This is a genomic window from Ruegeria sp. L12, from assembly GCF_056531745.1.
In genome coordinates this window covers 1-56,741 of sequence record NZ_JBQFMH010000015.1, presented here as the reverse complement: position 1 = coordinate 56,741, position 56,741 = coordinate 1, and the positions used below count along the sequence as shown (strand labels likewise).

The 56,741-nt window shown below is 56.4% G+C and carries 55 protein-coding genes and 1 pseudogene (1 of these 56 running past the window's edge); 14 read left to right on the top strand and 42 right to left on the bottom strand.

Features of this window, described 5'->3' with window-relative positions:
• The 11 genes from ACR0K9_RS18585 to ACR0K9_RS18535 form a co-directional block, all read right to left on the bottom strand.
• Positions 1-608, bottom strand: the 5' portion of a protein-coding gene (locus ACR0K9_RS18585; protein WP_050687621.1) for a GlxA family transcriptional regulator. Its footprint begins 421 nt before the window's first position; 608 of the gene's 1,029 nt are visible here — the first part of the coding sequence; its start codon is at positions 606-608; its stop codon lies beyond the left edge, outside the window.
• Between the two features lie 27 nt (positions 609-635).
• Entirely contained in the window at positions 636-1,079 is a 444-nt protein-coding gene (locus ACR0K9_RS18580) for a nucleoside deaminase (protein WP_050687569.1), read from the bottom strand.
• Positions 1,076-1,969, bottom strand: a complete 894-nt coding sequence (locus tag ACR0K9_RS18575) for a polysaccharide deacetylase family protein (protein WP_050687567.1) — start codon at positions 1,967-1,969, stop codon at positions 1,076-1,078. Before ACR0K9_RS18575 ends, ACR0K9_RS18580 begins: the two co-directional genes overlap by 4 nt.
• A 4-nt stretch (positions 1,970-1,973) precedes the next feature.
• On the bottom strand, positions 1,974-3,059 hold the full coding sequence (locus ACR0K9_RS18570; protein WP_050687565.1) for an ABC transporter ATP-binding protein: 1,086 nt from the start codon (positions 3,057-3,059) through the stop codon (positions 1,974-1,976).
• Entirely contained in the window at positions 3,056-3,856 is an 801-nt protein-coding gene (locus ACR0K9_RS18565) for an ABC transporter permease (protein ID WP_050687564.1), read from the bottom strand. Before ACR0K9_RS18565 ends, ACR0K9_RS18570 begins: the two co-directional genes overlap by 4 nt.
• Positions 3,853-4,716 carry an ABC transporter permease gene (locus ACR0K9_RS18560; RefSeq protein WP_050687562.1) on the bottom strand — a complete coding sequence of 288 codons (864 nt, stop codon included), beginning with the start codon at positions 4,714-4,716 and terminating at the stop codon, positions 3,853-3,855. The genes ACR0K9_RS18565 and ACR0K9_RS18560 overlap by 4 nt, the downstream gene beginning before the upstream one ends.
• An 81-nt stretch (positions 4,717-4,797) precedes the next feature.
• Entirely contained in the window at positions 4,798-5,937 is a 1,140-nt protein-coding gene (locus tag ACR0K9_RS18555) for an ABC transporter substrate-binding protein (protein ID WP_050687560.1), read from the bottom strand.
• 147 nt (positions 5,938-6,084) lie between these two features.
• Positions 6,085-6,969, bottom strand: coding sequence for a LysR family transcriptional regulator (locus ACR0K9_RS18550; RefSeq protein WP_050687558.1), 885 nt, complete (start codon positions 6,967-6,969; stop codon positions 6,085-6,087).
• A 73-nt stretch (positions 6,970-7,042) separates the two neighbouring features.
• Positions 7,043-7,975 carry a ribose-phosphate pyrophosphokinase gene (locus ACR0K9_RS18545; RefSeq protein WP_050687556.1) on the bottom strand — a complete coding sequence of 311 codons (933 nt, stop codon included), beginning with the start codon at positions 7,973-7,975 and terminating at the stop codon, positions 7,043-7,045.
• 52 nt (positions 7,976-8,027) lie between these two features.
• Positions 8,028-8,648, bottom strand: a complete 621-nt coding sequence (locus ACR0K9_RS18540; RefSeq protein ID WP_050687554.1) for a phosphoribosyltransferase family protein — start codon at positions 8,646-8,648, stop codon at positions 8,028-8,030.
• Positions 8,649-8,660: 12 nt separating this feature from the next.
• Entirely contained in the window at positions 8,661-9,398 is a 738-nt protein-coding gene (locus ACR0K9_RS18535) for a BtpA/SgcQ family protein (RefSeq protein WP_050687546.1), read from the bottom strand.
• Positions 9,399-9,689: 291 nt separating this feature from the next.
• On the opposite strand from ACR0K9_RS18535, the gene ACR0K9_RS18530 reads away from it, so the two are divergent.
• A complete protein-coding gene (locus ACR0K9_RS18530) occupies positions 9,690-10,373 on the top strand; it encodes a DUF1989 domain-containing protein (protein WP_050687544.1) in 684 nt (227 codons plus the stop codon).
• A 592-nt stretch (positions 10,374-10,965) separates the two neighbouring features.
• Here the strand turns inward: ACR0K9_RS18530 and ACR0K9_RS18525 are convergent.
• The 12 genes from ACR0K9_RS18525 to ACR0K9_RS18470 form a co-directional block, all read right to left on the bottom strand.
• Positions 10,966-11,436 carry a YybH family protein gene (locus ACR0K9_RS18525; RefSeq protein WP_480791268.1) on the bottom strand — a complete coding sequence of 157 codons (471 nt, stop codon included), beginning with the start codon at positions 11,434-11,436 and terminating at the stop codon, positions 10,966-10,968.
• Positions 11,437-11,610: 174 nt separating this feature from the next.
• Entirely contained in the window at positions 11,611-12,150 is a 540-nt protein-coding gene (locus ACR0K9_RS18520) for a dihydrofolate reductase family protein (RefSeq protein ID WP_480791267.1), read from the bottom strand.
• A 47-nt stretch (positions 12,151-12,197) separates the two neighbouring features.
• Positions 12,198-12,824 carry a LysE family translocator gene (locus ACR0K9_RS18515; RefSeq protein ID WP_480791266.1) on the bottom strand — a complete coding sequence of 209 codons (627 nt, stop codon included), beginning with the start codon at positions 12,822-12,824 and terminating at the stop codon, positions 12,198-12,200.
• A gap of 36 nt (positions 12,825-12,860) precedes the next feature.
• On the bottom strand, positions 12,861-13,553 hold the full coding sequence (locus ACR0K9_RS18510) for a class I SAM-dependent methyltransferase (protein ID WP_480791265.1): 693 nt from the start codon (positions 13,551-13,553) through the stop codon (positions 12,861-12,863).
• On the bottom strand, positions 13,550-14,248 hold the full coding sequence (gene gstA, locus ACR0K9_RS18505; RefSeq protein ID WP_480791264.1) for a glutathione transferase GstA: 699 nt from the start codon (positions 14,246-14,248) through the stop codon (positions 13,550-13,552). The genes ACR0K9_RS18510 and gstA overlap by 4 nt, the downstream gene beginning before the upstream one ends.
• The gene (locus tag ACR0K9_RS18500; protein ID WP_480791263.1) at positions 14,245-14,649 is read right to left on the bottom strand and encodes a cupin domain-containing protein; all 405 of its coding nucleotides are present in this window, start codon (positions 14,647-14,649) and stop codon (positions 14,245-14,247) included. The genes gstA and ACR0K9_RS18500 overlap by 4 nt, the downstream gene beginning before the upstream one ends.
• Before the next feature lie 45 nt (positions 14,650-14,694).
• On the bottom strand, positions 14,695-15,447 hold the full coding sequence (locus ACR0K9_RS18495) for a methyltransferase family protein (protein WP_480791262.1): 753 nt from the start codon (positions 15,445-15,447) through the stop codon (positions 14,695-14,697).
• Between the two features lie 100 nt (positions 15,448-15,547).
• Complete coding sequence (locus ACR0K9_RS18490; protein WP_480791261.1) at positions 15,548-15,727, bottom strand: hypothetical protein; 180 nt, start codon at positions 15,725-15,727, stop codon at positions 15,548-15,550.
• A gap of 74 nt (positions 15,728-15,801) precedes the next feature.
• Positions 15,802-17,220, bottom strand: coding sequence for a cytochrome-c peroxidase (locus ACR0K9_RS18485; RefSeq protein ID WP_480791260.1), 1,419 nt, complete (start codon positions 17,218-17,220; stop codon positions 15,802-15,804).
• An 81-nt stretch (positions 17,221-17,301) separates the two neighbouring features.
• Positions 17,302-17,871, bottom strand: coding sequence for a hypothetical protein (locus ACR0K9_RS18480; RefSeq protein WP_480791259.1), 570 nt, complete (start codon positions 17,869-17,871; stop codon positions 17,302-17,304).
• 98 nt (positions 17,872-17,969) lie between these two features.
• Positions 17,970-18,185 carry a YjiS-like domain-containing protein gene (locus ACR0K9_RS18475; protein ID WP_480791258.1) on the bottom strand — a complete coding sequence of 72 codons (216 nt, stop codon included), beginning with the start codon at positions 18,183-18,185 and terminating at the stop codon, positions 17,970-17,972.
• Positions 18,186-18,393: 208 nt separating this feature from the next.
• Positions 18,394-19,371 (bottom strand): homocysteine S-methyltransferase family protein, encoded by a 978-nt coding sequence (locus tag ACR0K9_RS18470; RefSeq protein WP_480791257.1) that lies wholly within the window; start codon positions 19,369-19,371, stop codon positions 18,394-18,396.
• A gap of 141 nt (positions 19,372-19,512) precedes the next feature.
• Here ACR0K9_RS18470 and ACR0K9_RS18465 point away from each other — a divergent pair, with 141 nt between their 5' ends.
• On the top strand, positions 19,513-20,523 hold the full coding sequence (locus ACR0K9_RS18465) for a GlxA family transcriptional regulator (RefSeq protein WP_480791256.1): 1,011 nt from the start codon (positions 19,513-19,515) through the stop codon (positions 20,521-20,523).
• Between the two features lie 472 nt (positions 20,524-20,995).
• Here ACR0K9_RS18465 and ACR0K9_RS18460 read toward each other — a convergent pair whose 3' ends face one another.
• Genes ACR0K9_RS18460 through ACR0K9_RS18450 form a run of 3 tightly spaced genes read right to left on the bottom strand, consistent with a single transcriptional unit; the run spans position 20,996 to position 25,184 of the window.
• On the bottom strand, positions 20,996-21,973 hold the full coding sequence (locus ACR0K9_RS18460; RefSeq protein WP_480791255.1) for an ATPase, T2SS/T4P/T4SS family: 978 nt from the start codon (positions 21,971-21,973) through the stop codon (positions 20,996-20,998).
• A complete protein-coding gene (locus ACR0K9_RS18455) occupies positions 21,970-24,741 on the bottom strand; it encodes a relaxase/mobilization nuclease domain-containing protein (RefSeq protein WP_480825393.1) in 2,772 nt (923 codons plus the stop codon). The genes ACR0K9_RS18460 and ACR0K9_RS18455 overlap by 4 nt, the downstream gene beginning before the upstream one ends.
• Positions 24,738-25,184 carry a MobC family plasmid mobilization relaxosome protein gene (locus tag ACR0K9_RS18450; protein WP_480825391.1) on the bottom strand — a complete coding sequence of 149 codons (447 nt, stop codon included), beginning with the start codon at positions 25,182-25,184 and terminating at the stop codon, positions 24,738-24,740. Before ACR0K9_RS18450 ends, ACR0K9_RS18455 begins: the two co-directional genes overlap by 4 nt.
• 469 nt (positions 25,185-25,653) lie before the next feature.
• Between ACR0K9_RS18450 and ACR0K9_RS18445 the strand changes: the two genes are divergently transcribed.
• Genes ACR0K9_RS18445 through ACR0K9_RS18435 form a run of 3 tightly spaced genes read left to right on the top strand, consistent with a single transcriptional unit; the run spans position 25,654 to position 27,162 of the window.
• Positions 25,654-26,481 (top strand): ParA family protein, encoded by an 828-nt coding sequence (locus tag ACR0K9_RS18445; protein ID WP_480825389.1) that lies wholly within the window; start codon positions 25,654-25,656, stop codon positions 26,479-26,481.
• The gene (locus ACR0K9_RS18440; RefSeq protein WP_480825387.1) at positions 26,468-26,920 is read left to right on the top strand and encodes a hypothetical protein; all 453 of its coding nucleotides are present in this window, start codon (positions 26,468-26,470) and stop codon (positions 26,918-26,920) included. The genes ACR0K9_RS18445 and ACR0K9_RS18440 overlap by 14 nt, the downstream gene beginning before the upstream one ends.
• Positions 26,917-27,162: a hypothetical protein gene (locus ACR0K9_RS18435; RefSeq protein WP_480825385.1), complete on the top strand. Its 246-nt coding sequence runs from the start codon at positions 26,917-26,919 to the stop codon at positions 27,160-27,162. The genes ACR0K9_RS18440 and ACR0K9_RS18435 overlap by 4 nt, the downstream gene beginning before the upstream one ends.
• A gap of 216 nt (positions 27,163-27,378) precedes the next feature.
• Here the strand turns inward: ACR0K9_RS18435 and ACR0K9_RS18430 are convergent, their stop codons facing one another.
• From ACR0K9_RS18430 to ACR0K9_RS18385, 10 genes are all read right to left on the bottom strand, one after another.
• Positions 27,379-28,188, bottom strand: a complete 810-nt coding sequence (locus tag ACR0K9_RS18430) for an N-6 DNA methylase (RefSeq protein WP_480825383.1) — start codon at positions 28,186-28,188, stop codon at positions 27,379-27,381.
• Positions 28,185-28,388, bottom strand: coding sequence for a hypothetical protein (locus ACR0K9_RS18425; protein ID WP_480825381.1), 204 nt, complete (start codon positions 28,386-28,388; stop codon positions 28,185-28,187). The genes ACR0K9_RS18430 and ACR0K9_RS18425 overlap by 4 nt, the downstream gene beginning before the upstream one ends.
• Positions 28,385-29,251, bottom strand: a complete 867-nt coding sequence (locus ACR0K9_RS18420) for a DUF932 domain-containing protein (RefSeq protein ID WP_480825380.1) — start codon at positions 29,249-29,251, stop codon at positions 28,385-28,387. The genes ACR0K9_RS18425 and ACR0K9_RS18420 overlap by 4 nt, the downstream gene beginning before the upstream one ends.
• Positions 29,252-30,102: 851 nt before the next feature.
• Positions 30,103-30,465, bottom strand: a complete 363-nt coding sequence (locus tag ACR0K9_RS18415; protein ID WP_480825378.1) for a hypothetical protein — start codon at positions 30,463-30,465, stop codon at positions 30,103-30,105.
• Positions 30,466-30,972: 507 nt separating this feature from the next.
• The gene (locus tag ACR0K9_RS18410; protein WP_480825376.1) at positions 30,973-31,515 is read right to left on the bottom strand and encodes a hypothetical protein; all 543 of its coding nucleotides are present in this window, start codon (positions 31,513-31,515) and stop codon (positions 30,973-30,975) included.
• Positions 31,512-31,904, bottom strand: a complete 393-nt coding sequence (locus tag ACR0K9_RS18405; protein ID WP_480825374.1) for a PIN domain-containing protein — start codon at positions 31,902-31,904, stop codon at positions 31,512-31,514. The genes ACR0K9_RS18410 and ACR0K9_RS18405 overlap by 4 nt, the downstream gene beginning before the upstream one ends.
• Positions 31,901-32,158 (bottom strand): antitoxin, encoded by a 258-nt coding sequence (locus ACR0K9_RS18400; protein ID WP_480825372.1) that lies wholly within the window; start codon positions 32,156-32,158, stop codon positions 31,901-31,903. The genes ACR0K9_RS18405 and ACR0K9_RS18400 overlap by 4 nt, the downstream gene beginning before the upstream one ends.
• 175 nt (positions 32,159-32,333) lie before the next feature.
• Positions 32,334-34,196 (bottom strand): ParB/RepB/Spo0J family partition protein, encoded by a 1,863-nt coding sequence (locus ACR0K9_RS18395; protein WP_480825370.1) that lies wholly within the window; start codon positions 34,194-34,196, stop codon positions 32,334-32,336.
• Positions 34,197-34,447: 251 nt separating this feature from the next.
• Positions 34,448-34,819, bottom strand: a complete 372-nt coding sequence (locus ACR0K9_RS18390) for a DUF3768 domain-containing protein (RefSeq protein ID WP_480825368.1) — start codon at positions 34,817-34,819, stop codon at positions 34,448-34,450.
• Between the two features lie 531 nt (positions 34,820-35,350).
• Positions 35,351-36,709: a hypothetical protein gene (locus ACR0K9_RS18385; protein ID WP_480825366.1), complete on the bottom strand. Its 1,359-nt coding sequence runs from the start codon at positions 36,707-36,709 to the stop codon at positions 35,351-35,353.
• Between the two features lie 410 nt (positions 36,710-37,119).
• On the opposite strand from ACR0K9_RS18385, the gene ACR0K9_RS18380 reads away from it, so the two are divergent.
• Both ACR0K9_RS18380 and ACR0K9_RS18375 read left to right on the top strand, forming a co-directional pair.
• Complete coding sequence (locus ACR0K9_RS18380) at positions 37,120-37,428, top strand: hypothetical protein (RefSeq protein ID WP_480825364.1); 309 nt, start codon at positions 37,120-37,122, stop codon at positions 37,426-37,428.
• 290 nt (positions 37,429-37,718) lie between these two features.
• The gene (locus ACR0K9_RS18375; protein ID WP_480825362.1) at positions 37,719-43,331 is read left to right on the top strand and encodes a RecQ family ATP-dependent DNA helicase; all 5,613 of its coding nucleotides are present in this window, start codon (positions 37,719-37,721) and stop codon (positions 43,329-43,331) included.
• A gap of 82 nt (positions 43,332-43,413) precedes the next feature.
• On the opposite strand, the gene ACR0K9_RS18370 is transcribed toward ACR0K9_RS18375, so the two are convergent.
• Genes ACR0K9_RS18370 through ACR0K9_RS18360 form a run of 3 tightly spaced genes read right to left on the bottom strand, consistent with a single transcriptional unit; the run spans position 43,414 to position 46,200 of the window.
• Positions 43,414-44,487 carry a CBASS cGAMP-activated phospholipase gene (locus ACR0K9_RS18370; protein WP_480825360.1) on the bottom strand — a complete coding sequence of 358 codons (1,074 nt, stop codon included), beginning with the start codon at positions 44,485-44,487 and terminating at the stop codon, positions 43,414-43,416.
• The gene (locus tag ACR0K9_RS18365; protein ID WP_480825415.1) at positions 44,477-44,923 is read right to left on the bottom strand and encodes a type II CBASS E2 protein; all 447 of its coding nucleotides are present in this window, start codon (positions 44,921-44,923) and stop codon (positions 44,477-44,479) included. The genes ACR0K9_RS18370 and ACR0K9_RS18365 overlap by 11 nt, the downstream gene beginning before the upstream one ends.
• Before the next feature lie 26 nt (positions 44,924-44,949).
• The gene (locus ACR0K9_RS18360; RefSeq protein ID WP_480825358.1) at positions 44,950-46,200 is read right to left on the bottom strand and encodes a nucleotidyltransferase domain-containing protein; all 1,251 of its coding nucleotides are present in this window, start codon (positions 46,198-46,200) and stop codon (positions 44,950-44,952) included.
• 151 nt (positions 46,201-46,351) lie between these two features.
• Between ACR0K9_RS18360 and ACR0K9_RS18355 the strand changes: the two genes are divergently transcribed.
• The 5 genes from ACR0K9_RS18355 (at position 46,352) to ACR0K9_RS18335 (ending at position 50,581) form a co-directional block, all read left to right on the top strand.
• Complete coding sequence (locus ACR0K9_RS18355; protein ID WP_480825356.1) at positions 46,352-46,669, top strand: helix-turn-helix domain-containing protein; 318 nt, start codon at positions 46,352-46,354, stop codon at positions 46,667-46,669.
• Between the two features lie 108 nt (positions 46,670-46,777).
• Positions 46,778-47,239 carry an ImmA/IrrE family metallo-endopeptidase gene (locus ACR0K9_RS18350; RefSeq protein WP_480825354.1) on the top strand — a complete coding sequence of 154 codons (462 nt, stop codon included), beginning with the start codon at positions 46,778-46,780 and terminating at the stop codon, positions 47,237-47,239.
• Between the two features lie 41 nt (positions 47,240-47,280).
• Positions 47,281-48,618 (top strand): hypothetical protein, encoded by a 1,338-nt coding sequence (locus tag ACR0K9_RS18345; RefSeq protein WP_480825352.1) that lies wholly within the window; start codon positions 47,281-47,283, stop codon positions 48,616-48,618.
• A 222-nt stretch (positions 48,619-48,840) separates the two neighbouring features.
• Positions 48,841-49,662, top strand: coding sequence for a type IV toxin-antitoxin system AbiEi family antitoxin domain-containing protein (locus tag ACR0K9_RS18340; protein ID WP_480825350.1), 822 nt, complete (start codon positions 48,841-48,843; stop codon positions 49,660-49,662).
• Positions 49,652-50,581 (top strand): nucleotidyl transferase AbiEii/AbiGii toxin family protein, encoded by a 930-nt coding sequence (locus tag ACR0K9_RS18335; RefSeq protein ID WP_480825348.1) that lies wholly within the window; start codon positions 49,652-49,654, stop codon positions 50,579-50,581. Before ACR0K9_RS18340 ends, ACR0K9_RS18335 begins: the two co-directional genes overlap by 11 nt.
• A 182-nt stretch (positions 50,582-50,763) precedes the next feature.
• Here ACR0K9_RS18335 and ACR0K9_RS18330 read toward each other — a convergent pair whose 3' ends face one another.
• Positions 50,764-51,792, bottom strand: coding sequence for a RepB family plasmid replication initiator protein (locus tag ACR0K9_RS18330; protein ID WP_480825346.1), 1,029 nt, complete (start codon positions 51,790-51,792; stop codon positions 50,764-50,766).
• Positions 51,793-52,403: 611 nt separating this feature from the next.
• Here ACR0K9_RS18330 and ACR0K9_RS18325 point away from each other — a divergent pair.
• Positions 52,404-53,606 carry an AAA family ATPase gene (locus tag ACR0K9_RS18325; RefSeq protein WP_480825344.1) on the top strand — a complete coding sequence of 401 codons (1,203 nt, stop codon included), beginning with the start codon at positions 52,404-52,406 and terminating at the stop codon, positions 53,604-53,606.
• Entirely contained in the window at positions 53,603-54,577 is a 975-nt protein-coding gene (locus tag ACR0K9_RS18320; protein ID WP_480825342.1) for a ParB/RepB/Spo0J family partition protein, read from the top strand. The genes ACR0K9_RS18325 and ACR0K9_RS18320 overlap by 4 nt, the downstream gene beginning before the upstream one ends.
• A gap of 376 nt (positions 54,578-54,953) precedes the next feature.
• Here ACR0K9_RS18320 and ACR0K9_RS18315 read toward each other — a convergent pair whose 3' ends face one another.
• The gene (locus tag ACR0K9_RS18315) at positions 54,954-56,018 is read right to left on the bottom strand and encodes a tyrosine-type recombinase/integrase (RefSeq protein WP_480825340.1); all 1,065 of its coding nucleotides are present in this window, start codon (positions 56,016-56,018) and stop codon (positions 54,954-54,956) included.
• Positions 56,019-56,223: 205 nt separating this feature from the next.
• Positions 56,224-56,406: pseudogene (locus ACR0K9_RS18310) on the bottom strand (DDE-type integrase/transposase/recombinase); the annotation flags it as partial.
• Positions 56,407-56,741 lie beyond the last annotated feature (335 nt).

Here is a 56,741-nt window from a genome sequence, read left to right as displayed (position 1 = left end):
GCGATTGCAAAGTCTTCGCCATAGTCTTCGGCGATGATCGAAATCATCATTTCAGTTGCCGCAACACCACCACCGCAAGTCAGCAGACTTCCGTCCCTTTCGAACCTCTGTGGTGTGGGCTCCAGATCGGAAAATGCCTCAACAAATCCGGGCTGGTTTTCCCAATGAAGGGTGAAAGTCTTGTCCCTGAGAAAACCCGCGCGCGCGAGGGTCGCAGCACCGGTGCAGATGCCGCCAAGCTTGCCGCCAAACCGGGCGTGGCGGCGTATGCCCCCCAAGACATCGTCGGAGGCCGCCTGAATACTATTGTTGCCCGAACAGACAAAGAGGTAGGTATCGGGGTTCAGATCGTCCAGGCTGCCATGCACATCAATATCGATGCCGGAGGATGACGAAACAGCCCTGCCGTCATCTGAGATGGCCAGCCATCCATAGAGTGGTTTTTGGGACAGCTGGTTGGCGATGCGCAGAGGATCCAGAGCAGCGCTGAACGCGAGCAAAGTGAATTGGGGCAACAGCAGGAACCCGAACCACCGGGTTGCCTTGGGATCCTTGACCGGATAGCTGAACGCCCCCGCGGGCACGAGATCCGGCCGATCTACAGTCATGCTCTCGTTTTTGATCACAGGACGCGATTACTCCGCGATGTCCTCTGCCCAGAGCTCCGGTTTTTCATCGATGAAGCGCTGCATCAGAGCAATGCAATCGGGGTCATCTGCGACTATCACTTCAACGCCTTTCGAGCGTAGGAACTCTTCGTTCCCGCCGAAGTTGGTGTTTTCGCCGATCACCACGCGCGGGATGCCGAATTGAATGATCGTCCCGGTGCACATCATGCACGGGCTGAGCGACGTATAAAGCGTCGTGTCGCGATAGGTCTTCTGGCGGCCGGCCTTGCGCAACGCATCCATCTCGCCATGGGCAATCGGGTCGCCTTTTTGGACACGTTGATTGCGCCCTTGGGCTACGACTTCGCCGCCGCGCGCCAGCACTGAACCTATCGGGCACCCGCCTTCTTCAAACCCGGCTTTGGCCTCGTCGTAAGCGATGCGCAGCAAGCGTGTGTCGTCAGCGTTCATGTCTTGTCCCCCAGGATTGGCCCGTCGTAGTAGGGCAGCCGTTCAACGCTTGGCATCCAGGTGCCATTCTCCTGCAACTGGTCCATATGATCGGCAATCTCGTCAAGGGTGGCAAACCAGACGTCTTTGGTTTCCTGCGTTTTGGCAATCCATGCTTCAACCTGCTTCCACCGCGCCAATCTCCCTGTGAGAAAAGGATGGATGATCAGCATAAAGAAACCACCGGCGTCATACTGCGCCTCGAATTCCTCCCAGAAACCGCTGAGCCCGTGCGACGGGCTTGCAACTGGCATCATGTACCCAATCTCGTCGTAATGCGCGAAGGGGGGCCAGTCGTCGGTACCCCAATGCACAGGCATTTCGTAGAGAGATCCATTGGCCGTGTCCAAACGGTACGGAATGTCGTCGGCCATCATTGAGCTGTCATAGCGAATGCCGTGTTCGATCATCAGATCGACGACTTCCTGCGTTATGTTGTAGACCGGTGCACGGTAACCACGCGGCTTTTGCCCGCAGATGCGCATATGCGCATCGAGCGTGCGCTCGAACCACTCGCGCTGCTCCCCGCGTGTCTTTATAGGGTCTTCGTGCAAGTATCCGTGGTGGCCGATCTCGTGCCCGTCTTTCAGGATCGCCTCGGCCACATCCGGGTAGGTCTCCAAACACCAGCCGGGGATGAAGAACGATTGCTTCAGGCCCAGACACCGGTAGGTGTCGAGGATGCGGGGTAGCGCGACCAGAGGGCCATAGCGGCCCATTGAAATGGGGTAGAGCCGGTCGTGGCTGTCTTCGGGCTTGGCGATGTGGATCAGGCTGTCCGCATCCATGTCGAACGTAATTGCCACGGCGCATTTGGCACCATTGGGCCAGGGGATGGGGTTGCGGATCACATCGTCAGCTTTCGTTCAGGACGTGGGCGCTTTGCGTGTCCCACGACAGCCAGATTTCATCACCAGAGTGCAGATCGAACTTGGACAGTTCGCGTTCCTGCATCTGGACCTTGAATTCATGGCCCTGCGCGTCTTCGAGGAACAGGGTGACCATGGAGCCGACGAATTCTTCAGAAATCAGCTTGCAATACGCCTTGTTCCCGCCGACGGGTTCTTCTGATGCGATGTGCACCAGATCGGCGGAGATCACGAAGCTGGCGTTGTGGTCTTCGACCAGCTGCACCTCGTTCGTGGGTACTGTGAATTCGCCAGAGGTGGTTGTGATGCGCGCCGTACCGCCGTCAACAGATTTGACTTTGCCTGCCAGAATATTGTTGCGGCCCACAAACTCGGCGACGAACTGGTTTGCAGGGGCGCGGTAGATTTCCTTGGGCGTGCCGATCTGACCAATCTCGCCTTTGCCCATGATGATGACGCGGTCGGCCATCGCAAAGGCCTCGGACTGGGAGTGGGTCACGTAGACAAAGGTAATCCCCAACTCGCGCTGAAGGTCCGTGAGGACGGCCTGCATGCGAATTACCAAATGAGCATCCAGAGCTGACAATGGTTCGTCCAAGAGCAGGATCTGTGGCTCCATCACCAGCGAACGAGCCAGTGCAACACGTTGCTTCTGGCCACCTGACAAGGTCGAAATATGGCGGTTCTCAAATTCGAGGATCCCCATTTTGTCGAGCCACTTTATCGCACGCTCTTTGCGTTCCGCCTTGTCAACGCCACGCATCTTGAGACCAAATTCGACGTTTTCGCGCGCCGTCAGGAATGGGAAGAGCGCGAGTGACTGCCAAACCAAAGGCGTGTCGCGCTCGTGCGGGGCAACGTCATTCATCACTCGATCATTTAGGCGAATCTCGCCGTGCGTCGGCGCTTCGAGGCCGGCCAACATGCGCAAAGTTGTGGTCTTGCCGCAGCCGGATGGCCCCATGATTGCGAGGAACTCACCTTCGCGGATTTCGAAATCCAGTTCTTTAACTGCAACGAAATTGCCGAAGTGCTTTTGTACTTTGTCAAAGACAACCAGCGGTTTGCTCATGCGTGCAGGCCCTTGATTTGGCGGCTGGCGAAGAAGAGCTGTGCCAGCACAACCAGCGTCATTGATGTGAGGAAGACGAATGTCCCGATGGCGTTGACCTGCGGGTCAATATTGCCCTGAACGATTTCGAGAACGACCACGGGCAACGTAGAATTCAGGCCAGAGACAAACCATGACACAGCAAATTCGTCGAAGGAGACAGCGGCCGTCAGGAACAGGCTTGAAAAAATGGCAGGCTTGCAGAACGGCACGATCACATGCCGCATGGTCTGCCATTCCGATCCGCCCAGGTTCCATGCAGCGGATTCGAGGTCCGGGTCCATTTGGTTCAGCCGCAGGCGGATCACAGCCATGGCAAAAGGTGCTGTCAGCACGCTGTGCGCAATGATGATCGAATAAAGCTGCCCGGACATCCCGATCTTGGACAGCCACGCAAGCATGGCCAGCGCCATGATGATCAGCGGAATCGTGGGCGGCAGCAGGATCAGCGCAAGGTACGGGCCTTTGAATCGGAAGTTGTACCGGAAGTCGGAATAGGCCGTGCAAAAGCCTAGGAATGTCGCGATCACAGCCGTTGAGCAGGAGACGATCAGGCTGTTGCGCGCGGCTTTCCAGATGTCCGGATCGGCCAGGACCTTAGCGTACCATTCGGTCGAAAACTCACCCAACGGGATCGTCGGGAAGCGCTGCGAGTTGAAGGAAAAGATCATGCTGAAGATGATGGGCGCAAATACGAAGGCGAAGATCAGGACGACATAGATGCCAAGGATAAAGTTGAGGGATCGGCTCTGTTTCATTTTGCGCCCTTCCCCTTGCGATAGGCCAAAGCAATGCCGGTGAAGGCGATGGCAAAGAGCGTAACCATCATCATGATCGCGACAACGGCTGCGCGCGGCCATTGCTGGCCGGACTTGGTGGTATCGAGGATCAGGATTGGCAGGGTCGGTTCCTGCGATCCGCCCAGATAGAAGGGTGCCACAAAGTCACCAAAGGACAGAATAAAGCAGAAGATCGCCGCGATGATCAGCCCGGTCTTGGACAGTGGAATGATCACCTGCCAGATCGTGCGCAGGGGCGAACAGCCAAGGTTGCGCGCCGCCTCAATCAGGTTTTTGTCGATATTGGCCATCGTGACGGTTTGCAGTATGACCACCAGCGGCAGGGTCAGAGTCATGTAGCCCACCAGCGTGCCGAAGTTGGTGTTCAGCATGGTGTAGGGGCCAAGGCCGATGTAGCCCAGCACGGCATTTACCACGCCACTTTCGGACAGAATCACGAACCATGAAAATGTGCGCACCAGATAGCTGGTGAAAAACGGAATGATCAGCAGAAAGATCGCCCAGCGTCGCGTGCTTTCAGAAGCGCGGAAGGCCAATGCAAAGGCTGCCGGAAAGGCGATACACATCGCGCAGACGGTGGACAGTGTGGCGATGCCTATCGTGTACCAATAGCTGTCCCAGAAGAACCCGCGCGTCAGCATCCGCGACCAGTTCACGAACTCGAAGGCTTCGGTCATGCGATAGTTCTTCACCAGGAAGAACGACATCGCGACCATGAACAGAACCGGCCCGACAAAGAAGATCAGCTGCCAGAAGATGATCGGCAAACGCCACGTCAGCGCATAAAGGCTTGGGCGATTTTCAGGATTGGAAGACATGGGGCTGTGCAGGGCTTTCGCGTCTTAAGGGAAAAAGGGGCGACCTGTTGGCCGCCCTTTTTTGGTTCTTTGGGCCCTAGATCAGGCGCTCTTGTACTCGGACCAGAAGTCGTTCCAGTCCTCCAGCGTCTGCTGCTGAGGAATGTCGCGGTAATGGACCCGGCCTTCCTTGATCAGTGCGATCGGATCTTGCGGATCACCATCGACCTGGTGCGACCGCTTGGCTTCCGCCATGTCAGCCTCGATCAGGGCGGCGCGGCCAGCCTTGGTCACGCAGAAGCCGGGATAGGCCGCCATCTGTGCAGATTTCACCTGACCTGCAGGGGACATCATGTACTGGATGAACTTCTTGGCCTCTTCGGCCTTTTCGCTGCCCTTGCCGATGGAATAGCTTTCAGTGAACTGAATGCCGCCTTCCTTCGGGATCACGGACGCGACAGGCGCGCCGTCTTTTTCTAGAACGCCGGTGATCCAGTCACCGATGCCAACCATCGCCTGCATCTCGCCGTTTTTCAGGCCATTGAACGTGCCGCCATAGTCAAAGAAGCCGCCAACCTGCGAGCGCAGGCTCATGGTGGTCTCCTGAACCTTGGACCACTGATCGTCGTTCAGGTTCCAAAGGTCAGCGCCATTCCCATCATAAAGGCTCATCTGACCTAGGGTCGGCAGGTGCCAGTCAAAATGGCCCACTTTGCCCTGAAGCTCCGGCTTCCAGAAGCAGGAATAGCTTTCCGCTTCTTTCGCTGTCACGGAGTTCTTGTTGTAGGAAACACCCAAGTGCCCCCCGCGCAGGATCATGGAATACATCTTGCCGTCCGCCCAGTGGCCGGGGAACTGCGAGAAGTCTTCGTGCAGCATGTCATCCAGCGGATAATCTGCCGGGTTCATTTCTTCGATGTAGCCAGCTGCGTTCAGCTGCTGCACGAATTCTGCGTCGGACAGGATCAGATCGTAAGTGCCCGGAGGGGATTGGGCGATCAGCGCCAGCATGTTGTCGCCACCAGCATAATACTTTGGCACGAACTTCACGTTGTTTGCAGCCTCATACTCCGCAACCACATCAGCCTCTCCATGGCCGTACCACGCAAGCATGTTGATTTCGGTCGTTGCCGCCCAGGCGCGGCTGACAAATGGTGTTGTCAGAACGGCTGCGCCGCCAGCTTTCAGCAGTTGGCGGCGGTTCAAGCCCAATAGTGATGAAGTTACGGTTGGTCTGTACATTTGTGTCTCCCGGTTGGTCACTCTTTCCCAGCAAAAGAGCATTTGATTTTTCGCCGAACCATAGTGTTCAGTCTGATTTTTGTAGAATGGTATGGTAAAATGAGACTTTTAGGAAATTTATCGTTGATATGCCTTCATAATGAGCAGTTATGCGTCAATAGCGCTCGATGAGCGTTGCTCCAAGGTGTTGATCATGGCATCCATGGCCGCGTATCCGCCCGCACCCAACTGAGCCTGTCGTGCGAAAAGCCCGATGTGCAAAGGGGCAAGAACCGGCAGGCCGTCTTGTTCAGAAAAAGTGCGCATGCCGCTTTGGACCGTCGGAGCAGTCAGGCACGAAAGGCCAAGGCCATCCTGGACCGCGCGTTGAACGCCACCAATGCCGGGACTGGAGTAAGCGATGCGCCAGCTTTTTCCCACCAACTTCAAAGCGGTAGCCATACGGTCGCGGTACACACAACCAAAGGGGTGCGCGACAAGGGGGATGTCAGCATGTTCCGGGATCTCGAACCCGTTGGCGCCAACCCAGGTTGGTTGTTCTTTCCAGTTGCGGAATAGGAACTGCTGGTCGTCCCCGTCGAACAATGCCACGGCGATATCGATTTCGTTGCTCCGCATGGCCGCCAGCAGATGCTTGGACAGATCACATCGAATTTCGATCTGTGTATCGGGGAATTGTCGGACAACGTCCGTCAAACAGGCTTGCAGGGTGTTGACCGCATAGTCCACAGGCAACCCCACCCGCAATCTTGCTGCGGGATCACGCTGCTCAAACTCCGCCATTGCCAGATCGTTCAGGCGCAGAATCTGGCGCGCATGTATGGCCAGAGCCTCCCCCCGCTCCGTGAGCGATATCTCTTTGCCCTTCCGCGCAATGAGCGGATAGCCAACCGCTTCTTCCAAGCGCTTCACTTGCAGGCTGATGGCAGGTTGCGTCCGACCAAGTATCTCGGCCGCGCGCGTGAAACTTGCCACCTCAATGACAGTGATGAAAGCTCTGAGGAGCTCTGTTGAAAGGTTGACCGCGCCCATACGAGAACATTAGCGCTGAAAATGTGTAGCGAACAACGATAAAGTTGCTTTATGCAAATCGTATGATCACCCTCTATTCGAACAAGACGCTGACGGACTCTCCATTCGCGATCCGTGTGATCGCCTTGGCGAACATTGGCGCAATCGAAATCTCGCGAATTTTCGATGATGCGGTGACCGCTTCGGTAGCGCAAATTGTGTCGGTGATGACCAGGGACGTCAGATCAGATGCATTGATCCTGTCGACAGCCTTGCCGGACAGGACCCCATGGGTGATGTAAGCAGAAACTTCCGCCGCGCCATTTTCGAGCAGCGCCGTCGCGGCATTACAGAGCGTACCGCCAGAGTCGATAATGTCATCGACCAACATGCAGGACTTGCCAGAGACGTCCCCGATTATGTTCATGACTTCAGACGAGCCGGGCTTGTCGCGGCGCTTGTCTACAATTGCGAGGCCAGTCGAGAGACGTTTCGCCAAAGCGCGTGCGCGCACTACACCGCCTACGTCCGGGGATACGACCATCACATTGTCGCGGTCCTTTTGCTTTTCGATATCCCGCACGATTTCGGGCACCGCGTAAAGATTGTCGGTGGGAATGTCGAAGAACCCCTGAATTTGCCCTGCATGCAGATCCATAGTTAGCACCCGATGCGCGCCCGCCTGCGTGATCATGTTCGCCACAAGCTTTGCCGTGATCGGCGTGCGCGGGGCTGATTTGCGGTCCTGACGGGCATAGCCGAAATAGGGGATCACGGCGGTGATCCGCCCGGCAGAGGATCGGCGCAGCGCGTCGATCAACACCAGCAGCTCCATCAGGTTGTCGTTGGCTGGATAGGACGTTGATTGGATGACATAGACGTCATCGCCGCGCACGTTTTCCTGTATCTCGACAAAGACTTCTTCGTCGGCAAACCGACGCACGTTACACTCAGCCAGAGGGACACGCATATGCGCGGCAATCGCTTCAGCAAGCGGACGGTTACTGTTTCCACAGATCAATTTCATCTGTCGAGCCCCTCTGGTCAGAGTTTGATTGGATGTGCGCCGGGTTCAGGCCTTAGACCGGGAACGCCATCTCGGGTTTGTAGGTCTTGAAGCTTTCCAGATACTGCGCATTGGCCTGGCGCTGCCATTCGGTGCCGGGCTGGATCGCGGTGACGACCTTGTACTTTTCGCGATAGGACTTCGTATTGTCATTCTCTTCCATGACAATCGCCACCATGCCCGCAACTTTGCCCTTCTGCTGTTCAACCAGCTGGACAGCACCATGCATCGTGCCGCCGGTTTCAACCCACTGATCCACCAGCAAAACCCGCGTTCCGGGTGCAAAGGCGGGCGTGCGCATTTCCATCGACTGGGTTTGACCGGAGTAGTTGGTCATAGACGCGCTGTCTGTATCCACACAGAGCTTTCCGGGTTTGCGAATGGGCAGAAACCCCTTCCCGATACGGGCCGCGATGCCCGCCGCCAGAACAAAGCCCATCGCATCAAGGCCCGCGACGACGTCAATCTCATCGGCATCTAGATCAGCCACCAGATCATCCAGCAGATCATGATACGCCTTGCCGTTGATGTAGATTGAGGTCGGGTCAAGCCATGCAAACTTGTCGCCTTTGGTGTTCGGGGCCATCAGCGAGAAGTACCAACGGTCGTCTCTGGGTCCTTTGTCTTGAGCCATCTTTTCTCTCCCTTATGTCTGTGTGAGGTCCATGAGCCGCTTCAGGCGCTCAGGATCAATATTGTAGAAATCGCCGTCAAAATTGATGCCGGTCGCGACCATGAAAAGATCAACCGCATCTGCATATTGCGCTGCGTTTTCAGGTGTGATGCCGGATGCAAGGCCAAGTGCCGTGTCGCCGCAATGCGCGCGAAACGTGTCGATCTTGCCAACATCGGCTGCGTGGCCAGTCGCCACGCCGGAGGTCACAACGACGTCCATGTAGTGCGTCGCGATGCGCGCGCTTTTGCCATACTGTGCTGGATCAACGTCGCGCTGCTTTTTGAATGCGGTGCCGCCGATATAAAGCCCGGTCCAACCGCTTCCTTCGCGGATGGCCGCGATCTCATCTGCTTCGGGCTGATCATCTTCCGCACGGCGTTCATCCATACGTGCGTCATCGGCCCAGTAACCATCGACCTTGCACCCTTCAGCTTGCATCTCTCCCAGAATTGGGAAGGCAAACTTGCCGGTGACCGCCAGAAAATTCACCCCGAGCCAAATGTCCGGGAACGCCTGCCGCATCTCCTTGATGATCGGGACCAGTTTCTCTTTCTCGAAGTCGTGGTTGATCAGAAAAACCCCCGGACACCCGCCAGCAATGGCTGCTTTGATGTTCCGCTCGGCCTGTTCGCTGTCAAGCACATGAATGACAGGAAGAATGACAGGACCAGTTGCGCCAAAGGTCTTTTTGAAGTCGTGTCGATCCATCTCAATTCTCAATCCCGGTTATTGCGAGGACGCTATCATCGGCAATGGAATTTAGAAAATTTATTGTGCTTATTAGTTCATTTAGCTTGGAAATGAATGCATCTCGATGAGAACGCCTGCGGTTCTTTGCAAAACCAGCCGATGTCAAAGCGGAGCTAATCTTCGGCACGTCTCCGACGAGAAGCACGTAAGCTTCATTCCAATATGCCGAGAACTGTCTATGCTCCTTTGCGAATGGCCCCTCGCCAAACAATGCAACTACCCAGACATAATCCACGAAAGCCCGTGCCCATGGCCTCGTTCGACCCCTCCCGACCCGATGGTACCAACCGCAGTCTTGAGATTGCCGTTTCCGCTGACGGCACACCCAGAATGAACCACACCTACACAATCGACGCGCGATGCGGCGTGGCGGTGCGCGTCGGCGCAGGTCAACAGCTAACCGTGATGAACCCCAGCGGCCATCAAGTCTGCGATTTCTGGATTTTTGCAGCAGATGATGTGGGTGAGTATTCTTCGATGGAGCATTTGCACACAGCCCTAGGCTCGATATTCCCCAAAGTAGGTGACAGTGTGACCTCCAACCTGCGTCGCCCCTTGATGACAATCACGGAAGACACATCCGATGGTGTGCATGACACGATAATCGCCTGCTGCGATCATGCCCGGTACCAGCAATTGGGCTGCACGGAATACCACGACAATTGCGCTGATAATCTGCGGATGGCGCTGATGGCCATTGGCCTCAAAGCGCCAGCTGTTCCCGCCCCTTTCAATCTTTGGATGAACGTCCCTGTGCAAGCCGACGGCAGCACAAGTTTCGTCGCACCCGTGTCAAAACCGGATGACCAAGTGACCTTCCGCGCCGATATGGACGTCATCGCCGTCATGTCCGCCTGCCCTCAAGACGTCACGCCAGTCAACGGCGTGGGTGTCGCGCCAGACATTCTGAAGTTCTACGTCGCGGACACCTGACGTATCCGACCAATTCAAAAGCAGTTGATTGATACCCTCGCCGAAGTTGCGCTGTCATTGTGTCAGGAGCTTACGGGGAAAGATCTCAGCTCCGATGGCGATCGTTAACCTTGAAGTGGCGACGTCTAGCGGTTGTTCGAGCAAGGTACAGGGTTGGAACTACGGGCTCCCCTCCGTCATTCGGTAGTGGAACAGATTTTTGGGGCCCGACGAACTCTGAATGTCCGCTCCCGCGGCTCGCGGCCGCAACGCAGCGATGGTTGTGCTGCAAGAGAAAACAAATGCTGCGTCAGCAACATGGCTAAACATCAATGTCGGCAAAGTCCGCGACCTGTAAATTCACCCCTTAAAAATTGCTGCTTGATGCACGAATGGCCAAAATCGCCGCCGCACCGCGTCATGGAATTTCGTGCTTGCGCAGAATATTCGCCGCTGCGAGCGCGCGCAGCACGAAATCACAATGGCCGCCATGGGGCTCACACACGCTGCGTGAGCGGATGATCGAAGATATCCGGATCAAACGCCCGATTAGAGAAGCTGACATCGTACCCAGCACGATGCGCGGCCGATTATGACCGTGAACGTGCTGCAGTCAGGGCATTGCCCATATCGCTGTTTGGACCTGCCACCCGCTGTCTTCGTTGCGTCTTAGGACGACAATCTGATCGATCACCTTGGGTATGGCACCTGAGCGGTTCGACGTGATCGTCGCGTTGTTCGTTATGACAGCGAGATCGTCCCGACCGGCAACATCCCAGTCCGTGTAGGTGACCCTAGCGCCTTCCGACATGTTCTTTTTCACGAACGCCACGATGTTATCGCGGCCGATGACCCGTGGATGATTTACCGGCATTAGCACAGCCGTTTCCGTGAACGTGTTGGCGAATTCGTGAATCTTCCGTTCTTCGAGATACCGCGTCTGTATCACGATGATGGACTTGATGCTTTCGACTTCAGCGTCGGACAAACCCTGGATACCGAGCGCATCGTGATCCTGCGCTACTGCCGCCGTAGCGATCAGTGCCAGGGCCGCCCCAGCGGCCGCAATGGTGCTCCGGTTCATTTCGGTCTCTCCATATTGGGCTTGCAAGAGTTCGACAAAAAGGCCAGTGCGGCGCACTATAGCCGACTCCGCACAGCGACGCCACCAGCCACGGCTAGCGCAACGGACGGATTTCGTGTTGAATGGTGCAAACGTCCGCCCCGAACCGGTTTCCGGATCTTCCGATCAGGTAGCTCACACTTGGTGGCGAACCCGGAATTCCTGAAACAAGTATCCGTCGCAATAGTCCCGTGTCTCGGTGTGTTCAAGGCGTGGCGACACTCTGGTCCCTCCGAACAACGGGACGCCGTCCCCGAGAACGATAGGTGCGCGTTTCAGTCGAAGGACCTCGAGGCGTCCCATGGAAAGAAGCGATCCGGCGAGTGCACCTCCGCCACAGAGGTATATCGGCCCGCTGGATTGGGCTCTTATGGCGTCGATTGCCTCGGCGTCGCTGGATCTCTGCACTGTGACCTCCGCGCCATCCGGCAGGTCGAGCGACTTCGAAAGGACAATCGTTTCCATGTGCGCATAGGGGTTCTGGCCCGGCTGCATGCCGAAGCGATATCCGAACTCATAGGTTGCCCGGCCCATGATCGCGGTCGCGTAAGTTTCGAGACGGGCTGAATAGTCTTCGACCACCGCGCCTTCCTGGGCAAACTGCGAGATGTCACCGCCGGGCCCGGAAATATATCCGTCGATTGAGACGGCGACGTCGTAAATGATCTGTTGCATTTTATTCACCTTTAGTTGCGATGTTGGTGAGCGGAAATTCCAGCCGGTCAGCGCTCCTGTAACGCCAGCCTGATCCCAAGTGCACAGTAGATGCATCCCGCGACTTTCGATTGCCAGCGCTGAACTGCCGGATGTTGCCGGAGAAACCGGCCAACATGGCCAGCCGCGACAGCCGCTATCAGAGTCGCCAGCGTGCCCATGAGCACGAAGAGCAATCCGAAAATCGTGAGTTGCAATGCAATCTGCCCGAGGCCCGGATCGACGAATTGCGGTAGGAAGGCGAGGAAGAACATCGCGGATTTTGGATTCAGGATCTCAGCGAGGCAGGCTTGTCGGAATGCCTGACCTGTCGAAATCGGCGGTGCGGCTTCGGAAGTCTTGCGACGGCGGCCCTCGAATAGGGAGCGCAGGCCGATATAGATCAAGTATCCTGCCCCGATTAGCTTGATCAGGGTAAACGCCTGCGCCGAAGTCAGCAGGATCGCAGAGATCCCGACAATCGCCATGGCCGTATGGAAGAGGTCCCCCAGCCCGATGCCAAGGCTTGTTGCGACGCCGACGCGTATTCCAGAGGTCGATGACCGGGTAAGCGTGAGCAGGATCGACGGACCAGGAAAAAAGACGAACCCCGTCAGAACGGCGATGTAGGTCAGCAGAACCGGCAATTCGGGCATGGTGTAGTCTCCTTCATTTACAGCGCACTGGCTTAATCATTGCGGGGCTCGGCTGCTGGTCCAGCATCTGTACCAGAGACTGCGGAAAATCTCGAACGGCTCGACCAGGCCCGCTTCGGCAAAGAGCGCGCGGGTGCGACTTCCCGATATCACCGGCAATTGGGGGATCGCGTCCAGCTCCATACGCGTGGCGTCGGCGGAGACACCGACGATGTCTGCGTGCGCCAGATACATCGGGACCAACCGGTCGAAGTCTTCAATTTCATCGAAGCAAACGTCGGCATGGATCAAGCAGCCACCGGGGGCGAGCCTCTCCCGAAGGTTCTTTAGAAATTCAAGCTTGGCACCATCGTCCCGCAGGTGGTGCATCACCAGAAACGACGTGACGACATCATAGACCTCACCGGCTGGCAGATCATCGACGGGTCCGACGACGAACCGAATGTCGAGCGATGTGCCCAAGGCTCCCGCGGTGTCCCGCGCCGTATCGAGGTTCCGGACCGATGGATCGATCGCGGTAATCCGGCCGACCACGTTGCAACCGCCAAGTGCTTCGATCTCCCTGCCACCCCCGGCCCCGACGACCAGGACATGCGGTGCATCGCTGGCGTGGCTGGTGACCAGGGCGTGCACCAGGAGATACATTGCGTCGAGACCGGGAATTGAGCGCTGCATTTCCCGATACAGGGCTCTCCGGTCAGCCCGGAGGCCCGCCGAACGAGTGATCATGCCTGCCTCCTGCACCGAGGTTGCATGCGACGGCTATGGCAAAGTTGCTCGGTCCGATCACCATCTGTGAGCTGGTCGGGCACCACGGCAGTTCTCGTCAACCCCTCTCGGGCTAAAGCCTTCCCGACAGCTGGCCGGGCCTGGATGTCATCAAAGTGCTGTTGCAATGCCGGCCAATCGGCGATGGACAAGTCCTGATCTCCCATCCAATGGCAGACGGCGAACAAATAGACATCGGCCAGCGAGAAGTAGCTCCCCATCAGATATTGGTGCTCGCGCAGATGATGCTCGATCACAGTCATGCGTCGGGTCAGATGGTCTCTGCCCGGCTTCAGGAAGACTTCGGGCGTCGTTGGCCGGAAAAGCGGACTGAAACTCTTGTGAAGCTCAGTCGCAATGAAATTCAGCCATTCCAGTGCCCGCCACCGCTGCATACCCGACGTGGGCAAAAGCCCCGCATCCGGTGCCTGTGCATCCACGAATTGCAGGAGCACCGGAACTTCGGTCAGCACCTTGCCATTCTCCAGAACCAGCGCCGGAACATAGCTTTTGGGATTAATCTTACGGAAATCACATCCGCACTCTGTCAGTCGCGACCGGTAGTCGACTTCGACAAGGCTGTACGGCAGACCGGCTTCGCAAAGCGCGATGTGGGGCGCCAGCGAGCAGGCGCCGGGCATGAAATAGAGCTTCATTTCGACTCTCGCTCGTTCAGCATGGCGGGAGAACCATCGAGGACAACCAATGCCAGATCGTAGGATCCTCCATCCATCGCCTCCATCTTGTGCCCTTTGCCGCTCAGGTCCGTCGCAACAAACTGATCACCGGGTGACAGGACACGGGCATCGCCGTCGCTGGTCAGGATCTGGACGGAGCCGGTTAGGACGGTTCCGAGGACCGGTGCGGGCGCGCAATGCCATTCGTCCCGATATCCGGCGGGATGATGCATCATCAGGACTCCACGCGCCCCGATCGTTTCGGTTGTGCGATAGCCTGGGGGTGAAGGTGGCGTGAAATCGCCCTCGTGCAGCGGCCACGTTTCATTCGTGAGAAACGAGGTGCCATCGGCTCGGGCGCGGATTGTGAGATAATTCATATGTCTAACTCTTGTTGTCGTGAGGGGTGGCGGGGTTTTGCATGCTCACAAAGGCCGCTGATTAGGCCCGGCACCTCGGGACCGGGCCAATCGCGGAAGCAACTTCGGCACGTGTTTTTGGTAGTCCCGATAGTCGGCGCCGAAATCTCGCACCAGATCCCGCTCTTCATAGGTGAGGCCGATCAGGATGTAGGTGAGCATGACGCCGGCCAGAAGCAAGCCGTCCACAGTCATTGTGGGCCTGCAGAAAATCATCAAGACCAGGCCCAATTGCAGCGGATGACGGACGACCCGGTAGAGCCACGGCGTTCGGAACTCGGGCACCGCGAGTCTATACCCACGCAGATTGCTCCAAGCTTGGCGCAATCCGGTGAATTCGAAATGATCGAGCGCGAAAGTCGACAGGACGATCAACGCAATTCCGCCAAAGAATACTGCGTGGAGCGCAGTGGCTAAGATACCTTCGACAGACCAAACGATGCCCGCAATCGGCTGCCAGTAGTAGATGATTGCGCCGAGCAGGATCGACGACTGCAGCACATAGGTAGACCGCTCGGCAGCCTGTGGGACAATCCTTGTCCAGAGCCGCTTGAATCCGGGACGTGCCATGACGCTATGCACCAGCCCGAAGAGCGCGACCAGAGCAATATCGAAGCCTGCTGCAAGTGGGATTGGCAAGCCAAGCCTGGCACTGCGAATCGTGTCGAGATCAAGCAGGAACGCCGCGAACCAGAGAAACACGGCCATGAAGGCCGCATAGGCCGCGACAGCGTAGAGGAGGATAAGAAGACGGTGCATCGGATATTCCTTTGTTCTGGAGCGCCGATGGCGCGGAGCACCGCGGGCATTTGGAATGTGGTCGCTACCGAGACCCGGGCCGGATCATCGGTGCGTGTTGTCACGCGATCCGTTCGAACCCGATGTCGCGCAACAGGTGGTCAGGCAGTCGCTCAAATGCGTACATGTCGCGCCGCTTGCGCCGTCTTTCCGAGGCGCCTTTGATCCACTTGGCGAAGGCGGCAAAATGGTCATTCGTTAGGTGTTGTTGCGCACCAGCTCTAGTTGAAATCATAGTCATGTCTTGGTCCTTTTGCGTTGGCGCCCGAGAGCGGTCGGGTTTGTTCGAGGCAAGACGTGGCATCGCCCGCATTTTCACTGCGTAGGGGCAGGTTGCGGTGGCAGACCGGATGGGACAGTCAGCGGCACGAGAAACGAACGATCAATCGCCGTCGGGTCGGTGAGCGTTTCCAGAAACGCAAGGATGCTCGACACCTCTTCATCTGACAGGTCCACCGGCGCCAGCGTGTTGGCGCTGGCGATCCTGCCCCTCAGCCGTTCCGAGCTGTGCACCCAGATGTCTCGCAGATCATAGGCGACGCGTTGCATCGGGTTGAGGGCCTGGTAGCTGACGCCGGTTCTGCTCCGCACTGGCTGGATCACGGTATCAAGCGGTGGAAGCTCTGCTGGAGTGTAGCGCGCCAGCGATGCCACCGCATCGAGATGGTGACGCACCATATCCTCAAGGGAGGCAAAGGCGCCGTTATGCCCCCACGGCCCGGTGAGTGAGACATTCCTCAGCGACGGAGTACGGAACGCAAACAGGTCGGCCTCATCACCGGTTACGTTGAAGCGGCCTTGGTCCTCGACCCGATGCGGGTGACCGGAATGCGCTGCATAGCTGCCGTCTGATCCCTGATCTTTGCCGGGGCCGATCTGTGGAACCGCGATTGCGTGAAACTCGTGATCCGTCAGCAAGGGGCCGCTGTGACAGGAGCTGCATCCAGCCTTGCCGTAAAACAGCTCCAGCCCGGCTTCTTCCGTCGCAGTCATCTGCCAGCCCGCAATACGCGCATCGAACCGACTCCAGTCAGACCGGAAGGCTACTGTTTCAAACGCGGCAATCGCCGTGGCCGCGTGATCAAACCGGATATCTTCTGCGGTCTCGACATCGTCGAAAGCCGTCACGAATTGCTGGGCATAGCCAGGGTTTGCGGCCAGCCGGTCGGCCAGAACGCGCCATGCCCCCGTGAAATCTCGTTTTGAAACTGTGTCGGCAACCGGGTTTTCGCCGGGCTGGCCAGCCATCTCAACAACGGAAAGGACCGGAAACATGGCCTGCGCTGTCAGGGCGTTGTCCAGACCCTCGGGCAATTGCTCCTTGGCCGGGCTTCTGAGGCGGCTTGGAAATCCACCCATGTGGTCAAGCTCAAGTCGCCCGTCATGAAACATGGACGTATAGGCCCGCGCACCGATGTTATAGAGCGGTTGCGCATTGCGAGGGACACGTCCGATCACGCCATCCTGTGTGACACGTTCGGGACCAAAGCCGCTGCCGCCTTCGCCGATGGACAAAGAAACACCATCACCTGTTCCGCGCGCCGGATCGTGGCAGGTCGCGCAGGCGATGTTCTGATTGCCGGACAGAATGGGATCGAAGAACAGGCTTCGGCCTAACTCGTAAAGCTTCGGGCTGGGCGTTCCGTTCCATAGAAAATCCCGGTCCTCCAGCGGGTTTGGCAGATCGGCGGCATGTGCACCGATGCAGGTGGTCAGAAGCAAGGCGATAGTCATCGGGGATCTCATGAGCGCGTCCTCGGTAGGGTGCTTTCGCCGCGCAGGGGCGGCGAAAGCTCTCGTTATCTTCCAGTGTCGTTAGTCGATGTCCGTTTGCGACAGCGCCGCGTGTTCCTCAGGCTTGACGTCAATCAGAAGCCGCACGCCGTAGCCCTCGGACATGCCCAGCAGAACCTGCGTCATCTCGCCCGACATCCCGGCGAAAGCGCCGGTACCGCCGGTGATGACACGCGGGGCCTTCACATTGACGTCCACCAACTCAGCACCCTGGTTGATCAGGATGTCCCCGTTGTCGAACTCAAAAACCTGCCGGGTGATGACCACCGCACCGGTTTGCGTGCGCATCCCGTCACCGACGAAATACCCGTCACAGGTCCAGCGACCGATCACCTTGTCTGGAAAGGCCGGGCTGCCGTCGGGCAGCGTGCCTTCGACCCCGCTGTCGAGTGTGCCGTCCTCGTAGATGTAGCCTTGAGTGATGAACGCATTGCCATAGGCAGGCGTGCCATCATCAAAGACAGGGGCAGGTGCAAAAACGAAGCGGCTCATGTCTTCGGCCACGTCGAAGGACATCGGCGTGTCGCCCGCGAAGGCAGGGGTGGCCGCCGTCGCCATCAGGGCAATTGCAGAGAGAGTTGATCTTATCATGGTATTTCCTTTTCTGGGTTGAGTTGAACAACAAAGGTCACAGACAAAGCGCAAAGAACGCGCCTCAAGCTGTTGGGGTTGGAGATCGGTAATCCCGACTACAAGAACCGGTGACGGATGATGGGATTGGGCGGCTCCGCATACTGCTCAAGCCCAACGTCACGGAGCAGGTGATTTGGAAGTCGGGACAGTGCTCTCTTCTCACGGCGAAGGCGTTGCCGCTCCCTGGTATTCGCTATCAATCCGGTGACGACTTCGGCAAAACTCGAGAGCCAACGGCGGCCAGTGCCGACATTTGTCAAAACAGCAGTCATGTCATTTGTCCTTTCTTTAGGCGCGCTCAGAGGCGGGCGATGAAGTATGCGTTCAGGGTTCGTGCGGCAGCCGAGGCGTCTGGACCGATGCAAACCCGATATCCGTCGGGTATTCCTCGGCGGCTTCCACGCGGCGCGCAGCGCCTGGGCCTTGCCCGCAATGGCCGATCAAGATCGGTTCCCTGCGGGCGGAGACTCAGGGAGGAAGTCAGTCCGCGGTCGGGAGAAGCATGGCGTCCGCCATGCAGCCGACATGGCGGTGATCCGTGCCGCAGCACCCGCCGACGACTTTCAGCGTCGGAAGCTTTCGAGAGAGATCGGCATGGAGCGCTCCGAATTCTTCGGGGTCGCCGTCGTCCAGGGTCTCTGCCTCGTCGAGTTCCGAATGGCTCAGCCGCGATGCGTTCGCGCGGACACCTCGGATGCGGTGGCACCAGACTTCATCGGTCAGAACGTCGCGAAAGTGCTCGGGATGTGCGCAGTTAATCATGTAGTAGAGCGGTGCTTCCTCGGTTGCCGCATCCGTCTCGAGCACGGCACGCTCGAGCGGCGTTCCGTCCGGCAAGCGTCCGTCGGTCTCCACCGTAAAGGAGATCGCAACCGGTACTCCCGCTTTCACACTTGCACGGGCGAGCCCGATTGCCTCCGGCAGGCTACCGAAGGTCAGGGCGCTGACCAGATCAACCCCGCATGTCGCGAGCAACGTGATCTGCGGCGCGTGGATTGCCTCTGCTGTGGCCGCATCCAGGGCGAGCGTGCTGTCATAGGCGTCGCCGGCGGGTCCGATCACGCCATTGAGCAGGATCGGTGAAACGCGATCTTGCCACCGATCCCGGATCGCCACGGCGAACCTGACAGCCTCGCGGGTGAGGTCCTGCATTTGGGCCGGCGAACGGCCGACCGCGCCGGCCCAATGCGTCCCCGAGCGCCAGGTATTGGTGTCGAGGACAAAGCCGGTTCCGGCAGTCTCGGCCATCGCGAGAAAGCGGTCGAAATACCGGTCCATCGCCGCACGGGCAACGTCGTCTTCGAGCAGGACGCAGGCAGCGAAGGCCGGTAAGTCGAACCCTTCCAGGAACAACATGGAGGTTTCGAAACCGCCGTCGGTCAGGTAGGTGCGCGGGTCGGCGAGGTAGCTGCGGGTCACGTCAGTGTGGAAGACCGCGATTTGGTTTTGAATGGTCATCAATTTATCCTTGCTAACAAATTATTGGCCTGATCGGCCGAGGTGATGGGCAAGGAGATGGACTTAACTGGCGAGTCGAGATAGGAGTAAAAAAGACTAAAGCGGTCCTTTTCGGACCAACTCAGTGGTCGGGAGGCATAAATGAGCATCAATACTGCTGTTATCGGATCGCATCTTGCCGGATCCTCAGTGGTGTTCTCGATCCTGGACGTGTTGGCCTCGGTCGGGCGTGACTGGGCCATGCTGCATGGCATCCCGGCGGCGGAACCGGTTTTTGATATCAGTTTGCGGACTCTGGACGGGGCACCATATTGGGACGTCAACGGGCGCAAGATCACACCGGACGCGATGGTGGAAGAAGCACCCGTCCCCGACCTGATCATCGTGCCCGATCTTTTGTTCTCTCCGGAAACCGGACTGCCCGACGATTTCGCATCTATCGCCAAATGGATCGGCGATGCCCATGCGCGCGGCGCCATCGTCGCCTCAGTCTGTTCCGGTGCGGTGCTTCTTGGTATGGCCGGCTTACTCGACGGGAAGGAAGCGACGACCCATTGGGGCTATGCCGACATGCTGGGCCGGGATTTCCCCGAAGTAAACGTCTGTCGCGAACGCATCCTTGTGCCGACAGGTGAGGGTCATCGCGTCATCACTGCCGGCGGAATGTCGGCCTGGGAAGACCTCATGCTCTATCTGATCGGGCGTTTCGCGGGCACCGAGGAAGCGCGCAGGATCGCAAAGATATATCTGATCGATCCGCACCTTGATGGGCAATTGATTTATGCATCGCTGACCACCTCGCGCCAGCACAAGGACCAGTTGATCGCAGATGCACAGGTTTGGGCGGCGCAGCACTACGACACGCCAAGCCCGGTTGCAGCCATGGCGGAACGAAGTGGCATGACGGAGCGCGGATTTCACCGTCGGTTCAAGAAAGCGACCGGTCAGGCACCTGTCGAGTATATTCAGACCCTTCGGGTCGAAGAAGCGAAGCAGTTACTGGAAACCACCACCACGCCGATCGACGAGATCGCCGCGGATGTCGGCTATTCCGAACCATCGAGCTTCCGCTCGGCATTCCGAAAGCGCGTCGGTATCTCCGCCTCGGCCTACCGAAAGAAATGGCAGGCTCTCTCACCTGTAGCTCAGTGATTGTTGGAAACCAACCATGACGGGAGTTCCTGCAAGAACGCATTTTTGTACGCGATCATTGTATTCTTATTGTAGTTTCGCTGGTCGAAACAGGACTTGGTCATCGGGAACACTCTTCATGGATAACTGTTGTTGTCCGCGGCTCTTCACATTTGGTGGCCGCTATTGTTCAAAATCTGGTATCGAAAAGCTCAGCGAAAGATCAAATGTCCCGCGACCTGTCAATTGGACGTTCGAACCTTGCTGTGGCCTGCATGAATGAATGTTACTTCCGCTGCACGGCGGCACCAGTTTTCTCGCTCAAACGGCAATTTTAAAGCTGCGAGCGCACGCTGCAAGATAACGTTACTTCTGGTATGGGCTCCTTGCGGCCATTCTCCGCAGGTTGCTTGGACGTCGGCTTGGCCTTGCGGACGATCTGCGCGACCGCAAAAACCTCTTTCGGCCATTTCCCCATCGGGCGTTCAAAAACCTATCCCGCTTTCTTCCTGAGCACTCTGACGGCCACTGGTCGCCTCTGATCCCCGGCTTTCCGAAACTGCACAATCACATCGATCATCGAGCGGCAGTATTCGAGAATCTCGGAATAGGTCAGCCCGGTATCTGCCTGCATAACCATCAACGCCAGGCGCGACAGCGCGGATTCCGGTGATGCTGCGTGCAGTGTGGAAATCCCACCCGGATGTCCAGAGTTGATCGCGGACAGGAAATCATAAGCCTCCGCCCCGCGCAGCTCCCCCATGATGATCCGCTCCGGCCGGAATCGCAGGCACGCTTTCAATAGAGCGCTGCTCGATGCGTTTTTGTTCACTATCAATGACACCGCATTGGGTTGGCTGGGCCGGATCTCCAGCACGTCCTCAATGGTCATGATCCTCTCTGAGTGGTCGACTTCGCCAAGACAGGCGCGCAACCAGGTCGTTTTGCCGGATGATGTGCCGCCCGATAGTAGGATGTTCCATTTGGCCTTGACCGCCGCGCGCAGGAAATCGCCAAAGCCCTTGTTCTCGTATGCCTCCAAGACAGCCGCATCTGCAGGGTCAGTACCCGATTTCAGATCGTCCATGTTGGCGTCAAGGTCCGGCAAGCCTTGCATCAGATCATCGAGCGAAAGTTGCTTTGCCACGGAGCGACGCAGGGCAAATGCAACACCATCTTCAACAGCGGGTTTTACCGCGACCTGTGCCCGCCACAATGAGCCGTCGATTTCGAACTGCGATCCGGCCAGCGGAGTGTTTGCCGAGATGGGATTACCGCCAGCCAGGTCGTGTGCAAGCGCCTCTGCATCATCCTCACCCATCGGCTCGTCCAGCAGACGCATGGCAGGCTCACCGCTGCGCTCGATCCAGATTCTGCCGTCTGGATTCAGGACGATTTCAGACAAGAGAGGATCGGAGAGCAATTGCTCTCCGAACACCCGATTCAATATACATTCCAGATGACGGCTCATCGGCTCACACTCCGGTCACCCTTGGCCCGTTCCTCCCGCTCCCGGCGCCGCTGCTCTTGCACAACCGGATCACGGTCAATTTGTCGATCGACGTCTTTCACATCCCAGGCCGTGCGGGTGACATTAACGCGCTCCGGCTCATCGGTCTCGGGGTTCCGGCGTGACCGGGTGACTTCTTCTTTGCCCGCTTTGACGAACGTGGCCTTGTCACCAACCGAGATGTTGTTCCGTGCCATCTGGTCCTGCAGGGCGGTGCCCCAGATCCGTTCAGGCTCATCTTTGCCTTCGACTTTCATATCCACATAGAACGACTTGCTGTTTGGATCATCGGGGCGCACCAGAGCCTCTTTGGCATCGACGATGACACCCGTAACGCCGGTTTCAACTGAGACCTCTTGCCGGACTGCACGGTCCTGCTGGCCTCTTTCTTCTGGCCGGTCTTGGGGCGCGTCCCTTTTGATACGCGCAGCCTCTTGCAGTGGTTCAAGCCCGCGCTGTTTCTCGCGCGGCGCACGCTCGATGTCGGTTGCTTTCCAGGCGCGGCGGTTTGCCTCGATGTTCTTTTCTTCACCGGTCTCTTTGTCGATCTTGGTAACTGTCACCCTCTTGTATCCGTCATGGGCAAGCGTCGCCGTATCGCCAACTGACAAGTGTTCGCGCTGCATCATGTCCGGCAGATCAACGCCCCAGACGCGGAATGGCTTGTCGCGGCCATCCACCTTCAGATCGACATATGGCGACATGCTGTCTTTCTCATCTTCTTTGAAGAGTGCAGACCCAGCCTTGATGATCTGCCCTCGCACGCCAGCGTCCAGATCGGGACGTTGCGGTTCAGATCCAGCGCCGCGTGTATCGGTGCGTTCACCAGACCGCGCCGGGCCCGGGCGCGCTTCGCCTTCAGTGCGATCCGGCGCGCGGCCTGTCAGCCACTCCTGTACACGGTCCTCGATTTCAAGCAGACGGCCTCCAATGGCAGCACGGTCAAAGCCCTGCCCCTTCATGGTCTGGATTTCATCCTGAACACCGGCCTTTACCTTCTCGTTCAGGAAGTCGTCACCCCTGCCCTCGGCAAAGGCGCGGTTGATGTCGCGGATCTCGCCACGGGCATCGCGGTAAATCTCGGCGGCATCGTTGTACGCGGCCTTCATGTCGACCCGCGCCTGGCTCTCGCTGAGAGAATGCGCATTCGCCAAGGTCTTAACATCGCGTTCAAACCAATTCTCGCGGGTCTGACGGTCCACGTCGGCGCCATTGCGGATGCGCGACAGTACCAGGTCGCCATTGATGCCCATGGCTTCGAACCGCTCGGCCACCTGCCTGTCGGCATCCTTCAGCACAGCCTTGGTCGCCGCGCTGCGCGGATCGTTGGCATCGGCGCGTGGGTCTCCACGCTCTTGCCCGATGGGCTGGGTGCGCGTTGGATCTGATGCATCCCGTTCAGCTGCCCGGCGCTGGCGTGTCGGATCGATGTCATCGCGGCCCACCTCAACCTCATCGTCCCGTTCCAGACGTTTGCCAAAGAACGTCTTGGTCTCGTTATCCATAAGCGGCTCATAGTCTCGCAAGACACGAGAAATCGCGGCCTCTGTCTGGCTGCGCTTGTCCTCGTCCTCCATGGCGTCGGCCTTGGCGTCCATACCTGTGATAAACTGACGTACATCCGTTCCAATTGCCTTAATCTCACCGTCTATGGCCGGGGCTTGTGCCGGGTCCATCTGGTTGGCGACTTGCGTATTCATGTCGATTTCCTCTGATCTGAGAACCCCGTCCGTCACCAGGATTGATGCTGCGCCGAGTACAGCTTTTCTGAAGGCCCCAAGGGTCTCGGCACGCCCTGGGTATTGGGTTGTGAAAATGCCCTGCTTGACCCCGGCGTGATGCGACCGGAGTGTTTCGCCCAGGGCGGCATAGTCTGCATTGCGCTGATCGGTCATGCTCTGCAGCTGGTCCTGCGCGACGGGTTGTTGGCGTCCGATCCCAACAAAGGGAAAACCGCTGCGCCGCTCTGGAGCTGGCCGCTCGCGCAGATCCCGGCCGTCGCGCCGCGCGTGAACCCGTGCGCTGCTTTCACGCTCGGGGCGCAGATTGCGGCTGAACCGGCTGGTGGCAGTCAGGACAATGCCAACGTCCCGCGCGGATTCAACCTGCAGTTCGCGCAGATCCTGTGTTGTAATCCCGTACCGGCTGATCTGAAGCGTCTTGCCAGACGCCCCTGCCCGGCTGATGACCAGATGCGTATGGGGGTGGCCGGTGTCGTCATGATGCGCCATCACGTATTTGTAGCGGTCGCCGTATTCGCCATTTGTCAGGCGTTCGCCGAAACTGCGCGCGGCCTGCTTCGCGGCCTCGCGATCTGTGTCCTTGGGGTAAGACAGAATGACGTGATAGCTGTAGTTTGTGACCCGCGCGTCCATCCGGGCCCAATCCTTCGCCCATTCATCCTGGACGTCGCGCAGACCCTCCATCCCATGCGTCAACTCGCCGGTATCACCACGCTCCATTTCGACGGTGCCCTTGCGCGTGATGTAGGACAGCTGGCCGCCCAGACGGCCGGATGCCCTGACACCGCCACCGCGAACGACCTTGACCACCGCCTGATTGGTCAGAAGTGCATTGGCAATCATGCCTGACGCGCTCGGTCGCTGTGCCGGTCGGTGTTGCGACCGCGCAGGGTTCTGACCAGGACGCGGTTTCAGGTTCGGGATAAGTTGAAACTCCCCAAAAAGCGCGTCCCAGGCCGGGTCATATGCGGCGGTCAGGCTGGTCACGATCCGACCTTCGCCCTGGGTGACACACGTGACGCACGCTTTCTCTCCGCCAGCCGCTCGATCTCCAATGCACGGGTAAACGATCGCTCATGGGCGGCGTCGGAATAGTCCTCGATCAGACGGCGCAACTCCCGAACCTCGTCCTTCATCGCAGCCAACTGATCTTCGGTGCGCTTGTTGAGCCGAAACTTTCCCGCATTGGCGGCACGGGTCATCTGGTTGAGGTTGTTCGCCATGCCGACCAGCTGCGCCAGGTGCTCTTTGAAGTGCTGTGTTCGGAACTCTTCTTTCGACGGAATACCAAAGGCTATGCGGATACAGACACGCACCAGTCCGGTCACACTGCGCAGCTGCATGGATTTGCTGCGTTGTTTGAGGAACGCCAATTCGTCCTCATCAAAGCGCATGGTTGTCGTGACAGATTTGGGTGCGCCTTGTGGCATCGGGGCTTTCTCCACGATCAGAAATCGTGCGTGGCCCCGTCAGACCGCGCGTATGTAGATTCAAGTGTAAGTTGATTTGGCAGCCGACTGCAAGTCTAACAGATTGTCGATAGCACAATCTGTATCATCCCGCAAAGTAAGCGTAGGATGTAGACGGTCCGTAGCGCGAGGCACGACCGTTTGCCGCTTGCCGCGTACCACTCACCGTCTGGCGTCCGCCCCATGGCAAATGCCATTATGCAGTCGCCGTCTGGCCGGTGGTCTTTGCCAGATGGCACATGCCACCGGGCCATTGGCAAGTTCCAAATGCCTGATAATCGCCAACCATCTGGCATATGGCAAACGTCTGCTGGCAATACCCTTTTGGCCTTCCTGATTGTAGACGGTTGAGTATTGCTTAGAAAAGCAATAGCGTAGTTTTCAGCGCGGGTGACGGGTCGCGCGATAACTTGCAATCGCGAGCCCGGTTGTGGCACGCCGCTGCGCGGCGAGGCTTTCGGGCGCAGACCCGGAGACCAAATTGAAAATCTATGCAGCCGTAAACTCCAAAGGTGGAGCTGGGAAATCTTCCATGCTCGTCGCCTTCGCATCTGCTTTGCACCATCAGGGCAAACGTGTCCGTATCCTCGATCTGGATTCACAAGGCACACTATCGGAATGGTTGAATCCGAATAACGGGCTGGAGCCGATCCCCGCAGATGAACTTCTGATCGAGGCCGGGCAGTTTGCCAAGGACGATGCAGAGAATGCCAGACTGGCTTATGCCCACATTCTTGAGGCAGAAAAGGCCGGGGGCTTTGACTACCTGCTGATCGACACCAAGGGCGAACCCAGCATGACCGCCGCGATGGCAATGGCGGTAGCCGACACGGTGCTGTGCCCGTCCGATGGCTCGTCGGCAGAGTACAATCCGATCATCGTCACATACCGGTCGTGCGAAGCTGCGTTGAAGCAGATCGGTAGCGCCGCAGACCCAAAGGACAAATTTCGCATTGTGTTCACCCGGCAATCCGTCGCGCAGTCAGCCGGAATTCGGAAGGGCAAGCAGGCGCTGGCAAAGCAGTTTCACTGTGTCGGCGGAATCGCCGAAACAGCGGCTATGGATGACGCGTTGCGGACGGGCACAACGATCGGACGGTTGATGGGTTTTGCAGAGGAAGCCATGGAACAGGCGGAAACCCAGACGGCCAGGTCAAATGCACGGCGCATGGCGGATCGGTGCAAAAAGGCGCTGAGCAATGCTGATTATGTTCTGAACGCATTGAAGGATAGCGAGGTGCAGCATGTCCCGGCCTAAGGACATCGACAGCCTGCTTGCCGGATCAACGTCGGACATCGCGCCGACTGTGACGGATTTGAGCAAGCGGGAACAGGGTGAACCCGCAACTGAACCAAAGCCGGAATCTGAACCTGCCAAAGAGGTGAAGACAGAACCGATGGCAGACACGACACCGACCGCAAAACCTAAACGGCTAAATCCAGCCCCTGCGAAGCCAAAGCAGAAAGACCCTGCCCAGCCCGAAGACCTAAGTGCCGCAGGGCATCCGATCAGGGTTCAGATTTCCACATCAGACGGCAGTGAGATTGCGGCAGCACTGGAAGAAGTCCGCAGCAACATACCTGCCCCCTTCCAGAAGAACTTCAACCTTGGGGCTTTTTTCAAAGAGGTCCTGCAAGACAACGATGCCGCCATTGCGGCCATGATCCGGAACAACCTGAATGGGAATGCACAATGAGTAAGCGCAAAAAAGCCATGAATGAAACCAAGAGCGTCGTGCGGACTCCGATCCGGTTTCAGGTTTCAGCCCTTGAAGGCGGTGAGGTAGAAAAGGAATTTCTGGACCTGCTGGAAGATGTTCCGCCTACGTTGCGAGCGAGCGTGAACGTCGGAAGGTTGTTCCGGCAAGTGATGCTGGAGAACGACAACGAAATTGCCAAGATGATCCGCACGTCGTTAAAGGAAAAAGAGGTACATTGATCCAGTATTGTTCTGTTTTCGCAAAACTGCGGCGCTGCGCTGGTGGTCAGGGCACCGCTGCCCGAGGGTTACCCACAGGCTGACGCTGAGATATTTGCGGTCTCAGCTTACAGCCTGCTTCGGCCAGGCCAATTTCACCCAAGGTTGAAATTGACCGGACTGGATAACCCTCGACCGCGCAAGCGGAGGCGACATTCCAAGAGAAATAGCTCAGCCTCAAAAGAGGCTAAGCTGGTCGCGTTGGATCGCGGGGCCATCACCCAGCGTTTTAATGCGCTCTTTACGGGCCGCTTCGTCTTGTGCGGCTCTTTCTGCATCAGCTTTGGCCAGCGCTTCCTGTTCGGCGTGTTGCTTCGCAAACGGATCACCATTCGCAGCAAAGAACACAGGCGCAGCGGCGGTGTAAGCGCCGGTGTAGGTTTCCACACTGATGCTGTTGCCGTGAATGACCTGCCCGGCCAAACCGCGCGCGGTGAGTTGCAGATAGGCCATGTGATAGGTTGCGCGTGACAACTCGGTTGCCCGAAACCAGACGCTTGTTTCCAGCTCAAACCCCATACCCTCGATGGTATCGGCCACGGCCAGCAACATACCGCCAGCCCCGGCGGCGGGTTCGTCAATCGTTATGAACCCTTCCGCCTCGATGATCGCTTTGGCATTGGTCAAGATCATTTCCGCCATCATGCGCGACACTTCATAAGGCGTGAAAAACTGGCCCAGCTTGGCATCCAGTACGCCAAGCTCACCCGCGACCATGCCGAGAAAATCACACCCGCCATTGCCGATCGTTCCGGTCATGATGGCCAGCAGTTCCGGCATGCGGCGGATGTCGTCTTTGTTGCGATAGCGCCCGACGACCTCCATATACTGAGCCTCAAGGGCGTCTCTTTGGGCTTCATCGGGGCAGGCGCGCTTTGCTAAAGCACAATAGGACAGTTCGCAGAAATCACGGAAAACCTCGTCCCGGTGCTTGGATCGGTCAAGCTCCTTGATGATCCGTACAAAATCTTTGACCGCCGCAATCATGCTGAAGCCTTGATGTCAGACGGGTCATGAACGGCCTGCTCATAGACTGAAACCGAATTGCCGCAATCGTCGCAGTCCCATGCGTCATAGACAGTGGCAAGTTCCCATTGCTGTAGCTCTGCATTCCATTCTGCATGGGCGTCCCGCTTGACGTTCTGCCCGCCGCAGTTTGAGCAATGGACCGTAAAGGGGGCGCTCATGCGCCACCCCCTTTCAATTCGGCCATTTTCTCGGTCAGCGTCCAAAGCGCGCGGTTCAGTGCTTTGTTCTGGTCGATCCCGGCGACGGCGCGGGTCCGCTGTCGGCGGGTCCGACCATCGGCTGTCCGGACACGCCCGTAAATCCCGCCTCGGATGACATTTTCCTGAACCACGTTGAATGCGGTCCACAGATCGGCGGTGCGGTCGGTGTTACGGCGCGTGCTGAGCAACCGTGTCGCATCAATCGGCGCAGGATTTCCGTCTTCTTTGGCGGCTTCAGGAAAACGCAACTGGTGCGCGGCTTCGGCCAAAATCTTCCGCTCCGCGTCGTTCACGGTGATGGCCTTGAAATCTTGCACCTGCTCCGTGATTTCTTCGGCATCGTCCAGAACGGTAAACGCGCCTTCGATGACTTCGGACACCGCATTTCCCGAGTGCCGCACCTTCACTTCGTTAAAGGTATCGCCCACCATCAGGCCATTGGCGCAGACAAACCGGAAATAGCCGGGGATCATCTGATAGCTGCTGGTTCCGTCATTGGCATTGACCAGAACAATCTCGAAGGACTCGCCGTCGCTATTGGTGATCGAGCGGTGACGAAGCCGCAGCATGTGCTTGGTAAACGCGGCCTTGCCCGGAACACGGGTGTTCGCCTGTTGGGCAAAGAACGGATCAAACCCCTCCTTCCGCAACCCGTCCAGAACGTTCACGGTCGGAACCGGCACAAAGCGTTCAGAGCGGCTCTCGTGACCTTCGGTTGCGAAAATCGACGGGACAGCTTGGTGCAGCTGTTCGTTGGTCAGCGCCTCCCCTGTCACCAGTCCGCCGCATGACATGCCTCGCATGTAACGATTGTAAGTCATCAGGAATGTTCCTCTGTGGTGATGCGGTGGCCGATCTGCGCCCGACCTGTCCGCTAACTGTTTGTTGTGAACACAGCAGGCCAAGGAAACGGCCTGCTGGACTGACATCAGCCACCCTCGCCCCTCCGCGTTTTTCCCGGCGAAGGAGGGGGGCCGATGGAAAAGATCCGGATCTGATCGGAGGACTGGGGGTCAGGCTGAAAATCGGAAGGTTTGCGCGCTTTGCGCGTGAAAGCCGTTTTTCTGCTTGAGGCGCATCGGAATGAGAAATGTGAGCCGCGCCCTGGCGCGGATCTCTCTTTGCGCCTTCCCCCTGAACCGGATCAGATACGAGAGCTTTTCGGCCCCCTGACGTTCGGGAAAACAAGCACCGCAGACCGCTTGTCGGTCTGCGCTTTTCTCGATGTCTATCGAGCGTGATCCTTGCAAAAGGCGAAGCGAACGGGCGTCACCCGAAGGGCCGAAACGGGCGTGACCAGGCGACTTGCGGCCGCCGTGAAAGCTGGCTCAGATGAGACAGATTTCACCGCACTCGGGCCGCAGGGAGAATGGGCATGTCCGGTTCGGGGCGTAAGCCGGCAAGGCCGGCTGGAGCCTAGCACGCGGTCACGCGCTGAAGGCGCGGGATTTGCCCTGATCTCTTTGCTGACTCTCGGCCACTCAGTTACTTGGGAAAACCAGCTCAAGATTGCCCGACCCGATCAGGCTATCAGGCGTTACAATTGATACGTCGCTAAGCATGTCCCAGCACTGCTCTGCAGTGGTAGCATCAAGATCACCTCCAGATGATCTTGATGCCGACCAGAAGCCGGAGCACGGGAAAGGGCGACTTGCGCCGCCCTGCCCTTCGGTTATTCGGTTACGCTGTCCTCGTCGTTCCGTTTTGGGAAGGCCACCATTTCAACACCGGGAAACATGCTGTGTTTGACGGTGATCGACTTGATTTCGCCGGAAATGTCGTCGGTGTTTACGAAGAGAACCCCGCAGCGGTCCCAGTAGTTCGTGCCATCTTTTTCACCGGTTTTGACGTTCAGTTTCAGAGTTTGAGTTGCCATTGTTAGATCCTCGCATTTGAGTGTTTCGATGGACATGGCTTTTGCGAGCACTGAGGGGATGTCAGCGGCTATTTTGTTTCGCGATGCAAAGCCGGGCTTGCCCGGCTGCGGAAAATAGCCGTTGAAGCTGCTGATCTGTTGCCAGATCAGCAGCGCCAAACCCGACTGCTCGCATATGTTCATCTTGAAGAAACACGGGCGAGCGAGGATCTTCATTGGCAATTGTGTGAAGATTGTCAGTCCGGATTAGTGGCACGAATTACTGGGGCCGATGCGAGCGAAAGGCTGGAACACTGATCCTCCGGGGATGGCGGCGAAACCAAGTCGATCCATCACACTCGTATTGCGCTATTTCGCGAGCTGGTTGCCTTCCTGAAACGGAATGACCTGCAGGAGATTGGTACAGCGCGTGGTGGCGCAAGTCGCCCTTTTCTATCAGCGAAGGCGGAGGGCAGTGGTTGTTCCTGATGCCACGGTTCGGGGATGCTTCGGCCGCTATGGCGGACGTCACAGCGAAGCGACCAGTCGGGTCGGCACATGGGGCAACGACCCCAGGTGCCAAGCGACACCAGAGGAACATCGACGCTGACACAATCGCAAAAGAATGGCCCGACGATGCGGGCCACCAGTCTAACCGAAGGAAAGTCTCGAGGTATTGAAGCTAGATTAGCGCTTGCGCGCTCGATCGACAACGCCGTCATGCGTGATAGCCGCAATGCGGTCGTCGGTACGTCGGGACATTTCAATCCCGTCACCAGTCATCATGGCCTCTGCGTGTGGTGTCCATTTGAAAATGCTGCCATCCGCCTCAACATGGGTTTCATCCTCGGCAGACCGGCGCTTGATTGACCCGTCATGCCGGATTTCAATTATCGTGTTATCGGCCATGCGGACAGTCACCGAATGATCGTCCACCGCAACACCCTGCCACCTTTCGTCGGCATCACGGCGCACAACGATCCGGCTGGGGTGCAGTTTGATTTGCACATCCTGTGTGTCTTCGGCATCAGCGGCTTTGACGACAACTATGGCCTCCTGCTCGGCGATATCATCATGCAGAGATGCGCTGCCGTTTTTTGGCGGCCAGAGTTTCGGCTCCTCGCGTTTGCGCTTTTTCTGGTCCTTGTGGAACGCGATATACATCTGCGCAGATTTCCACACACGTCGGATTGCGCTCTCTGCTGCGGTTGGCGTGGTGACTTTGGTCATGTTTGCCAGTCCTCATAGATCAGATTTTCAACCCTGCGAAACTCTTTGACGTTATTAGTGATGAGCGTCAGGGACCGCGAAACCGCCTGCCCTGCAATCAACAAATCATAGGCCCCAATGGGCGTGCCTTTCCCGTACAGATCAGCGCGGATCAGGCCAGCGGCTTTCGCATCGGCGGCTGACAGGTCCAGCACTTCGAACCGGAGCGCATCGACGCGCGCAACATTCTCAGCAACCTTCGTGCTTTTGTATGCGCCCCAATAGAGTTCGTACATGACGACAGAGGGAACACCGAAATCGCTTGGTACGTGCTCGGACAAGCTGGAAATCAGGCTGCTATTGGCCGCGATAATCCCAATGACGGCGTTGGTGTCGAGCAGGTATTTCACTTGAACACATCCAGTTCCGGGCGGTCCTGCGGCGGTATATCTTCCTCGGCAGCCCGCGCAGCATCCTCATCAAGCGGACCCAGCTTGTGCAGCTCGTCCAACCACTCCCAATCGTTTTCGATGGGTTCAAGAATGACCTTCGAGCCTTCGGCCCTGATCCGCACTTCATCGGTCTTGAACCGGAATTCTTTCGGCAACCGAACCGCCTGAGACCGACCGGTCATGAATACTTTTGCAACCGCTGTATCAGGCATTGTTACCTCCACTTGGTATCTATCATTAATATATATCATCTCGCCGTTCCATTCAAGCTATGGGTGAATGAAAACCCGCTTCTATCACCTGTTTTCCACGTTCGCTTTCAACCAGTTACCGCCTACAGAAACATCATCGGTGTGGCAGGGCGCTTGCGCGCCCCGCCTGCGGTTCTCAGACCATGCCCTCGGGCACCCATGTGGCGATCCGCTTCTCGACCGCCTTGCTCAGCTTCATCGCCTCGCGGGTCTCACGGTCATTGAACAGCGCATCCAGCTTCTTGCGCTTTTCGCCCACCTTGAGGCTTTCGAAATTGTTCACCTGATAGTTGCCGTCTTTGAGACCCAGAACAGTGCGCCAGATGTCGTTTAGGTAAGGCCCCGCGATGCGGCTAAAGAAGTTGTCGAAAGTTGGCGTCCAGACCGCGCGAATGTCGGTCTTGACCTCTTTGTCGATCAGGGCTTTCAGCTTATTGTCGCCGCCGCTGAGAAGCCCCGCCAGATGCCGGATCAACTCAGCCTGAACGTGGTCGTCACCCTTTTTGCGGAACTTCCGGAACGCCTTCGCCAGATCGCGGTCGAAGGCATCACCGTCCCATTCGGTCGGTGTCGTCAGGCGCGCATCCAGCGCGTAGCCGCTGGCCTCAGTGGTCGGCCAGTTCGGCACATCACTTGCGTTCAGACCGATGGGATTGTCGTATTTCGCCCCACCTGAAACCTGAAAGGCCAGCAGGGCAAGGATCAGATCGGGATCGTTGACCGCTGCGTGTTGGCGCGCACCTGTCACCACGCGGGCCAGATCATCAACCAGCGCCTGAGACATGCGCGGCTTACTGGACGTCTCATCGGTGTCGGACGTCTTGTGCTTCGATGCAGCCAGCACACCGGCAGCAACCGCCGCCTCTTTGTCCTCTGGTTTCACCAGCCCTTCGACAACGCTTAACGCGCCCGAATTGCTGACATGCAGGATGATCCCGGCGCAGTCCTTTTGAACGTCTGAATAGGCACCGTCCAAAATGGTTTGCAGTGCCTGCAACTCGGCTTCGCCTGCCTTGTCCAGAACCTCGGCCTCTGCAAGCTCGGCCAGTTCGTCATAGAGCTCGGCCTGTTCCTCGGTCAGGTCGCCTTGCTCGGCATAGATGCGGGCGCATTTCATCTGGTCGATATCATAGCCACCGAAATGGGCATCATTGACAACTTCGGCCCATTTCCAGCCCTGCTCCTGTCGGATCGTGCGCGCGGCCACTGCCAGCTTATCGGCGAAGCATTGGTCAAGGATGGCCTCATCGTCCAGCAAAGTCTTATCGGCAAAGAGGTCGCCAGACACACGGCCACCAGCCTCCTTGTAGGCATCCAGACCAACATATTTGGCCCGTCGATCTGACGCACTGACCGCATCAGGTTTCAGCATGTTCTTGATCTGGTATTCCGACAGGTGGCCTTTCCGGGCCTGTTCCAGCACTTGCAAAATCAGGTCGGCATCGTCGCAGATTGTGAACGCAGCAGCTTCGCCAAGGTTGATTTCTGTGGCAGCAAGTGCGTCGATCACCTGTTCCGGCAGGCCCGCCAGTTTCAGGCGCTTGTAAACATGCCCCTCTGTCACGGCAAAGGCGCGGGCGATGCCAGCGGCGGGTGCACCAGCCTTGTCCATCTTACCATAGGCGCGGATTTCTTCGGCGGGGGTCAGGTTCTTGCGGGTGATGTTCTCCGCAGTCGCCCATGTTTGGGCCGTTTCAACATCGGGCGCAATCATCACCAGCGGGTTCGCCAGTTCGGGGCGGATACTGGCGAGGTTGTCGTGCTGTTCAGCCAGATATTGCAGTGCGCGCAGGCGACGCCCACCAGCGACGATTTCAACGCCCCCCTTGTTGTCGGCCAGACCGGCGATGCTCTGGATCAGGCCAACTGTCCAGATGGACTCCGCCAGTTCAACCACCTCGGCCTCTGGTACGGTCTGACGCGGGTTGATCGGGGAAAGTGTCAGCGACGCCAGCGGAAAACGGGCCTCGGTTGCAGTGATATTGATTTGCTTAGTCATAGGGGTAACCCTTTTCTCAAGGTGAAATTTTGTGCTATGGGTGCCCTACCCCTCTCGGGGTAGAGCGAGGCCGCTTAGGCGGCGGCGTGTTTCTTCAAGAAGGCGCGGGCGATCTTGGTCGAGAGGCCGCCCTTCTTGAGGTTCTTCCAAGCCAACTTGCGTTGACGCTCAATGGTGTATGGGTTCATGTGTTCACCTCCTTTCCTGCGCGGGTTGCGCATCCAGCCCCGACCGCTTGGCCGGGACTGATTTCAGTAATCGCTGGGGAAAAGGATGGTCAGGACGCGGCGCGTCTTGCTCAAATCGGTGGGGGCCGGTGTCCCGTACTGATAGGTCTCGTCGTACAGATCGATTTTGAACCAGACCTTGTGACCCATGATTTCCATGAACCCCATCTCGTGGGTGCCGTGGGGGTCGTTGTCCTCGGTGAAATCGTCATAGGCGACGATCTGGGCCAGACAGGCCGCGACAAAGACGGGACCCATATTGTCGACAGCGGTTGTCTGAACGATGATCCCTTCCCCGCCCTCGGGCAGACGCTTGCGAAAAGCGTCATTCTGCTGAGCGATGAGGGCATAATCGACCTGACCTGTTTCCTCGGTCTGTTTTGCGATTGCAGCCATAGGTGACCTCTCTTTCGTGGTGATGCGGTGGCCGATCTGCACCCGACCACTCCGCCTACTGTTTGTTGTGAACACAGCAGGCCACGGAAACGGCCTGCTGGACTGACATCGACACCCGCGCCCACCCGCGTTTTTCCCGGCGAAGGAGGGGGGCCGATGGAAAAATCCGAATCTGATCAGAGGACTGGGGGTCAGGCTGAAATCGGGCAAATTTGGGAGGGACCCACGCGATTGTGCGTGGGAGGAACCGGGATTTTCGCGATTTCTGCTTGAGGCGCATTGGAAAGAGATATGTGAGCCGCGCCTTGGCGCGGGTCTCTTTTTGCGCCTTCCCCCTGGACCGGATCAGATACGAGAGATTTTCGGCCCCGTGACGCTCGGGAAAAGAAGCACAGCAGACCGCCATAAGCGGGCTGCGATCGCAGTAGATGTAATGTCAGGGTTGGGGTGAGCGCGCGAGGCGCGTCGATCCCCTGCCCTGTCTCATGGATTAAGTGAGCCGCGCGTCCTGCGCGGGTCTCAATTCATTTTTCAGCCTTCAAAATCCTCTGCATCTTCTGCGATGGCGTCAATGGAAACGTCCTCAGCAGTCGGTTTGTCTTGTTTGATCCTAGGAGCAGCCTTCTTCCAGACGGACAGATTTGCGCCGACTTCGCCGTAAAACAGAGGAACGACTTCTTCCAAGTCAGATATGAAATTGGCCTGTTGTGTGAACCGACCACCGAGGCGCTTGGATAAGAATACGTGGAAGCCGTGCGTAACCAGATGGTCCTTGCCTTCTTGGCAGATATCAATGTCTTCCCGGAGTTCTGAGACTAAGTGCTGCGTCGGCTCGCTGGCACCAGGCCAAAGCAAGCGAATATACAGCCCATCCATGTTGTCGACCTTGATCTGCCGAAGAAGCCAATTCAGTCTGGCTTTTGTCGATTTCTTATCTTCAGGTGCTCGGATGGTCATACCGACGTCGACGCACCGCCGCTTCAGGTCTGCAGTGACTTCGATGGGGGCTGCCGTATCCGGAACATCCAATGTGCATTGGAGCTGGTGGTGTTCGCGAAGCATCAACAGCTCATCCTTTTTTCGCTGAGCCGGATCATTGATGTGCTTGCGCGACAGTTTCTCACTGACGGATGTTTCCACCAATCGGCTCAAGATCAACGACAGGTCTCGGGTCTCCTGGTGCCAAGCATCGACTACGATCTGCGCCTCCGGCGATCGTGCTGGAATGACACCGCCAGACGACACCAGTTTGTTGAGATCGCCCCATTCTTTGGGCATCCTATGGAAGCCCTGCACACCAGCGCTCTCGTGGTTGAGGAAACGCCTAAGCTCATTCAGCAACAGTAGTTGGTCCTTGTCCTCGACCTGCTCATTGCTGATCAGCAACTCCGCAGTCGTGACCACATGCATCCAGGACCAGTGATACACGGGTATCTTGGACCTGCTTTTCCTGACTTCCTCAACAGGGTGCGCGGTCGGCGTAGTCGCGAATTGATTGGATATCGTGATGACGCAATCGACGCCGTTCTCTTTGGCAAGAGCACGGTATCTTTCAATTTGCTCAGCATCGAGGGTGTTGTTCCCAACTTTGGTTTCGACAAGAGCCTTCCACTCGCGGGAGCCAACCTTCAGGACAATCAATCCGTCGGGCCGATCCTTGATTGTCTTGGATTGGTTCTTGAACACAACCTCGGTGAAAGCATGAACCTGGGCCCGTTTCCCGCGCTTCTGGCCTATTGATTGCAGCAGCGCGGCTCCCAGCTCTTCAATCTGAACCATACAGGCCAGCACAATGGACGTTGTGCGGCCTTCCTTTGACGTGGTTGAGAGGACGGGAAACAAACGGGCAGCTTCGCCTTGAGCCAGGTAATCTGGCAACTTTTCAGTCATCTATGCGCCTACAACTTGAAATTGAATGTCATGTCTCAAATAGACAGTCGCCACAGCTTTCCGTCAAGTTTTCAATGAAGTAGGTAGTAAGAATACATGAAGCATGGATTGCCACACCGCAAGGTTGATACTCAGAAATCCTACCATTTTTGCATGATTTCAACAGTACACTCTCGTAGGAAAATTCGAAGCCTGTCACCTATCGATAGACCCATGCGAGCTGCACCTCCGTGAAGGTCTCAGACCGATAACTTTCTGACACCCTCGGTTGTTGCGTGCTCTGAAACGCTTCCAAGGGAGCAGATCGCAGATCAACAATATTTAGTGGTACAGATTCTCTCAAACACAATATAATTGCATCTAGTCCCTATTTGTTCTATCTTTTTCTACATGTTCTAAGGGGGAAGCAGATGTCCGAAGCTGCCATTTCAGAGACAGACACAACGCTGCCAGCCACGGCCAAACAAATTGCTTACGCACGCAAGTTGGCAGCGCAGCAGAACGTCGTTTTGCCTTGGGGAATCCAACAAGATCGGCGCGCAATGAGCCAGTGGATCGACTCGCAGAGAGCAGCACCTCGCGTTCGCGATACTCGGCCGAGTTCCAAACAGGTGGCCTTCGCGGAACGCATCGCTCGGATAAAACGCAGCTCGGTTCCTGACGAGTGCTTTCAAGATCGCGCCTTGATGTCTCGTTGGATCGATAGCAACAAACCCTGAACGATATTTTGCCATTTTAGCAACTGTGACATTGTATTGCTGGGTTGGCAGAACCTCAGATGCGGTGCCGCCACACATGCGACACTGTCTTTCAGGAACTATCGGGGTGCACAGTGTTCTCCCTGCGAAGACCGGAGTTTGTACCTGCTGGACCGTATGCGGAATTAGTATGATTGCCGTCAACCGTATCTTCACCGCTTAGGTACTTTGATTAACTGTTCCCGCCCGGGTTGTGCATAGTCTCAAAAAGGTATTCTCTGACTGCAACGTTTAATAATCGTGCATCACAAATGAACGGTCGGCATACCGAGTTTCTTTCCAATTGTCTGTCCATCGATCTGGAGGTGGATCCCAAAACCGCGAAGGTATTTGCCTTTGCCGCCGTCCGAAACGATGAGCAACCTGCTTTGAAGTCGGAATCCAGCGCGCTGGAGAAAGATCTCGACCGCCTGGAAGAGGCTATCGCAGGTGCCCCACATCCGATTGGTCACAATTTCCTGCACCACGATATGGAACACCTAATTGCCGCCAGACCACGTCTGACCCAGATCATGCGGGCACCAATTGATACACTGTGGCTGAACCCGCTGGCCTTCCCACGCAACCCATACCACCATCTGGTCAAACACTATCAAGACGGGCGGCTGGCTGCAGGGCATATCAATGATCCAGAACTTGACGCCCGGCTTGTTTTTGAGGTGTTGGCCAATCAGCTCGATGCCTTTCAAAACCTTGCCGAAAGCGAACCAGATGCGCTTGTAGCCTATCACTTCCTGACCACTCGAACGGAACAATCGGAAGGGTTCGACGCGGTTTTCAAGTACCTGCGAAAAGCCAATTGTCCGCCGCAGGATGAAGCCGTTGCCGCCATCCGTCGGATGCTGGACGACCGGGCTTGTAGTAAACGGGTCGAACAGACTCTGGGACGGCTTAGCAATCCCCGAAACGCATGGCCTATGGCTTATGCGCTATCCTGGATCACCGTAGCGGGTGGGGACTCGGTTATGCCGCCATGGGTTCGGGCGCAGTTTCGCGAGGCATCTCTGATTGTTCGACATCTCAGGGATACCTTCTGCAAAGATCCCGCCTGTCAGTGGTGCGCTGAACAGAATGACCCGGTCCGTGCGCTGAACAGGTGGTTCGGGTTCGACAGTTTCCGCCCACAGCCTGTGGACCCAGATGGTCGCCCTCTGCAGGAACGCATTGTCGATGAAGCCATGTCCGGAACAAGCCTGCTCGGCATCCTGCCAACAGGTACTGGAAAGTCCGTGTGTTATCAGGTGCCCGCTTTGTCGCGGTTCGACAAAATCGGGGCGTTGACCGTGGTCATTTCACCGTTGGTGGCGCTGATGGCGGATCAGGTTCAGGGTATGGAGCGCGTAGGCATTTCCTGTTCCGTGACTGTGAATGGTCAGATGTCCATGCCCGAGCGACAAGAAGCCCTGGACAAGGTTCGCATGGGCGATGCGGGCATTTTGATAATCTCGCCCGAACAATTGCGCAGCACATCAATCCGGTCGGTACTGGCTCAGCGCGAAGTTGGCCTGTGGGCAATTGACGAGGCTCACTGCGTGTCGAAATGGGGTCATGATTTCCGGCCGGATTACAGATATCTGGGCAGGTTCATCAAAGAGTTCTCAGGCGATCAAGCCCCTGCCCCAATCCTATGTCTCACGGCCACCGCCAAACCAGAGGTCGTCGCTGATATCGTCGAGCATTTCCAGTCTCGCGCCGGGGTCGAGCTGCTCTCACTTGATGGTGGAGCATCGCGGAAAAACCTGACATTTGATGTAAGGCCTACCACTAAGAACAGCAAACTAACCGATGTCCTGAACGTGATCGAAGAGCTGCTGCCCGCTGAGGGCCGATCCGGCGCCGTGATCTATTGCGCGACGCGTAAAGAGACCGAGCGCGTCGCCAAGTTTCTAAAATCACAAGGTATGGACGCGGCACATTTCCACGCTGGACTTGGGTCCGATGACAAACACGACGTCCAGGAACGCTTCCGGGTCGGAGACCTGCGGGTGATCGCAGCCACCAACGCTTTTGGCATGGGCATCGACAAACCCGACATCAGGCTGGTGGTGCACGCAGACATCCCAGGGTCCTTGGAAAACTACCTGCAGGAGGCTGGGCGCGCCGGACGTGATCGGGAAATCGCCGATTGCGTGCTTCTGTACGCGGGGGATGATGTAGAACGCCAGTTCAGGCTGTCCGCGGGTTCGCGTTTGGCACGGCATGAAATCGGAGCCATTCTCAAAGCCCTACGCCGGATCGACGAGCGCACACGCAAAACCGGCAAGATCGTCGCCACTGCGGGTGAGATTGTCCGGTTCGAAAAAGATCAAGAATTTGAACGGGACAGCGCGACTGATGACACACGAGTCAAGACGGCCGTATCTTGGCTTGAAGAAGCGACACTTGTTTCGCGAGAAGAGAACCGTGTTCGTATTTTCCCTTCTTCGCTAACAGTCCGCACACTGGACGAGGCGAAACAACGCCTTGCGGATGCAGAGATCACTCAAGCGCATCGCAAACAATTGCTGGCCATCGTGCAGCATCTGATCTTGGCCCCGGCGGATGAAGGGGTCTCAACCGATCAGCTCTGCGGCGTCAGCGGTTTGACACCCGGCGCACTGACCAAGGCGATGGCCAATCTCGAAAGCTTTGGCATCGCGCGCAACGACGTTGCAATGACGCTCTTCATCCATATCGGTGTGGCGCAGTCTTCCTCCGGGCGCCTCACAGCGGCCGCAAACCTGGAACGGGATTTGATCGCGTCGATGCGAGAGCTGGCACCGGATGCGGACAAAGAGACTCCGATACCGCTGAACCTGCAGGAAACCTGCCAGCATCTGCGCAATCAGGACCACGCCGATGCCCGCCCCGATGTCATCGAAAGGTTGATCCGGGGCATCGCGCGGGATGGCAGGGGGCAGGATGGAGGCATCGGTAATATCCGCTTGCGCAAAATCAGCCGAAACACTCTAAACGTGACGCGGATAAGAACGTGGGACGTCATTGCCCAGACCGCTGAGGTTCGGTGGCAAGCTGCCGGGATTCTTTTGACGTTTCTGACGGGTCGTCTCGACAAAGGCGCGCGCGGCAAAGATCTGCAGGTCGAAACCACCGTTGGGGACCTTCTGGCGGAGCTCACACAGGATGCCGTTCTTAAATCCAGCGGTCTGCGCGATATGACCAAACTGTTGGAACGCTCCCTGCTTTGGATGCATGAACAGGGCGTGCTGACACTGGGCAAAGGGTTGACCGTATTCCGCCCCGCCATGACCGTTTTCCTCAATCCCAAAGGTGGTCAGTTCACGCAATCGGACTTCCTTCCTCTGGAAGAACATTACGCCGAACAGACACTTCAGACCCATGTCATGGCAACTTATGCGGAAACCGGTCTCGAGAAGATCACAGACGCCGAACGCCTATCGGAAGACTACTTCCTGCTCAACAAAGAGCAGTTCATGAAACGTTGGATGCCGGGCATGGCACGAGAGGTCAAGCGACAGACAACCAGCAAGTCCTGGACCGCCATTGTCGAAGATCTGGGCAACAAGGTCCAACAGGACATTGTTGCGGACGATCGGGACCAGACCAATGTGTTAGTTTTGGCGGGTCCCGGATCTGGGAAGACCCGTGTTTTAGTGCACCGGATCGCTTACTTATTACGGATGAAGCGCGAAGACCCGCGCGGTATCCTGGTACTGGCCTATAATCGCCATGCCGCTGCCGAAATCCGTGTTCGCCTACGAGCGCTGGTGGGCGATGATGCGGCGGGGGTTACGATCTCGACTTGCCATTCACTTGCGATGAAGCTGGTTGGCGCCAGTTTTGCGGGGGTTCAGGCCGCGACAGAAGACTTCGACAATGTCATTATGGAGGCGGTGCGCCAGCTCAACCCCGAAGGCCTTACAAAAGCCGAAGCAGAGGCGCAGCGCGAGAGCCTGATTCAGGGGTTTCGCTGGATTTTGGTGGATGAATACCAGGACATTGGCCCGGAGGAATACGCGCTCATTTCCGCCGTGGCCGGTCGTTCTCTGGAAGATGCCGAGCTTAAACTTAGCCTGTTTGCCGTGGGCGATGACGACCAGAATATCTATGCTTTCAACGGGGCTTCCGTGGATTTCATCCGCAGATTTGAAGAGGACTATAAGGCCAGACCATCTTTTCTGATCGAAAACTACCGGTCGACAGCACATATTATCGAATCCGCCAATCAGGTCATATCCAAGGCGCCTGAACGCATGAAAATGGATCACCAAATCACGATCAATCAGTCGCGGCTCTCTCAACCCAGCGGCGGGCGTCTGGAGGGGAAGGATTCCGTTGCCCATGGCCGAGTGCAGTTGCTGGACGTCCCACCTGGCGCTATGCCGCAATCTGCAGCAGCAATCGACGAGCTGATACGCCTTTCTCGCCTGGACCCCAATTGGAACTGGTCCCGCGTTGCTGTGATTTCCCGAGACTGGAAATCACTGGATGCAGTTCGGACCTATGCCGAAGCACAAGGTCTGCGCGTGGATATGGCCAACGAAGACCTTCCAAATGTTTGGCGTCTTAGAGAAACCCAACGTCTGGTGTCCGGGTTGCGCGAGAAACAAGGCGCGCTTCTGGGTATTCAAGACATCCTTACGGTCCTGAATGTTCAGCCTCGCAACAAATGGGTGGATTTGCTGGCAGAAGGTGTGGCGGAACTGGCCCGGGAGTTGGGCACCAAGACTATGCCGGTACCTGATATCATTGAATGGATCGCGGACTGGTCCCGGGATACACGCGGTGAGCAACGTGGACTGCTGTTGCTGACGGCGCACAGGGCCAAAGGCCTTGAATTTGACCATGTCGCAATTCTAAACGGCGGCTGGACCCGGGTCTCGAAAGAGGAGGATAACGAAGCCCCTCGTCGCCTATTCTATGTGGCAATGACCCGCGCACAGCAAAGCCTCACAGTGCTGACATCCGGAGCGCACCCCTTTCTGAAAACGGGTTCAGATTCAGTTCTGATCAGGCATGTGACGCCCGATCTCGACGAAACCTCATTGCCCGCAACAAAATACCAGATGCCTGCGCTCGATATCGTAGATTTGTCATTCGCCGGTCGCCAAAGGGATGCACATGAAGTGCACAACGCCGTGCGCTCAGCGAATGTAGGGGACACCCTTTCCCTTGTGTTTCAACAACCTCATTGGGTTTTGTTGGACGCCCAAAAACGTGTTGTCGGACGTATGGCCAAATCGTGGAAGCCACCCCTCGGGCATGTATTTGCCTCTGGCCAGATCGGGGCCATCATTAACTGGCGCAAAATCGACAGCAGTGAAGACTATGCACACTATCACAGGCGCGACAGCTGGGAGACCGTACTGCCTGAGCTGATCTTCCGACATGAGAATGCCGAAGCCTCGAATGCTCCGCTGATGCCGACGGCCCCAGAGGTTGATCAGACGGACCGCGTCCGGGAAAATCCATATCGACAAACGGCTCACCCTTCTGCACAGGCTTTGGAGGTCTCGGCTCCAGAACCACAGGAGATTGAAAAGCAGCCGAAACGCGACCTCAAAACGCTCATCGAAACAGTTATTGCCAAGACAGGTTCCTGGGATGATCTTTCGGCAGCGTTGGCAGAGAAAAACATAGTGCTGGCGCCCAAGGGCGGCGGCCTTGTCGTCAAACACGCTTCGACCGGCGAAGAGATCACCAAGATTTCTGGGCTTGGCTTCAAGTATATCGACCTGATCCGCCATTATGGCGCAGGTTTCCCGGATCATCACGCGACTTGGCTGGTCGAAAAAGCGTTGAACGACGACTATGTTCCCAAAGGCCCACAGCGATCCAGAAAAGCAAGAAACCGCGAAAGAAAATCGAACGACGGCGACGATTTTTCTCTGATTGAAGACTGATGGGTTGGGTCAATTTTGGGAGTTTCGGTCGTGTGCACGCGGCCCAAAACCGCCATACACACCGTATTGTAGAAACGGCTGCTTATCCAATACTTGCGCCGACATCGGTCTCGTTACCTCCAAAGTGTGATGATGGGCTTTCGTCATTTTGCAGAAACATCTCAAATATCCTGTGACCCGATGCTTCTGCCAGTGATCGTGCGACCGGAGGCATCTGAGCCAATGCCCGCCCAACGTCATCCATGCCGATCCGGCTTGCCACCTCAGGGGCATCGAGACGGATCATGTTAGATCGCCCGATCAACAGTCCTGCCTGACCCAGGGCATTATGGGATTGAGCCCGCATTGCCGAGGAGACAAAGAGACCGGCCCAGACCAGCCGACCACCAATGCGGTGCCACCAGCGCATCCGGTAGCTCTCCTGTCCGCAGCCGAGGCTCAAAAGTCTGATCTGGGTGCGATCTATGTCGTAGCAGGTCATCGCATCCACCACACCGGTCATGGCCGGATTGTTGGCCCAGATACCGCCGTCGGCGAAAACATAGCCGTTCCGCTTCACCGCCGCGAAGATTGTGGGTGCTGCCGCTGTGGAAAGCCCGACATCTACAAGTCGCTCATATTGGTCTTTCTTGTAATCCGGGTGGTGCGGGGTTTTGAACACATAAGGCTCACCATACCGACCGTCGAATGACGGAATGCAGATCGGGACAGACGACGACCCGAAGAGCCCATCACCGAATTCCCGGCGAAGCTCCTTCTCCAGGTTGCCACGATCATAAGGTGTGAACGCCCAGCCCGCCCAACCTCGGAGCCAGCGGGTCAGACGATTTCCCGGGAAGATGAAACGGCCACGTTCGATATAGAGTTTGGAGATTTCCTTGGCCGACTTGCCCTGGCCCAACCCCAACGCGATGATCCCACCGGTTGATGTTCCGACGATCATGTCGAAGTGCTTACCGATGGCCTCGCCGTCTAGGAAACGTTTCTCGATCTCGGCTAGGATCATGCAGGGCAGAATCCCCAGGATACCGCCACCATCGATAGAAAGTATGTTGAACGGCTTCCCCGGCGGCCACGGTTGGACGGGTCTGAGCGTCTGCCTGATTCCGTCAGAACGGCGTGGAACAGTGTGGTCATATTCACTGTCACGCGGCATGGTCTTCACCTTTCTCGGACCCATCTTCGTCGTGGCGTCCACCGCCTATCCACCGACCGGTCATTTCCCAGAACTCGTAGGCGGCAAGCCATCGAACCGTCCAGCCAACGGTGGTACGGCTAATGAGCATGGTCTGGTCCCACTCTTTTGCCTTGGGGTCGAACAGGCATAGCGGGGACAGCCTGATGTCCGGCGGTTCGAAATAGACGTGTGGGAGCGGTGATTCCTCTGCAGCATCCCAATTAGGGACTAGGGAGGGCCTTAGGACACGAACCACGGGCATACGGCGGTATTGCTCGTGTCGCCCGGCTATGGGTAAGCCATATTCGATGCTTACGTGAAACTGCCGCTCTAGTCCCCTCAGGTTGCCGAACCAGATCACGGATTGCGGCCCAAGCCCCAGGGCCGCTTGGAACTGTGGCCAATCCCGGTGCATGGCGTTGACCTGTGCTAGCAGGGATCTCATGAACGCCTCCACTTGGTGCCATAGAAGGTCGAGGGCTTAACAGCCGGTTTGGCCCTGGCGATTGTCGGGCTCATGGCAAGGCCACCAAGGGCACCGAAATCGTGTCGACCGCTGCGGATTGCCTCACCAATATCTCGCTCCAGGTCGTCTACCACCGACTGGCCAATATCTTCCCCGAACATCGCCTTCAGGGTGTCACGCCGATCACGCAGCGACCGATTATCATCCTGAAGCACCGCGAGCTGATCCAGAAACAGCCGCATATCTGCGATCATCCTGTCCTGGGCGGCTTGGTTTTCCGGCCAGCGGTCCGTGAACACATCACCAGGGCATCGTGGGTTTTCGACATGGATCAGTTCCCCAACGCTCTTCGCCCAGAGTAGGCGGTCGAGAATGTGCTGTGCGGTGATCCTGAGGTTCTGGCCGATTGTTCGACCCGCCTCGGCCACTTCCAGAGTAAGGCAACTCAACATCACAGAAGCGGGCATACGGCCATCTCTGGTGGCCCACCGGATATTGCGGTTCCTCTTGATCAGTTGCAGCGCCACTGTGACAGCTGATTTGCCGCCTACGACGGTAGAGTGTTCGGGCATCGGCAGCGAGTCGGCATCTTTCTGCATCACGACCAATCCACGGTCGGCCTTGAGCGCCCGACGGGCATATTCCTGTTGGAACGACAGATCGACGGGGCAAGTCGTGTTGTATTCGTCGGCGAACCCAAAGCTGTTAGTTAGCACCTTGTGGTCTCTACTGCGGGGCTCTTCAGGCTTCGAATGATAGATAAAGCTCTGACGCGGATCGAATTCGTTGATCAGTTCGGCGGGCGACAGATCGAGGTGCATCCCGTCAGCGTAGTGAACCGTCACGCACCGTGTCTGACGTTCGGTCATGTCATAGTAGCGTGAACCCGGCTCCCCCCGCATCGCTTCGTAGAGCAGATCCAGTGCCTGCCAAGGTGCCAAGCCAGGGGTCATCAACTCGACAATAATGTCGATGTCGAACCCTTCGAACCTGAGCTTTGCCCGAATGGTCGCCCCAATGGCCACCGACCCCTGTTGATAAAACAACCGGACTTTTCCCTTCAGCGGGCTTCCGTCTCGTTCTAGGTGCTTTTCGATAGTTTCTTTTCGCTCAGCCAGGAGAGCATGCATGCTAGGCGGAAGTTCGATTTTGATGGCCACTGCGGCCAACATCTGCTCTGAAATGCTATCCCATGGCGTTGTGGGACTACCCAGGTGCTTGTTCATGCTCGGCCTCGTTGTTTCGTTTCGCCGCAGTTGACTAGTGTCCCACGACGTGATTCAAGTGTTTCATAGGCTGGACATTAACCGGGCAGAAACGATCTGTCCAGTATGTGAAACACTAATGCCAGCCTAAGGGACACTTGGGAGAACAGCCATGGAAGTAAGTGATCTAGGTGCGCTGCTCAGCCGAAAGCGCGGAAACCAGGGTGTGAGGGCGGCAGCAAAAGAAATCGGTATCAGTCCCTCGACCCTCTCGAGGATCGAAAAGGGCCACGTACCTGATGTCGGTACGCTCGAAAAAGTATGTGCTTGGTTAGAGGAAGAGCCATCGAAGTTCACAGGGGTCGGCAACCTTCAAATTGCTTTCAAAAACAAGAAGGCAATGCCGCCCAAGACGGCCAGATCACTCGCAAGTCTGATAGAGGCTGCGTCCAAGCAATTCGCCGACGAGGTGGATGCGAGGGGGCACTAGTTGGCATTTCGTAGGGGGTTCAAATCGCAGTGTGAGCGACGGTCGGTAGAGTATCGACGACAGCTTGGTCTAAACCAAACCGACCCACTGTCGGCGGATCGGCTCGCCATGCATCTGGGCGTCACCGTTTGGTCGGTCGCGGATGTGGCTGCGCTAGGTGTCGAGGACCAAGCCGCACTTTGCGATGAAAACGACGACTCTTGGTCTGCACTTACAATGAGAGTCGGGACGAACAATCTGGTGATCTACAAGCCAGTTTCGTCCAAGGGCCGACGAAACAATGTCATTATGCATGAGTTGTCCCATATCATCCTCGGCCACGACTTGGCTGACGCATACATAATGGATGACGGGTCGTTGGTTCCGGGTAACTTCGATCAAGACCAGGAGGATGAGGCGGACTGGCTCGCCGGGACACTTCTCCTTCCCAGGCCAGCCCTGGTTTCATTGAGACGCCGCCGGGTAGCTGACCAAGTAGTGTGCCGACAGTATCTCGTAAGCCAAGAGATGCTCACTTGGCGGCTACGCATGACCGGCGTTGATTACCAACTGGCTAGGTCCAGGACCTGAAATCGAGCGGGAAAACTTGCGTAACCACCGGCAGAACACCGATGACAAACCTTGAACTAACTGGCCGCAGTCTTTCCAAACTTCAACTGGAAGAAAAGGCGCTGCAAACGACCAGCTTCCCAAATCAGATCGCGGCTGGATCATTTTCACCTCACTCCACGATTGTCGAAGTCGGTTGTTTCCGTACTGCGGATGTGCGTGACGCTCTCCTAACGGAGGACCTGATGCCCGTCCGGCAAGACATCCAGGTGCTTTGCCATGAGATGACCCATTGGTTCGATTTTTTTGGAACCATCTGGGGAAGAGACTACATCGGCAACATCTGTCGAGCTTACCGTGCATTCGAACGTAAGACCGAAGCTGAGTTCCCGAAGATTGTTGAACTTTTCGACAAGGACCGCAGTGTGCTGTCGCCTGAATACTACCGTTTCACTAGCGCTCCAACGATCCGACACACGATGACCAGACCATGGTCGATAGAGTATGTTGCTGGTGCGAAAATAGATGCCGCTGGGGCCACCCGCGAAGACAGGCCAATCTTCATGGCAAGGTTCGGGGAAAACCCGTCCAGGCAGGTTTTTGCGCGACAACCCGTATCGGTCGGGGCACTTCTGGAAGTCAGGGCCATCGCGTCGGAGATTGGTGGAGCGATCACCGCCGTAAACTCACACCCCGAAGAAGGTCCTCGTCTCGTCGAGATGAATATCGCGAACAAAGAGTTTAATGATCTGGCCTATGACCACGAACTGATCGAATACAACACAGCCGCACACATATTGTCTGTACAGGCTGGCACAAAGGAACTGTTTCTAAGTGCACGTTTGGCGGCGGCATTGGCTTATGTCGCTCTGAATTTGCAAAAGTCGGATTTCCAAAAACTCAAGGTACCAGATTCGTTCGAGGCGTTTGGTCGGCGCAACAAGGCGTTCAAGAGGCAACAGGATCGGGGTTATGCATTTGTTGCCATGATCTTTAATGGGGGCGCATTCGACGGCGACGAGGTGGAGTACGTCGAACGTTGCGTTGCATCATCGGGCCTTGGTACGCCGAACGAGATCATCGCGGCAGCGGCGTCGGAACTGGCGAACCCGTTTTGGTTCTCAGGTGGGAATAACATCACTGCACACTTCTCACGCGAAACGGTGATGAGCAGGCAAATTCTGGAAGCACATGCCAAGCTCCCTCTCCACACTCTTACCCTGCAATCGCTTGTCGGAGATCTCCGCACCGTTTGTCCGCCGTTCCTCGACGCGGATGCAAATTTTGTGGAACTTAACACCGGACGGATAGACGAGTATGAGCCCGAAATAATGCATGATGCGGCCCACGCATTACGTGCCTACACGCGAAACCTTCTATCCGGGTGCAGAGGAATATAGTTTATGGGATGTTTCAAATCCGACGTTCGAACACGTTGCAGCGAATGACCGCTCTCCGCCCTTGGCGCCGGAATCTTCCATTTATCCCGGCTATTCCGATGGATTTCCGCGTGGCGCTGTGGATTTAAAAGTGTGCCAATTTCAGCGCTATAAACGCTTTAATAGTTTACTTTTCAAAGAGGCTTCTTGCCTTCTCTTTGGAATTACATGATTTAGGGCGTCATGAACGCTGGGAAGTCGCAAAATCTGAAGAAAGTTCTCGACTCGGTGCCCGCGGGATATCTCGTCGATGCCAACTGGCTCACCGCCCATGGCATAGCCTACGAAACCTTTCGCGACTATGTAAAACGGGGCTGGCTCGAACGCGTTCACCGCGGCGTTTTCCGCCGACCTGTTCCCAATCCGCCCGCATCAAACACCATTGACTGGAAGGCCTGCCTGATCTCGATGCACCATATCATGGGCTATGATATTCATGTCGGCGGCAAAACTGCTCTCTCTCAACAGGGCTACGACCACTACCTGCATTTGGGAGACAACGCCCCTATCTGGATCTATGGCTACAAAATACCCAACTGGCTCACGAAGCTGCCACTCAATGCACCTATAGAAACGCGCAATACGTCGTTGTTCACTGACCAGGCACTTGGCGTTACAAATGACGACCTAAAATCTGAAAACTCCCTCCCGTGGGACTGGCAACTGCGCATGTCGGCCCCCGAACGGGCGGTCATGGAAGCTATGGACGAATTGCCGGACCATGAGAGTTTTCACAACCTCGACATGGTGTTCGAGGGCTTGACGACGCTACGACCTAAGTTGCTCTCAGCGCTCTTGCTGAGCTGCAAGAAGGTCAAGGTCAAGCGCCTCTTCTTCGTTTTTGCGGATCGCCACAATCACCCTTGGCGCAAACGACTTGATGCTGACGCGTTCAACCTCGGAACGGGGGATCGAGCATTGGTCAAAGGTGGCCGGATACATCCGCGATATCGCATCATGGTACCCGAAGAGTTCGTCACGACAGGGGCAGAAAATGGCGCGTAGGAACTATGAATCCCAGGTCGCCCTTCTCGTGCGTGTATTGCCTTACGTCGCGAAGGAAGAGATATTCGCGCTCAAGGGCGGGACAGCAATCAACCTCTTCTATCGCGATCTACCGCGGCTCTCGGTTGATATCGACCTGACATATCTGCCGATCAAAGAGCGTGAAAAGAGCCTCGCCGAGATCAACGAAGCCATGGATCGTATCGCCAAGTCGATCGAAAAGGGTATCAACGGGGCCAAGGCTCAAAGAATAAAAGGAGGTGGCGGTGGCGCCACCCGCGTGCTTGCGCGTCTGGAAGGTGCAGAAGTCAAAATCGAAACGTCGCCAGTCACACGCGGCGTTGTTCATGACCCCGAAACCCGGGCAGTCTCCGACGCTGTAGCAGACGCGTTTGGCTATGCAGAAATGCAGATCGTCTCCTTCGAAGATTTGTTCGGCGGCAAGCTCCACGCAGCCGTGGATCGCCAGCATCCACGCGATCTTTATGACGTAAAGCTTCTCTACGAACACGAAGGACTGACGGATGATCTGTTCCGGACTTTCCTGATCTACATTGCCTGTTCGGCACGTCCGGCACACGAATTATTGAATCCCAACCTGATTGCCCTCGATCAACCTTATGTGCGTGAGTTCGAGGGGATGACCAAATCACCCGTCGGCCTGGATGTCCTACTGACGACGCGCAACCAACTGATTGCGGACATCCAGTCTCGCTTCGACAAACCCACCAGACAATTCTTGCTCAGCCTGCAGGATGGCGCGCCGGATTTCGCCGCAATAGATCGACCGCAGGCCGCCAATCTTCCCGCCGTGCGTTGGAAGCTTCTCAATCTGGAGCGCCTGATCCGCGACAACCCGAAAAAGCACGTCGAGCAGAGGGAAGAACTCGAGAAACTCCTAGGTCGCCTATTCGACTGATTGAAATTCAGAGTCCGACCAATTGAAAGCGCGGGCACCTTTCCGCGCCGCTTATTGTTACTGCGCGCAATGCCGAGAAATTCGAACATCCGCTTACGATGCGTGGGCGCATTCTTCTCCGTCATGGGAGCCACCTGTCATAAGGGCTAAAATCGTCAATCGTTAGGTAAGCCATAAGGAGGTCAAATTGGGTTGGCTTCAGCGAATTTCCGAAAGTACGCGAGAAATGCACGGTCGGGGTCTTTGGGTGGTTCCATTCCTGCTGACCAGTCACGCCATTGGCCCTCAATGTAGTAGATGTCATACCCCGGATGGCGCAGACGAGCAGTTTCGTAGGTTTCGGTCTTTAAGGCGTCACCTCTTTTTTCTAGCCAGGCCGGACGCGGCTTGATGCTTGGAGCAACAGGCACTTGAACGTTTTCTTCCTGTTCTTGTGCTTTTGCCTTACGTCCAACGGACGAAAATTTTAGAGCACGTTCCGCAGCCCCCTGCCCTTCTCCGTCCTTTTTCCACCAGCGCAATTCGACGTGAGTCACACGGCGCCCGGTCTTTATCGGATCGATCGCCACCATGTAATCCGACAGCGCATTGACTTCAGCAATTGCAGGTTCGATCGCGCGTAGCTTCAGGTTGCTCCAGTTGGTTAGCTTACCCTTTGGTACACCTAGAATGCCGCGCAGATCATCGACGGAAAAATTCTCGGATGAGCGCCAGCGCAGATTGCCGCGCTTCTGTACGATCTCATACAACGTCAGCGCATATTTCGAACTCAGTGCGAACATGATCTCGCGCTGTAAACGGGCAAAAACTGTCGAATTGGAAATAATTTTGCGCAACCGCGCTGGGATCTCGTATTCAATTAGCCCGTCGCTTCGCACTGTTTCCACGTTGCCACCCAACAACTGGACCCGCTCGACCGCAGGTTCGCCATCCCATACAACTTCCACTTTCACAATGGCGGACATCAATCGCTCAATAGACTCCCCTACCCTGTCGTTCGAATTATGCGACCCACGCAGCATGGATTTCTGGATAACATGGCTGACAGGCTTGTCGATCGCATCCCAAGCGTTTTCCAAAAGCTGATTGTAGATCCGCCGATCGTTAAGCGTCAGCGGTGTTACCTCAATCACGTCTACAAGCTCACCAGGCTTGACCAGGCTTTCAGAATTTGGCCGTGCGTCCAAAGTGCGGTATGGTTTTTTTGACATGTACTGCCCAACACCTAATTATTACTTTTGTATGGCGTATGATGTAAGCATAGACATCACTGTTGTCTCGGTCCAGCACCCAATCTGTAATTTTTCGAATCAGCATCGAGTCTCGCGTGATTCGAAGGAAGTCTCACAAACCCCAATAAAACAAGGGTTTTTCGAATCACCTCACCCGTCCCCAAAAGTAGGATTTAGGCCCGTCCCGAAATGTAAGCTTTAACCATCCGAAACGTAAGGCAAAGCACCCCAATCTGTAAGGATTTGCGCCCGATATGTAAGGGAAACATACCACAAAGCATTGATTCTAAAGCAATAACACTCGTATGAACAATTGAATCCAAGAATCTTGAACAAGATTGTTTTTTATATTTGGTTTTTTTGGGGGATTGGTACCAGGCAACATCGTCAGACATCAACTTCACCCGTATTAGATGTTCTGAGTTAGAATGTTGTTACTAGTGACCTCCGGTTACCTCCAATTTCCGCTCCTGTGGCCTTTGCCTTCGAATTTCCCATTTTTTACGTGATCTGCCTCAAAAACCACACTTGAGCCGATTCACCATTCCGGGCATGATTCACGAAAGGCAGATTTCTACAGGACAAAACCTATGACCACCTCCCCCTTGCCCCCTGTTGGGCTGGAAGAGATTGAGCAACTATCTGATCGTGCAAGTACCGTGATGGAGCGATTGCGCAATCGAGTATTCTCCCCTGACACTGAGAAAACGCTAAACCTAAATTTTAATGTTCGCTCCGCTGCCGAGATGGTAGGTCGATCAGAGAAGTTAATCCGTGATGCTGAAGCGGACGGCCGCTTGCCTGAGCCGGAAAAAGACCCAGTCACTGGAAGAAGGACCGGGTACTCACTGTCTGACATAAACCGGATGCGGGAAGTGTTCGGTACACTACCTCATCGTGCAACAGATGATCCAACACTGGTTTTGTCGGTTCAGTCATTCAAAGGTGGCGTTGGAAAGTCGACGGTAACGACCCATCTTGCCCAGTTCCTCGCGCTTAAAGGCTATAGAGTTTGCGTTATCGATTGCGACAGCCAAGCTTCAACGACTTCGATCTTTGGCCTGAATCCTGACATTGACGTGGATGAGACTGAAGATACGCTTTACCCATTCTTTCAGCATGGTGGGCCGCAGACGCTTCATTATGCTTTACGCGCTACGTATTGGCCTGGCATTGCGCTCATCCCTGCAAACCTCGGTCTCTATGACGCTGAGTATGAGTTCGCAGCTCGGATGGCCAGGGATCAAGTTTTCGTGTTGGACCGTTTGCGAGATGGGATCAGCACCATAGCCGATCAATTCGACGTAATCCTTCTAGACCCGCCGCCTGCGCTGGGAATGATTTCTCTTTCAGTGCTTCGAGCAGCAAACGCGATGGTGATCCCTGCCCCGCCGAATAATATCGACTTTGGATCTACTGCCCATTTTTTGAAGATGATGGGCGCAACGTTGAATGAACTAGCTCAACATGGCGGAGCTCGTGATTATTCATTCGTCAAGATTCTGGCCACCAAGATGAACGACAACAAATCTGCGCATGCAGCCATCAAACGAATGATGGACGCGGTTTTTCCCCAAGACATGTTGGCCAGTGTTCTGAAAGACAGCGCCGAGATTGATAACGCCACAGCGAACTTGGGCACGGTGTACGAGATTACGGGACCAGCAGCTCGTACAGAAACCCACAAACGCTGTCGGGCATATCTGGACGCGGTGGGACGCGAAGTTGAAGTTTTGATGCGCAAAACCTGGCCCAGTCACCATGCTGCACTGCGCAAGGAGGGAGTGTTATGAGCAAGAAACATGACGCAATTTTCGATGACGTACTAAGCGGTCTCGATAGCGGCCCTGCCCCCAAAGCTGAACGCGCTGGCGCTCGCTTTCTAAATCGCTCCAACAGGGTTGCGGAACGGATGTCGGGGGATATCGAGGAGAAGTCCCTGAGGTGGGTTGATCCCGGAGAATGCCGTATGTGGGAGCGTCATAACCGGGCGTATGACCTACTATCGGAGGACAACTGTCGAGATTTGATTGACGGAATCCGCAGTCAGGGTCGGCAAGAGTTTCCAGCTATCGTGCGCAAGACTAGCGATCCAAATCAGCCGTATGAAGTGATTTGCGGTGCACGGCGGCATTTTGCAATCAACTGGCTACGCGCAAATAACTATCCACAGTTTCGCTACTTGGTGGATGTTCGAGAGTTGACCGATGAAGAAGCTTTTCGATTGGGCGATATCGAGAACCGCGACAGAGAAGATATCTCCGACTATGAGCGTGCTCGTGACTATGCAGACGCTGTGACTCGTTACTACGGTGGTAAGCAAAAGGCGATGGCCGTACGGCTAGAAGTCAGTGAGGCTTGGCTTTCACGTTATCTGCAACTGGCCAAGTTGCCGAACGAGATCGTTGAGGCATTCCCTTCGATCCGAGAGATCAAAGAACTGCATGCCCGTACGCTAAAACCGTTTCTGGGTCGGCCCGAGGATCGTGAGAAACTGTTAGAAACTGCGAGACAGATGGCAACGGATGGGGTCAGCCGTGACGGCGCGCAGGTCATGAATGTCTTCAAGGCAGCGTTGAAACCTCATGCTTCGACAAAAGCAGATCCAGTGACTCTTCAATCGTCACCCGAAAAGCCTGCGATGACATACAAGCGCAAAGGCAAAAAGATCGTGTTAGAGTTTCCGACCGACGTACGCAAAGATGAACTGCAAGAGGTCTTTTCGATCTTCTTGGACAGGCATTTTGACCCAGATCGAGACTGATCTACTGAAGCGAAACTGGAAATTGCCAATTGGCAATTTCCCTGCAACGTCGGTCTTTCGAAAAAATTGCCAATTGGCAATTTTGGTAATCCCCTAACTCAGAGGTCGTTTTAACCACTCGAACTGGCTGCATATCTGCCGGCGCAACCGAAACATTTGCCTCAGCCATTGAAGTGGCTTTCATCCGCGACATGTCCAATAGCTGAAGATTGGAATTTGATCTGCGTAACTTGAGTGGAATCCAGATGAGCGATCACGCTTCAGAAACGAATCCAACTAACGCGCTATCGAATTCAGGCCAGCGAATATTCGGGTTCGGAGCTGTTGGCAGGGAGTAGGGCGGCCTTACGGTGCGAGTTGGTTTTTTGGCAAACGGTTACCCCAACAGGTCCGTCGCCGGGTTTTCTGCGATATCGACGTCGTCATAGTACTTTTGTGCCTGCGCCACAGAGCGGTGCAGCGACAGGCGCATGGCAGCCTGGATTGGTGCGCCGTCCAGTGCGGCCTGGGTCAGAAAGCCCGACCGCAGCCCATGCGGCGAGGCGAAGTCCTCCGGCAACCCTGCCAACTGGAGGCGATGTTTGACGATGTGATAAATGGCGTCCGGCGAAAGCCGACGTTTCAGCACACGATCCGCTTTTGAGACTGGTCTGAACAGTGGCCCGGTCTTAATCTGTCCGACCTCGATCCAATGGACCAGCGCCTGGGCTGCGCGGCCTTTCAGCACCAGGCGCGGGGTTTCACCTTTGGTTGTCGTCTTGGTCTCCAGAAGTGAAATCCAAACCAGGCTTTTCTCGTCGAACTCCTTCAGCGACACATCCTCGCGCATCAACCCGGTGATCTCGGACCGGCGCCGCCCGCCGCTGGCCCAGCCCAGCATCAGGATCGCACGGTCACGGCAATCGCGCCGCGACCCGCGGCAGGTGGTAAGCAACTGCTCCAGCACTCCGCGGGTGATCGGATGCTGCGACTTTGGGGCAGGGGGGCGGGCGGCCGCCCGGCGCGCCTTGGCGCGGGCCTGTTTGACCTGCGGCGCATCAAACGGGCTGGTCAGGTTCTTCATCCGGTGAAAGGCCAGCCAGGAGGCGATGCGCCGGTCCAGTGTCGAGGAGGCAGGGCAGGCGAGGGACTTGCGCAGTCCCTGAGCAATCAGCGCTTCAGCCGTTTTGCGCGCAATATCCTCATCGGGCGCATCACCCAGATCGCGGGCATGATCGAGGATGAAGGTCAGCGCCGTGGCTTCGGATTCCGGCCAGTCCAGTGGCGCCCCGAAGCGCGCCATTTTCCACGCCGTCACATAGATCAGATCGCGTTCATAGGCGCGCAGCGTGTTGGCGGGGGTGCCGCGGATATAAAGATCTGTCAGCGCGTCCAGATCAGCCTGTGACAGGGCAGGGGCGGGGCTGGGGAGATATGGGGCAGGGGGCTTCATGAGGCTCATTCTGCGTCCATTTCCGCGGGAAATCAATCAGACCTGATAAGCGATACTTATCGTGTATGATTGTGACTTGAGAAATCTGCAAATGTAAAGATCTAAACATTCAAATTATGCGCGTAACGCGATTAAGAGTCTCGCAAAAATAAAAAACTTTGGCTGTGTTGCAAAGTTTTGAACGCGGTGTGTTACTTCAACGACTGGATCTTTCTTATGCAGCCAGTTCGGCGAATTGTTTGAAAGGACAGATTCCGGGCGTGAGTTGCCCCTTACGGATCATGTTGGCCACTTCGATACCTTCTAATGTCGAAGCGGCAGAATCGAGTGATTTGAATCCAAGGATTGGCCGAGTTCGCCTTTTGATGAAACGGTGGTCCTGTTCCACGATATTGTTATCTGGCATGAATGAGCTCGACGCTCCGATCAGAGGTTTTGAAGGCTTCGAAGTGGATTACTATTGGTCCACCGGGATTGGGGCGTTGGGAGCACGAATGGCGGGCAGGCCGAAGTATTTGATGAGCTTTGAGCTCGAGTTGTTATCTGGCCGCCCCTTCGACTTGCCCGGTTGCGCTGCGAGCGCGAATCCGTAGTTGTCGTGTGGCCCGCTGGCTCCCTTGGTTACTGACCTTGGAAAGGAGCTGTCACTGTACCCTAATTAATCAGAATCTTGCTTGAAATTGTCCTGCAAAATCAATTGTGGTTTGTGCTCTCAATTTTCATATTGTACCG

Bases quoted from the DNA above. Each gene is read 5' to 3' on its own strand.
- ACR0K9_RS18580 (WP_050687569.1), bottom strand. From the start codon at position 1,079: ATGAACGCTGACGACACACGCTTGCTGCGCATCGCTTACGACGAGGCC.
- ACR0K9_RS18570 (WP_050687565.1), bottom strand. From the start codon at position 3,059: ATGAGCAAACCGCTGGTTGTCTTTGACAAAGTACAAAAGCACTTCGGC.
- ACR0K9_RS18565 (WP_050687564.1), bottom strand. From the start codon at position 3,856: ATGAAACAGAGCCGATCCCTCAACTTTATCCTTGGCATCTATGTCGTC.
- ACR0K9_RS18560 (WP_050687562.1), bottom strand. From the start codon at position 4,716: ATGTCTTCCAATCCTGAAAATCGCCCAAGCCTTTATGCGCTGACGTGG.
- ACR0K9_RS18555 (WP_050687560.1), bottom strand. From the start codon at position 5,937: ATGTACAGACCAACCGTAACTTCATCACTATTGGGCTTGAACCGCCGC.
- ACR0K9_RS18550 (WP_050687558.1), bottom strand. From the start codon at position 6,969: ATGGGCGCGGTCAACCTTTCAACAGAGCTCCTCAGAGCTTTCATCACT.
- ACR0K9_RS18545 (WP_050687556.1), bottom strand. From the start codon at position 7,975: ATGAAATTGATCTGTGGAAACAGTAACCGTCCGCTTGCTGAAGCGATT.
- ACR0K9_RS18540 (WP_050687554.1), bottom strand. From the start codon at position 8,648: ATGGCTCAAGACAAAGGACCCAGAGACGACCGTTGGTACTTCTCGCTG.
- ACR0K9_RS18535 (WP_050687546.1), bottom strand. From the start codon at position 9,398: ATGGATCGACACGACTTCAAAAAGACCTTTGGCGCAACTGGTCCTGTC.
- ACR0K9_RS18530 (WP_050687544.1), top strand. From the start codon at position 9,690: ATGGCCTCGTTCGACCCCTCCCGACCCGATGGTACCAACCGCAGTCTT.
- ACR0K9_RS18525 (WP_480791268.1), bottom strand. From the start codon at position 11,436: ATGAACCGGAGCACCATTGCGGCCGCTGGGGCGGCCCTGGCACTGATC.
- ACR0K9_RS18520 (WP_480791267.1), bottom strand. From the start codon at position 12,150: ATGCAACAGATCATTTACGACGTCGCCGTCTCAATCGACGGATATATT.
- ACR0K9_RS18515 (WP_480791266.1), bottom strand. From the start codon at position 12,824: ATGCCCGAATTGCCGGTTCTGCTGACCTACATCGCCGTTCTGACGGGG.
- ACR0K9_RS18510 (WP_480791265.1), bottom strand. From the start codon at position 13,553: ATGATCACTCGTTCGGCGGGCCTCCGGGCTGACCGGAGAGCCCTGTAT.
- gstA (WP_480791264.1), bottom strand. From the start codon at position 14,248: ATGAAGCTCTATTTCATGCCCGGCGCCTGCTCGCTGGCGCCCCACATC.
- ACR0K9_RS18500 (WP_480791263.1), bottom strand. From the start codon at position 14,649: ATGAATTATCTCACAATCCGCGCCCGAGCCGATGGCACCTCGTTTCTC.
- ACR0K9_RS18495 (WP_480791262.1), bottom strand. From the start codon at position 15,447: ATGCACCGTCTTCTTATCCTCCTCTACGCTGTCGCGGCCTATGCGGCC.
- ACR0K9_RS18490 (WP_480791261.1), bottom strand. From the start codon at position 15,727: ATGACTATGATTTCAACTAGAGCTGGTGCGCAACAACACCTAACGAAT.
- ACR0K9_RS18485 (WP_480791260.1), bottom strand. From the start codon at position 17,220: ATGACTATCGCCTTGCTTCTGACCACCTGCATCGGTGCACATGCCGCC.
- ACR0K9_RS18480 (WP_480791259.1), bottom strand. From the start codon at position 17,871: ATGATAAGATCAACTCTCTCTGCAATTGCCCTGATGGCGACGGCGGCC.
- ACR0K9_RS18475 (WP_480791258.1), bottom strand. From the start codon at position 18,185: ATGACTGCTGTTTTGACAAATGTCGGCACTGGCCGCCGTTGGCTCTCG.
- ACR0K9_RS18470 (WP_480791257.1), bottom strand. From the start codon at position 19,371: ATGACCATTCAAAACCAAATCGCGGTCTTCCACACTGACGTGACCCGC.
- ACR0K9_RS18465 (WP_480791256.1), top strand. From the start codon at position 19,513: ATGAGCATCAATACTGCTGTTATCGGATCGCATCTTGCCGGATCCTCA.
- ACR0K9_RS18460 (WP_480791255.1), bottom strand. From the start codon at position 21,973: ATGAGCCGTCATCTGGAATGTATATTGAATCGGGTGTTCGGAGAGCAA.
- ACR0K9_RS18450 (WP_480825391.1), bottom strand. From the start codon at position 25,184: ATGCCACAAGGCGCACCCAAATCTGTCACGACAACCATGCGCTTTGAT.
- ACR0K9_RS18440 (WP_480825387.1), top strand. From the start codon at position 26,468: ATGTCCCGGCCTAAGGACATCGACAGCCTGCTTGCCGGATCAACGTCG.
- ACR0K9_RS18435 (WP_480825385.1), top strand. From the start codon at position 26,917: ATGAGTAAGCGCAAAAAAGCCATGAATGAAACCAAGAGCGTCGTGCGG.
- ACR0K9_RS18430 (WP_480825383.1), bottom strand. From the start codon at position 28,188: ATGATTGCGGCGGTCAAAGATTTTGTACGGATCATCAAGGAGCTTGAC.
- ACR0K9_RS18425 (WP_480825381.1), bottom strand. From the start codon at position 28,388: ATGAGCGCCCCCTTTACGGTCCATTGCTCAAACTGCGGCGGGCAGAAC.
- ACR0K9_RS18420 (WP_480825380.1), bottom strand. From the start codon at position 29,251: ATGACTTACAATCGTTACATGCGAGGCATGTCATGCGGCGGACTGGTG.
- ACR0K9_RS18410 (WP_480825376.1), bottom strand. From the start codon at position 31,515: ATGACCAAAGTCACCACGCCAACCGCAGCAGAGAGCGCAATCCGACGT.
- ACR0K9_RS18400 (WP_480825372.1), bottom strand. From the start codon at position 32,158: ATGCCTGATACAGCGGTTGCAAAAGTATTCATGACCGGTCGGTCTCAG.
- ACR0K9_RS18395 (WP_480825370.1), bottom strand. From the start codon at position 34,196: ATGACTAAGCAAATCAATATCACTGCAACCGAGGCCCGTTTTCCGCTG.
- ACR0K9_RS18390 (WP_480825368.1), bottom strand. From the start codon at position 34,819: ATGGCTGCAATCGCAAAACAGACCGAGGAAACAGGTCAGGTCGATTAT.
- ACR0K9_RS18385 (WP_480825366.1), bottom strand. From the start codon at position 36,709: ATGACTGAAAAGTTGCCAGATTACCTGGCTCAAGGCGAAGCTGCCCGT.
- ACR0K9_RS18380 (WP_480825364.1), top strand. From the start codon at position 37,120: ATGTCCGAAGCTGCCATTTCAGAGACAGACACAACGCTGCCAGCCACG.
- ACR0K9_RS18375 (WP_480825362.1), top strand. From the start codon at position 37,719: ATGAACGGTCGGCATACCGAGTTTCTTTCCAATTGTCTGTCCATCGAT.
- ACR0K9_RS18370 (WP_480825360.1), bottom strand. From the start codon at position 44,487: ATGCCGCGTGACAGTGAATATGACCACACTGTTCCACGCCGTTCTGAC.
- ACR0K9_RS18365 (WP_480825415.1), bottom strand. From the start codon at position 44,923: ATGCACCGGGATTGGCCACAGTTCCAAGCGGCCCTGGGGCTTGGGCCG.
- ACR0K9_RS18360 (WP_480825358.1), bottom strand. From the start codon at position 46,200: ATGAACAAGCACCTGGGTAGTCCCACAACGCCATGGGATAGCATTTCA.
- ACR0K9_RS18355 (WP_480825356.1), top strand. From the start codon at position 46,352: ATGGAAGTAAGTGATCTAGGTGCGCTGCTCAGCCGAAAGCGCGGAAAC.
- ACR0K9_RS18350 (WP_480825354.1), top strand. From the start codon at position 46,778: ATGCATCTGGGCGTCACCGTTTGGTCGGTCGCGGATGTGGCTGCGCTA.
- ACR0K9_RS18345 (WP_480825352.1), top strand. From the start codon at position 47,281: ATGACAAACCTTGAACTAACTGGCCGCAGTCTTTCCAAACTTCAACTG.
- ACR0K9_RS18340 (WP_480825350.1), top strand. From the start codon at position 48,841: ATGAACGCTGGGAAGTCGCAAAATCTGAAGAAAGTTCTCGACTCGGTG.
- ACR0K9_RS18335 (WP_480825348.1), top strand. From the start codon at position 49,652: ATGGCGCGTAGGAACTATGAATCCCAGGTCGCCCTTCTCGTGCGTGTA.
- ACR0K9_RS18330 (WP_480825346.1), bottom strand. From the start codon at position 51,792: ATGTCAAAAAAACCATACCGCACTTTGGACGCACGGCCAAATTCTGAA.
- ACR0K9_RS18325 (WP_480825344.1), top strand. From the start codon at position 52,404: ATGACCACCTCCCCCTTGCCCCCTGTTGGGCTGGAAGAGATTGAGCAA.
- ACR0K9_RS18320 (WP_480825342.1), top strand. From the start codon at position 53,603: ATGAGCAAGAAACATGACGCAATTTTCGATGACGTACTAAGCGGTCTC.
- ACR0K9_RS18315 (WP_480825340.1), bottom strand. From the start codon at position 56,018: ATGAGCCTCATGAAGCCCCCTGCCCCATATCTCCCCAGCCCCGCCCCT.